Origin of the sequence: Citrobacter sp. W9, from assembly GCF_026719375.1 — a bacterium.
Classification (GTDB): domain Bacteria; phylum Pseudomonadota; class Gammaproteobacteria; order Enterobacterales; family Enterobacteriaceae; genus Citrobacter; species Citrobacter werkmanii.
Window position 1 is genome coordinate 1 of sequence record NZ_JAPPTE010000024.1, and the last position, 57,671, is coordinate 57,671.

Annotated in this window: 45 protein-coding genes, 1 other RNA gene, 1 pseudogene and 1 other annotated feature; of the genes and pseudogenes, 25 read left to right on the top strand and 22 right to left on the bottom strand. The window is 51.5% G+C overall.

The genetic code is table 11. The annotated features are described in order from the left end of the window. The 10 genes from OOJ59_RS23770 to OOJ59_RS23815 all read left to right on the top strand — a co-directional run. A partial coding sequence (locus OOJ59_RS23770) for an outer membrane beta-barrel protein (RefSeq protein ID WP_268063527.1) occupies nucleotides 1-1,096 on the top strand: 1,096 nt, incomplete at its 5' end. A 1-nt stretch (nucleotide 1,097) separates the two neighbouring features. Further along, nucleotides 1,098-1,655, top strand: coding sequence for a polysaccharide biosynthesis/export family protein (locus OOJ59_RS23775; protein ID WP_038632893.1), 558 nt, complete (start codon nucleotides 1,098-1,100; stop codon nucleotides 1,653-1,655). Between the two features lie 2 nt (nucleotides 1,656-1,657). Further along, nucleotides 1,658-3,787, top strand: coding sequence for a GumC family protein (locus tag OOJ59_RS23780; RefSeq protein WP_160956498.1), 2,130 nt, complete (start codon nucleotides 1,658-1,660; stop codon nucleotides 3,785-3,787). Then, the gene (locus tag OOJ59_RS23785; RefSeq protein ID WP_085048895.1) at nucleotides 3,784-4,995 is read left to right on the top strand and encodes a lipopolysaccharide biosynthesis protein; all 1,212 of its coding nucleotides are present in this window, start codon (nucleotides 3,784-3,786) and stop codon (nucleotides 4,993-4,995) included. Before OOJ59_RS23780 ends, OOJ59_RS23785 begins: the two co-directional genes overlap by 4 nt. Then, entirely contained in the window at nucleotides 4,992-6,362 is a 1,371-nt protein-coding gene (locus OOJ59_RS23790; protein WP_038632883.1) for a hypothetical protein, read from the top strand. The genes OOJ59_RS23785 and OOJ59_RS23790 overlap by 4 nt, the downstream gene beginning before the upstream one ends. A gap of 4 nt (nucleotides 6,363-6,366) precedes the next feature. Then, the gene (locus OOJ59_RS23795) at nucleotides 6,367-7,356 is read left to right on the top strand and encodes a glycosyltransferase (RefSeq protein ID WP_087856204.1); all 990 of its coding nucleotides are present in this window, start codon (nucleotides 6,367-6,369) and stop codon (nucleotides 7,354-7,356) included. A 14-nt stretch (nucleotides 7,357-7,370) separates the two neighbouring features. Continuing rightward, the gene (locus tag OOJ59_RS23800; protein ID WP_110497085.1) at nucleotides 7,371-8,582 is read left to right on the top strand and encodes a glycosyltransferase family 4 protein; all 1,212 of its coding nucleotides are present in this window, start codon (nucleotides 7,371-7,373) and stop codon (nucleotides 8,580-8,582) included. A gap of 1 nt (nucleotide 8,583) precedes the next feature. Next, entirely contained in the window at nucleotides 8,584-9,693 is a 1,110-nt protein-coding gene (locus OOJ59_RS23805) for a glycosyltransferase family 4 protein (protein ID WP_085048898.1), read from the top strand. Between the two features lie 2 nt (nucleotides 9,694-9,695). After that, nucleotides 9,696-10,103, top strand: coding sequence for a hypothetical protein (locus OOJ59_RS23810; protein WP_038632874.1), 408 nt, complete (start codon nucleotides 9,696-9,698; stop codon nucleotides 10,101-10,103). A gap of 31 nt (nucleotides 10,104-10,134) precedes the next feature. Further along, complete coding sequence (locus OOJ59_RS23815; RefSeq protein ID WP_160956390.1) at nucleotides 10,135-11,526, top strand: DUF4832 domain-containing protein; 1,392 nt, start codon at nucleotides 10,135-10,137, stop codon at nucleotides 11,524-11,526. 46 nt (nucleotides 11,527-11,572) lie between these two features. On the opposite strand, the gene galE is transcribed toward OOJ59_RS23815, so the two are convergent. The 3 genes from galE to OOJ59_RS23830 all read right to left on the bottom strand — a co-directional run bounded on the left by galE (nucleotide 11,573) and on the right by OOJ59_RS23830 (nucleotide 14,449). Continuing rightward, on the bottom strand, nucleotides 11,573-12,589 hold the full coding sequence (gene galE, locus OOJ59_RS23820; RefSeq protein ID WP_038632871.1) for a UDP-glucose 4-epimerase GalE: 1,017 nt from the start codon (nucleotides 12,587-12,589) through the stop codon (nucleotides 11,573-11,575). A 63-nt stretch (nucleotides 12,590-12,652) separates the two neighbouring features. After that, nucleotides 12,653-13,591, bottom strand: coding sequence for a glucosamine inositolphosphorylceramide transferase family protein (locus tag OOJ59_RS23825; protein ID WP_160956391.1), 939 nt, complete (start codon nucleotides 13,589-13,591; stop codon nucleotides 12,653-12,655). A gap of 222 nt (nucleotides 13,592-13,813) precedes the next feature. Then, nucleotides 13,814-14,449: a carbonic anhydrase gene (locus tag OOJ59_RS23830; RefSeq protein ID WP_038632863.1), complete on the bottom strand. Its 636-nt coding sequence runs from the start codon at nucleotides 14,447-14,449 to the stop codon at nucleotides 13,814-13,816. A 328-nt stretch (nucleotides 14,450-14,777) separates the two neighbouring features. Here OOJ59_RS23830 and OOJ59_RS23835 point away from each other — a divergent pair, with 328 nt between their 5' ends. Next, the gene (locus tag OOJ59_RS23835) at nucleotides 14,778-15,272 is read left to right on the top strand and encodes an anti-virulence regulator CigR family protein (RefSeq protein ID WP_160956468.1); all 495 of its coding nucleotides are present in this window, start codon (nucleotides 14,778-14,780) and stop codon (nucleotides 15,270-15,272) included. Nucleotides 15,273-16,091: 819 nt separating this feature from the next. Here OOJ59_RS23835 and OOJ59_RS23840 read toward each other — a convergent pair. Next, nucleotides 16,092-17,840, bottom strand: a complete 1,749-nt coding sequence (locus OOJ59_RS23840) for a sigma-54 interaction domain-containing protein (protein ID WP_069324607.1) — start codon at nucleotides 17,838-17,840, stop codon at nucleotides 16,092-16,094. Nucleotides 17,841-18,220: 380 nt separating this feature from the next. On the opposite strand from OOJ59_RS23840, the gene dpaL reads away from it, so the two are divergent. The 4 genes and pseudogenes from dpaL (at nucleotide 18,221) to OOJ59_RS23860 (ending at nucleotide 22,092) form a co-directional block, all read left to right on the top strand. Continuing rightward, nucleotides 18,221-19,435, top strand: coding sequence for a diaminopropionate ammonia-lyase (dpaL, locus tag OOJ59_RS23845; protein WP_160956042.1), 1,215 nt, complete (start codon nucleotides 18,221-18,223; stop codon nucleotides 19,433-19,435). 32 nt (nucleotides 19,436-19,467) lie between these two features. Further along, nucleotides 19,468-20,652, top strand: a complete 1,185-nt coding sequence (locus tag OOJ59_RS23850) for a YgeY family selenium metabolism-linked hydrolase (protein WP_038632852.1) — start codon at nucleotides 19,468-19,470, stop codon at nucleotides 20,650-20,652. 67 nt (nucleotides 20,653-20,719) lie between these two features. After that, a pseudogene (locus OOJ59_RS23855) lies at nucleotides 20,720-21,526 on the top strand (N-acyl-D-amino-acid deacylase family protein); the annotation flags it as partial. Nucleotides 21,527-21,537: 11 nt separating this feature from the next. Next, nucleotides 21,538-22,092, top strand: coding sequence for a recombinase family protein (locus tag OOJ59_RS23860; RefSeq protein WP_160956034.1), 555 nt, complete (start codon nucleotides 21,538-21,540; stop codon nucleotides 22,090-22,092). A 49-nt stretch (nucleotides 22,093-22,141) separates the two neighbouring features. Here the strand turns inward: OOJ59_RS23860 and OOJ59_RS23865 are convergent, their stop codons facing one another. The 7 genes from OOJ59_RS23865 to smpB form a co-directional block, all read right to left on the bottom strand. After that, complete coding sequence (locus OOJ59_RS23865) at nucleotides 22,142-22,408, bottom strand: DinI family protein (protein WP_160956035.1); 267 nt, start codon at nucleotides 22,406-22,408, stop codon at nucleotides 22,142-22,144. A 270-nt stretch (nucleotides 22,409-22,678) separates the two neighbouring features. Next, nucleotides 22,679-23,042, bottom strand: a transfer-messenger RNA (tmRNA) gene (gene ssrA, locus OOJ59_RS23870). Nucleotides 23,043-23,114: 72 nt separating this feature from the next. Further along, nucleotides 23,115-24,278, bottom strand: coding sequence for an HlyD family efflux transporter periplasmic adaptor subunit (locus OOJ59_RS23875; protein WP_087856253.1), 1,164 nt, complete (start codon nucleotides 24,276-24,278; stop codon nucleotides 23,115-23,117). Nucleotides 24,279-24,285: 7 nt separating this feature from the next. Further along, nucleotides 24,286-26,472, bottom strand: a complete 2,187-nt coding sequence (locus OOJ59_RS23880; protein ID WP_160956036.1) for a type I secretion system permease/ATPase — start codon at nucleotides 26,470-26,472, stop codon at nucleotides 24,286-24,288. After that, on the bottom strand, nucleotides 26,469-27,878 hold the full coding sequence (locus OOJ59_RS23885; protein WP_160956037.1) for a TolC family outer membrane protein: 1,410 nt from the start codon (nucleotides 27,876-27,878) through the stop codon (nucleotides 26,469-26,471). The genes OOJ59_RS23880 and OOJ59_RS23885 overlap by 4 nt, the downstream gene beginning before the upstream one ends. 71 nt (nucleotides 27,879-27,949) lie before the next feature. Next, nucleotides 27,950-39,175, bottom strand: a complete 11,226-nt coding sequence (locus OOJ59_RS23890) for a BapA/Bap/LapF family large adhesin (protein ID WP_160956038.1) — start codon at nucleotides 39,173-39,175, stop codon at nucleotides 27,950-27,952. Between the two features lie 567 nt (nucleotides 39,176-39,742). After that, the gene (gene smpB / locus OOJ59_RS23895; protein WP_043017973.1) at nucleotides 39,743-40,225 is read right to left on the bottom strand and encodes an SsrA-binding protein SmpB; all 483 of its coding nucleotides are present in this window, start codon (nucleotides 40,223-40,225) and stop codon (nucleotides 39,743-39,745) included. Between the two features lie 154 nt (nucleotides 40,226-40,379). Between smpB and ratA the strand changes: the two genes are divergently transcribed. Together ratA and OOJ59_RS23905 are read left to right on the top strand one after the other, a co-directional pair. Beyond that, nucleotides 40,380-40,823 carry a type II toxin-antitoxin system toxin RatA gene (ratA, locus tag OOJ59_RS23900; RefSeq protein ID WP_038642770.1) on the top strand — a complete coding sequence of 148 codons (444 nt, stop codon included), beginning with the start codon at nucleotides 40,380-40,382 and terminating at the stop codon, nucleotides 40,821-40,823. Further along, complete coding sequence (locus OOJ59_RS23905; RefSeq protein WP_038642768.1) at nucleotides 40,807-41,103, top strand: RnfH family protein; 297 nt, start codon at nucleotides 40,807-40,809, stop codon at nucleotides 41,101-41,103. Before ratA ends, OOJ59_RS23905 begins: the two co-directional genes overlap by 17 nt. 50 nt (nucleotides 41,104-41,153) lie before the next feature. Here OOJ59_RS23905 and bamE read toward each other — a convergent pair whose 3' ends face one another. From bamE to nadK, 3 genes are all read right to left on the bottom strand, one after another. Continuing rightward, on the bottom strand, nucleotides 41,154-41,498 hold the full coding sequence (gene bamE / locus OOJ59_RS23910) for an outer membrane protein assembly factor BamE (RefSeq protein ID WP_003826401.1): 345 nt from the start codon (nucleotides 41,496-41,498) through the stop codon (nucleotides 41,154-41,156). Nucleotides 41,499-41,647: 149 nt separating this feature from the next. After that, complete coding sequence (recN, locus tag OOJ59_RS23915) at nucleotides 41,648-43,309, bottom strand: DNA repair protein RecN (RefSeq protein WP_160956039.1); 1,662 nt, start codon at nucleotides 43,307-43,309, stop codon at nucleotides 41,648-41,650. 85 nt (nucleotides 43,310-43,394) lie between these two features. After that, a complete protein-coding gene (gene nadK, locus OOJ59_RS23920; protein ID WP_038642764.1) occupies nucleotides 43,395-44,273 on the bottom strand; it encodes an NAD(+) kinase in 879 nt (292 codons plus the stop codon). Nucleotides 44,274-44,395: 122 nt separating this feature from the next. On the opposite strand from nadK, the gene grpE reads away from it, so the two are divergent. Then, nucleotides 44,396-44,989, top strand: a complete 594-nt coding sequence (gene grpE / locus OOJ59_RS23925; RefSeq protein ID WP_038642760.1) for a nucleotide exchange factor GrpE — start codon at nucleotides 44,396-44,398, stop codon at nucleotides 44,987-44,989. Between the two features lie 49 nt (nucleotides 44,990-45,038). Here grpE and OOJ59_RS23930 read toward each other — a convergent pair whose 3' ends face one another. Next, nucleotides 45,039-46,328, bottom strand: coding sequence for an HlyC/CorC family transporter (locus OOJ59_RS23930; RefSeq protein WP_038642758.1), 1,290 nt, complete (start codon nucleotides 46,326-46,328; stop codon nucleotides 45,039-45,041). 18 nt (nucleotides 46,329-46,346) lie between these two features. Then, complete coding sequence (locus tag OOJ59_RS23935) at nucleotides 46,347-47,138, bottom strand: cytochrome C assembly family protein (RefSeq protein ID WP_042313291.1); 792 nt, start codon at nucleotides 47,136-47,138, stop codon at nucleotides 46,347-46,349. Between the two features lie 166 nt (nucleotides 47,139-47,304). Here OOJ59_RS23935 and ffh point away from each other — a divergent pair, with 166 nt between their 5' ends. The 5 genes from ffh (at nucleotide 47,305) to rplS (ending at nucleotide 50,932) form a co-directional block, all read left to right on the top strand. Beyond that, nucleotides 47,305-48,666 carry a signal recognition particle protein gene (gene ffh, locus OOJ59_RS23940; protein ID WP_006687321.1) on the top strand — a complete coding sequence of 454 codons (1,362 nt, stop codon included), beginning with the start codon at nucleotides 47,305-47,307 and terminating at the stop codon, nucleotides 48,664-48,666. Between the two features lie 251 nt (nucleotides 48,667-48,917). Further along, nucleotides 48,918-49,166 (top strand): 30S ribosomal protein S16, encoded by a 249-nt coding sequence (gene rpsP, locus OOJ59_RS23945; protein ID WP_003031228.1) that lies wholly within the window; start codon nucleotides 48,918-48,920, stop codon nucleotides 49,164-49,166. A gap of 18 nt (nucleotides 49,167-49,184) precedes the next feature. After that, on the top strand, nucleotides 49,185-49,733 hold the full coding sequence (rimM, locus tag OOJ59_RS23950; RefSeq protein ID WP_003031230.1) for a ribosome maturation factor RimM: 549 nt from the start codon (nucleotides 49,185-49,187) through the stop codon (nucleotides 49,731-49,733). A gap of 44 nt (nucleotides 49,734-49,777) precedes the next feature. Beyond that, entirely contained in the window at nucleotides 49,778-50,545 is a 768-nt protein-coding gene (trmD, locus tag OOJ59_RS23955; RefSeq protein ID WP_003031232.1) for a tRNA (guanosine(37)-N1)-methyltransferase TrmD, read from the top strand. Between the two features lie 39 nt (nucleotides 50,546-50,584). After that, nucleotides 50,585-50,932 carry a 50S ribosomal protein L19 gene (gene rplS, locus OOJ59_RS23960; RefSeq protein ID WP_006687325.1) on the top strand — a complete coding sequence of 116 codons (348 nt, stop codon included), beginning with the start codon at nucleotides 50,585-50,587 and terminating at the stop codon, nucleotides 50,930-50,932. 138 nt (nucleotides 50,933-51,070) lie between these two features. On the opposite strand, the gene OOJ59_RS23965 is transcribed toward rplS, so the two are convergent. The 4 genes from OOJ59_RS23965 to OOJ59_RS23980 form a co-directional block, all read right to left on the bottom strand. Next, nucleotides 51,071-51,553: an OmpA family protein gene (locus OOJ59_RS23965; protein ID WP_038642755.1), complete on the bottom strand. Its 483-nt coding sequence runs from the start codon at nucleotides 51,551-51,553 to the stop codon at nucleotides 51,071-51,073. A gap of 12 nt (nucleotides 51,554-51,565) precedes the next feature. Beyond that, a complete protein-coding gene (gene dgcN / locus OOJ59_RS23970; RefSeq protein WP_038642753.1) occupies nucleotides 51,566-52,789 on the bottom strand; it encodes a diguanylate cyclase DgcN in 1,224 nt (407 codons plus the stop codon). Continuing rightward, nucleotides 52,782-53,300, bottom strand: a complete 519-nt coding sequence (locus OOJ59_RS23975) for a YfiR family protein (RefSeq protein ID WP_038642751.1) — start codon at nucleotides 53,298-53,300, stop codon at nucleotides 52,782-52,784. Before OOJ59_RS23975 ends, dgcN begins: the two co-directional genes overlap by 8 nt. Before the next feature lie 158 nt (nucleotides 53,301-53,458). Beyond that, the gene (locus OOJ59_RS23980) at nucleotides 53,459-53,833 is read right to left on the bottom strand and encodes a DUF2799 domain-containing protein (protein WP_038642749.1); all 375 of its coding nucleotides are present in this window, start codon (nucleotides 53,831-53,833) and stop codon (nucleotides 53,459-53,461) included. A gap of 215 nt (nucleotides 53,834-54,048) precedes the next feature. Between OOJ59_RS23980 and aroF the strand changes: the two genes are divergently transcribed. Both aroF and tyrA read left to right on the top strand, forming a co-directional pair. Beyond that, a complete protein-coding gene (aroF, locus tag OOJ59_RS23985) occupies nucleotides 54,049-55,119 on the top strand; it encodes a 3-deoxy-7-phosphoheptulonate synthase AroF (protein WP_042313300.1) in 1,071 nt (356 codons plus the stop codon). 10 nt (nucleotides 55,120-55,129) lie between these two features. After that, a complete protein-coding gene (gene tyrA, locus OOJ59_RS23990; RefSeq protein ID WP_038642745.1) occupies nucleotides 55,130-56,251 on the top strand; it encodes a bifunctional chorismate mutase/prephenate dehydrogenase in 1,122 nt (373 codons plus the stop codon). A 42-nt stretch (nucleotides 56,252-56,293) separates the two neighbouring features. On the opposite strand, the gene pheA is transcribed toward tyrA, so the two are convergent. Both pheA and pheL read right to left on the bottom strand, forming a co-directional pair. Next, entirely contained in the window at nucleotides 56,294-57,454 is a 1,161-nt protein-coding gene (gene pheA / locus OOJ59_RS23995) for a bifunctional chorismate mutase/prephenate dehydratase (RefSeq protein WP_038642743.1), read from the bottom strand. A gap of 22 nt (nucleotides 57,455-57,476) precedes the next feature. Then, nucleotides 57,477-57,602: a sequence feature (Phe leader region), on the bottom strand. Next, nucleotides 57,554-57,601, bottom strand: coding sequence for a pheA operon leader peptide PheL (gene pheL, locus OOJ59_RS24000; protein WP_121530024.1), 48 nt, complete (start codon nucleotides 57,599-57,601; stop codon nucleotides 57,554-57,556). It overlaps the preceding feature by 48 nt. Nucleotides 57,603-57,671: the final 69 nt, after the last annotated feature.

The window sequence follows — 57,671 nt, forward strand, 5'->3', positions numbered from 1 at the left end:
TCATCAGGCGCGGAACTCATCAAGGCGCGGGAATAAAATCCCATTCAGACGCCGGATAGATTCAAGCAAGCCAACTTGTCGTCAAAATCGGTGTTGCAAAAACGGGAGTGACCATAGATTCCGTTTTAACGGGGCCTGGCGTTATGGACTCAAGCATGGCTTAACCCTCAATCTGGAGGATTCGCTTGGACATGAATCCCGTGGCCGCGGCATTACCGAGGGCTTTTTACCGGGCCAGTTCGAGCAGTATGGGATTAAATCACCGTTGACGACAAATTTCATCAACAGTGAATTACGCTACAGCTACGGCGCGCCAGAGGGGCGTGGCAAAGCGGAACTGGCGTTGTTATACAAAAAACTGACTTTCGGTAATACTTCTGATGTGCAGGATACCAGTGAGGATTTTTACCATTACATTCAGGAACAGGAATGGCACGAAAATAGTCTGGTAGCGGAAATTTTTGACCAATACACATCCAGAACACGCTTTCGCTATAGCTTTATTACTAACCAGCGTCGCTATGACAACAACTCAGAAAAAGATACTAATGAGTACTATTTGCTGTACGGCATGAAGTCGCAGTTGACCGGAAAAACTAACGTCGACATGAATATTTCATGGTTGTACAAAACATTTGAAAACAGCACAAATTCGCATGATTTTAATGGCCTCAACTGGGACATAAAAGCAGAGTGGAAGCCGCTGCAACAGTCGGTTTTCACAGCCCACTCGGCACAAAGTATTAAAGACCCGTCGGAAGTTGGGGGATACATTTTAGTGACCCAGTATGGCATTTCTTACCAGCATTTCTGGTTAGGGAATCGTTTTTCGACTTTGCTGGATTATTCATACACTGCGGAAGACTATAAAAAACAGAACAAGGATCGGCATGATAAAGATGGGGTATTTAGCGTAACCATGAGCTACGACTATACGCCATCGGTTAATTTTGAGATTAAATATCAATTAGATACATTGAATTCGAATAAGGATACTGACTCGTTTTATATCGGTCCCAACGACAATCAGGAAGTTATTAGAACGTTGGGTTATGATAATTCTATGATTATGCTTAAAGCTAAGGTTCAGATCTAAAATGAAAATAATAGAACTATGCGCGTTTTTGCTATTCAGTATCCTGGTGGTCGGATGCACAACGTCCAGCCCGAGATTAATGGATGATCCTGCTACTGTTCAGCAGGATTACCGGCTTGGGGCGGGGGATACTGTCAATATCGCTGTTCACGGTCAACCTGATATGACGATGCGGTTTATTTTGGATAAGAGCGGGGAGATTAATTTCCCGTTTGTGGGCGCTCTTAAATTAAAAGATAAAACTGTCGAACAGGTGACTAACGAATTAACTCAACGGCTGACGGGAGATTACTTTACCACGCCGATGGTGACGGTAAGTATTGCCGAGTTCCGTAAATACTATGTTTCGGGTGAGGTGAAAAGCCCGAACGGATTTGCCTGGGAGCCAGGTCTTACCGTCGAGAAATCAATTGCGCAGGCGGGCGGATTTACAGATCGTGCTGACCGAAAAGATATCAACATTCGCCTGTCGGGGAGCAATCAGCTGCTTGAGAATGTCGATTTAACGCACTCTGTTCATCCTGGGGATGTCGTGATTATTGGCATGGGGTTCTTCTGACGATGAAACTATCTATAGTGGAAAACGGCAAAAAACGAGAAAGTACGGTTGAATTCTCCCGCTTTGCCAAAGAGCTGAAAAAGAACGCCTGGAAAATCGCACTGGCCGGTATCGTTGCCGGGGTCGTGGCATACCCATTAATCAGCATGATGTCCTCAAAGTATGTCTCAACGGCGACGGTACTGATTAAAGCCCAGGCCGATAACGTTTCTCCATTCCCACAGGTTGATGGTTTCGATTCAACGCGCAGTGGTTACTATGAAACGCAATATGCGTTGATGCATTCGCGTATTGTGCTTGAGCAAGCCGTCCGCGATATGAAACTGGATGAAAACCCGGAATTTACCGGGGAAAAAGCCGGTACCCAGGGAGCGGAAAGCAATGAAAGCCGGCAGTTGAGGATGGAGCAAGCGCTGAAAACGTTGTCGAAAAACCTGAATGTCATCGGTATTCGTACAACGAACCTGGCGTCTATCACCTATGAATCCCCCTCCCCGCTGATGGCTGCTGACGTTGCCAACGGCGTCGCGCAGGCGTTCATCAACTATACGGTTGAGCAAAAGCGCCTGAAAGTAGAGAAAGCCCGCGAACTGAATTTTGAAAAAATGGAAGAGATTCAGAAGTCGATAGCGAAACAAAAAGAGGAAATGGACAGCTATCTGAAAAACGCCGGGCTGCTGACTTTTCGCGGTATCGATGGTTTTGAAACCGAGCAGTTAAGTATCGTCACCAATCGTCTGGCTGATGCGACCCAACGTCGCGTTGCCGCAGAATCTGTCTATAACGAGGTGAACAGCGGAGGGCGGTCGGTGGAGAGCGTTATCTCTCTACCTTCGGTCTCTAACCACGCTCAGATTCAGGATTTACGTATCGCGTTAATTCAGGCGCAGCGCACGTTGTCTGAACTGCGCAAAGTATACGGGCCGAAAAATCCCGCTATTTTAAAAGCAGAAGCTGATGTCCAGTCGATCCAAAGCCAAACCGGACGGGTTCTGGGTGAGCTGAAAGAGGGGTTACGTCAGCAATATCTGGCGGCGCTGGCGGATGAAAAGAACTATCAGCAGCAGGTGGCGCAGCAGAAAGAGATCTTCCAGAAAATGGCCTCAAAACGTGATGCCTGGAATAGCCAAAAGCTGTCGTTAGATAAAATGGAAGATCTGTATAAATCGCTGTATCAACGTACTCAGGAACTGTCGCTGTCCGGCGTAAATGCCGACGCGGTGTTATATGATCCTGCCGTTCCCGCACTAAAACCAGCGAAGCCGAATAAATCCCTCTTGTTGGTGATGGTGGTCCTGCTGGTGGTGGTGTTCAGTATCATGTATTTCATTGTCAAAGCGGCGATGGACAACTCAATCGGTACGTTGAGTCGTATGAAAAAACGTCTGAACGTTGCTCCGCTGGGCGAAATCCGTCGTTTTAGCGGAACCTCAGGGCGCGCGCAGGTGCGGGACATGATCCTGAAGAACCCGCTGAATGCCGATATTGTGCACGGTATCCGTACCCGGATTATGTTGGATAATCGACCGTTACAGACGCTCGCCGTGGCGTCGACGGAGCACCGTGAAGGGCGCTCTTTGCTGGCGAGTCTGTTAGCAAATTCCTTTAGTTTCGATCAGAAAACGCTGCTTATTGATGCGGATTTCTTCAATACTGACGGACTCTCATCCGAGCTGGCATCGGCAACGTCCGCAGGCGTAGCGGAACTGCTGCGTGGGGAGACCCAGCTTGAACAGGCGCGGATCAAGCTCAGTGATAATCTCGATTTTATCCCGCACGGGAAGACCACCATCTCTTCTCTGCTGATGTTGTCGTCCGGGCACCTTGAGCCGTTAATGCACGAACTGAAATCCCACTATCAACGCATCATTATCGATGTGGCTGCGGTAAATCAGAGTCAGGACGTGCAATTGATCAAACGCGCCGTTGATGGCGTTATTTTCATCGTGAAAGCCGGGTCGGGTTCGGCGGGACATATAGCCAACGCGCTGGACAAGATCGAGGAAAATGATGGTGTTGTGATTGGCGCTGTGCTGAATGCGGTTGAAGAAAAGGACCTTGAAACGCAAGAGGGCCTGCGTTCACTGAACTTCAGCACCGATCAACTGATGACAACGCCAGGCCGCGTATGAGTCTACTGAAGAGCGCCTCCACGATAGCCGGTTCATCAGTCATCTCGCAGTTGATTGGTGCGCTGTCTATCTGGTTGATCTCACACAAGTACGATATGGCTGAAGTGGGGCTTTATGCGCTCAACTACAGTATTGCCGTGGTGGGCGCTCAGGTCTGTACTTTTGCGTCACAGCTGTTAATTCCTAAACAGCAGGACGATGAACTGGTTCAGAATGTCGTGTTTTGCCTGATACAAAGCACGATCATCGCCTTACCCTACGCTGTACTGACCGCGTGGTTGTTTCACCAGAGCATACTGTTTCTCTATTTACTGACGCTTGCTACGGCATGGGTTCTGATCTCGGAAAACCTGTCGCTGCGCACAGCTAACTTTCGTTTTCTGATCTTCCAGCGCATTTCTGTTTCTGTGGTGGTATTACTTTCGATACTGGTTACGCACCATGTGCAACTGTTCTACTGGTCATGGGCCTGCGCGACGATGGTACTGACCATCAGCTGTATTTTGCATTCGTTTGATATTCGTTTGGTGGCGGCCCAACATTTGCGACCCGCCAGCAATTGGCATTTTTTTAAACAGAATATTCATCACATCACTAAAGTTGGCAGCGCTGAGGTGTTGGCGATGGCCAGCAGCAATCTGCCGATTATGCTGATTAACTTCTGGTTTTCGGCGCTGACAGCCGGTTATTTTTCCGTGGTCAGCCGCTTCTGCCTGGCGCCGGTGGTGATCATCGGGAACGCGGTGCGTAATACTATTTTTTCCAAGTGGTCTATCGATTTTAGAAATAACACCTTTAATTATCAGGAATATACCCGGGTACGGATGCTGCTGTTGGTGCTGGGGGTTATCTGTACTCTTGGCGTGTTTATTTTCTACCCGATTGTGATGCGCCTTGGTTTTAGCGAAGACTGGATTAACTCCATTGAAACGTCACGCTACATGCTACCCTACCTGTTCCCGGCGCTGGCGATAAGCCCCCTGACGGTCATAGAGCTTATTTTTGGCTCACATCGCTATTTTCTGCGCATCCAGTTGGAGCAACTGGCGATTGTGCTATTCGCTTTTGTCGTGACGCCCTATTTTTATAAAGACTATGCAACGTCGGTGATTTTGTTTTCTTCACTGACATTTATTCGCTACGCCTTTATTTATTTGAAAATGAACAAGCGGGCTAATCTGCTGAAAGACAGGCCGGTGATACTATGACGCTGAATACCGGATATTATTTACAAGGTTATACCTTCGTTACCCTGATCCTGTGTGGCCTGGTGCAATACTTTACCGGCATACAGTCGGTGCTATGGATCCCCTTTTTTCTGACCCTGTTGATGGTGGGATTACTGGTGATGCAGACGCGGGATGGCTCGCTGCGTCTGGATGCGCAGGAGACGATTGTGCTGGCGCTGTATTTCTCATTCCTGATACTGGCCGGGGCTTCAACTCTGATTCAGGGCGGGATCACCGTCGCGATTGTGGCCTTTAAAAATGAAATCGCACTGTCGCTGGTGATGATCTGTTTACTGCTGGGATTTTGCCGGGAGTCGCAGATTTATCGCGTGACTCGCTATTTGTACTGGGTGTTTTACGCGCAGATCCCGGTAATGATTTATCAGGTTTTACTGGTTGTTCCCCAGCGTGTCGCGGTGCGTGGTGAAGATGAAAAATGGGATTCCGTGGTGGGCACGTTTGGCGGCGACCCGATGGGGGGCGGTAACACTGCTGCGATGGGCCTGTTTTGCCTGCTGATTATGTTGTTAAAGGTCTCTGAGTATAAGCACGGACTGACCACGTTTAAATCCATGGCGTTACACATTGTTCTCGGGATCGGGCTATGTATTATTGGCGAAGTAAAGTTCGTTATCCTGCTATCGCCGCTGTTCCTGGCGTGGGTGTGGATCTCACCGAGCTACGTTAAAGACGTTAGCAAGGTTAATCTGAAGACGTTATTGGTTATTGTGGCGGGGATGTTGCTGCTGATTAGCCTGTCGATAGTGATCCTTGCGTATTATTATTCTACTGCGTTTGGCGGCGATCCGTCGAAAAGCTCGTTGAGTATTTTCATCGACTCTTTGAGCTATATTTTTGACCCAAACTACATTATGTCTACCGGGGAGTTAGGGCGCTTTACGACCTTCCTGTTCTGGCTAAAAAATAACGATCTGTGGGGACTTTCAGGAACGTTATTTGGCTATGGACTCAACGCCACTAACAGTGGTAGTACGGTTTCGCCAGGCTTTCTGAATATTATTTATAACTTAATCCTCGACTCGACTTCTCTGAGTATGCTGCTGTGGGAAGTGGGGGTGATTGGCACGTTACTCTTCATTAGCTTATTCATTTATATCCTGAAAATATGTCAGCCCAAGCCTTTACTGATGCTTGAACAACTGGACCAGCAGGATCTTCAGTTGTTGAGCTTTGCTCCGGCATTTAATGCTTTTGCGATTGCTTGCTTAATTAGCTTACCTTACAGCCAGATACTGATGATTATACCGATGTTACAATTCCTGTTCTATTTATCACTAGGATCAAGTTTAGTGATTCGTCGAACCGTCCTTCGCTGCGTAGGGTAATTGTATGGACAATAAACCGTTTATTTCAGTGAGTATTAAAACGCTCAATGAATCTGAGTGTATTGAGAAAACAATTGATAGTATCCGGAAACAGCTTGTTGATTATCCACATAAAATTATTGTGGCAGATAGTCTGTCAACGGATAACACCCAGCAGTTGGCGATCGATAAAGGGGTGACTGTGGTGTCATTAACCGATCCTGGCGATCGTTGCTGTGGCGTCGGACATCAGTTGGGTTACCTTTATAGTGAGGGGGAATATCTGTTGCTGATGGATGGCGACATGGAGCTGGAAGAAGGGTTTGTGGATCAGGCTGTCGCGTTTTTGCAGGCTGAACCGGAATATGCAGGCGTAGCGGGAACCGTCGAAATGGACGATGCCGTTAACTATGAATTTAAATCGCGTAAGCAACGCATTAATAAAATCTATCCCGTAGGGGACAGCGACCATTTAGGCGGCGGGGGGCTATATCGCCGCTCCGCCATTGAAAAAATTGGTTATCTAACCAACCGTAATCTGCACGCTTATGAAGAAGCCGAACTTGGCCTGCGTTTACTTGACGCGGGTTATAAACTACGTCGTCTGAATATTCCGTATTTCATTCACACTTCGCATACCATGCCGACCTTTCAGATGCTGAAGCATCGCTGGAAAAGCAAATACTATCAGGCGCCGGGCGAATTTTTACGCTGCGCCTGGGGAAAACCCTATTTCATCAACGCGTTAAAGATGGTTAAAAATGAGGCGATTTTTGCTGTTTACCTGGTCGCTTTGTTCATTGCGGCGGTGACCTTTAATCTCGAGCTTTTCGATATCGCATTTCTGCCATTGCTTGCCTTTGTCATATTGAAAACCGTGCAGAATCGGTCGTTATTGAACGGCCTGCAAAGCGTGATGAACTTAGCTGTGCTTTCTGCGGGACTTGTTATAGGGCTGACACATCCGCTACGCGATCCGTTGACTCCGCCTGACAGTAAAATCATTCATGAATAACTAAGGCAGACGCCATGAAAGTTTTATTAGTAAATAAGTTTTTTTTCATCAAAGGCGGCGCGGAAACAGTTTATTTTCAAGAGCGCGATATGCTGAAACAGGCCGGAGTGCAGGTGATTGATTTCTCGATGCAGCATGAGAAAAATTTCCCTTCGGACTATGCGGATTATTTTGTCAGCAATGTGGACTACCACAAAGAAAGTAATTTGTTGGGCGGGCTCAAAACGGCGGTTAACTTTATTCATAATTCGCAGGCCTGCAAAAAAATGCTGGCGTTATTGCAAAAAGAGCGCCCGGATATCGTTCATTTTCATAATATCTACCACCAGTTAACGCCAGCGATAATTAAAGTTGCGCGCAATTTTGGCTGCAAAACGGTACTGACTGCGCATGACTATAAGATTGTATGTCCTGCATATTCCATGCTGCGCGACGGCAAAGTGTGTGATGCCTGTATCACCGGCACGGTTTTTAATGCCTTCAGGTATCGTTGCCAGGAAGGTTCCGCCTCAAAAAGCTTATTGCTCTCTCTGGAGGCAACCTGGCAATACATTGCGCAAAATTACCAGACGTTGGATGTAATTGTTTCGCCAAGCGTTTTTTTACGCGGCGTGTTGTTGCGTACGCTGCCGAATTCCCGCATTGATGTGATCGTTAATGGGGTCGATGACAGCCGTCCTCTGGATGAGACAAGCGATGAAGGTTATATGTTGTTCTTTGGTCGGCTGAGCCGTGAAAAAGGGGTGGCAACGCTGCTGGCGGCACATAAGAAAATGCAGAACAAGGCACCGTTAAAAATTGTGGGCCACGGTCCGCTACATGACGAGTTAGTCGCCCAATACCCGGATGTCGAGTTTTTAGGTTATGTGCAGCAAGGGGAGGCTCTCGATAAGCTTATTAAGCATGCGCGGGCGGTGATCCTTCCTTCTGAATGTTATGAAAACTGTTCCATGGCGATATTAGAAGCGATGGCTTTAGGCAAGCCGGTGATTGGTTCGCGCATTGGCGGGATCCCGGAACAAATTCGTGACGGTATCGAAGGGATTTTATTCGAGCCGGGCAATGCGCAAGCGTTGGCGAATGCGATGGATACGCTGGCTGACGCACCAGAGAAAGCGCGGGTTATGGGGTTACATGGTCGTGCGCGGTTAAGTGAAAAATATGCGCTAAGCAAACATATGGATACCTTACTGGCGCTGTATAAAGAACTGCTGAGCAGGCCATAGTATGAAAAAAATAACGGTTTTTGGCACACGAGGTATTCCGGATGTGTTGGGTGGCGTGGAGACTCACTGCCAGAATCTTTATCCTGCTATAAAGCAGCAGCTCGATGTTGATATTTGTGTTATCGCTCGCTCACCGTATGTGAATTACAAACGGTCAACGTATAAGAAAGTCGAAACCTATGCGCTGTGGGCGCCCAAAAAACGTTCGCTGGAAGCGATTGTTCATTCCGTTTTGGCGGCATTGAGGACAGTTTTCGACCATTCGGATATTGTGCATGTGCATGCTATCGGACCAGGCCTTGTGATCCCATTATTACGTGTTTTAGGCAAAAAGGTCGTTTTTACCCACCATGGGCCTGACTACGATCGTCAGAAATGGGGTTTCATTGCCAAAAAAATACTGTTGCTGGGTGAACGCTGGGCGGTGAGATACGCCAACGAGGTGATTGTGATTTCTGAGGTGATTAATCAACTGATCCAGAAAAAACATGGTCGCTATGACGCGCATTTAATTCACAATGGCGTGAACGATCCGCGGTTATTATCTGAGCTGACTATCGAAAATACGCTCTCCCGCTTTAGGCTACAGCCGAAAAATTATCTTGTGGTGGTTGGACGATTTGTCGAAGAAAAAGGGATGCATGACGCCATCGCCGCTTATCAACAAAGCGGTTTGACCATGCCGCTGGTGTTAATTGGCGATGCGGATCATCCGACTGAATACAGCATTCGCCTCAAAAAGCAGGCCGCCGACACGCCAGGCGTCGTGATGACCGGATTTTTACGCGGTGATGAGCTGCAGGCGGTATTTTCACAGGCGAAACTGTTTGTGATGCCTTCATATCACGAAGGTCTGCCTATTGCGTTGCTGGAAGCGATGTCCTTTTCTCTTCCTGCCGTGGTCAGTGATATTCCGGCGAACCTGGAAGTTCAGCTACCTGCCGCAGCCTATTTTAAGGTCGGGGATGTGAACAGTCTGGCCGAGAAATTAACCCAGTGGGTGACAGCCAATCGCGTGGACTATCGTGTATATTTGCAAAACTATAATTGGTATGAAATCGCCAAAAAGACAGTCAACGTCTATCACTCTATTGATAAAGATATAGGTTAATTTTGACCAGTCCTCAAAATCGTCCTCCCGTCATCGAGCGATTCTACGCTCACCTTGATGAGCAAATAGCGGCGGGGTTGACCCCGGAACAAAAAGCAGGGGTAGAAAACGCGATCCTGGCCTCGACATTGGCGTCACGGCATCAGATTGATATTCGCCGGAGTTTTCCTTTTTTCAGTAAACGTTTTTATCTGGTTTTTTTGTTTGGCAGAGATTTACGCCGCCAGCATCGCCAGGAATCGACCTTGTCGCGGATCTTGCTCACTTTTTTGCTGTTGATCGCCGTGCTGTTCGTCACCTGCTGCGTATTGCTGACGTTGTATATGATCAAATCAGCGTTAGGTATTGATGTATTCCAAAATTTTCATGTCGGTATTTGGGACTGGTGGTTAAATCTGAAAAACCACTAGCGTGATTAAACCAGTGGGGGGCGTTACTGCGATGAAGAGTAAATGGGTTTCTGCGCTATTGGGTATGTTCCTCCCGCTGTCGGTCATGGCCGCATTAACGACCGTAACTCCCAAAGCATTGACAGGGCCGTTAACTAATCCGGGGATTGGCGTTGCCAGTTTTCATCAGGGATACGGTGAAACGCTGAGTCTGGCGGATTATCCCAATACCGGGTTCGAGTATGAGCGATTTTACTGGCGAGATCTGGAACCTGTTGAGGGCCAGTACAATTTTGCGCTGGTGGATGATGCCTTTAAATACGCAGCGGCGCATCGTCCTGCGATGAATGTCGGGCTACGATTTATGGCGCTTGCCGACCCGGGGGATGGCACTAAAATTCCCGACTGGCTGATTAAAAAAGGCGTAAAAGGGACCTGGACGTCTGATAATAAGACGTTTGTGCCGGATTTAGATGACCCTCTGTTTATCGAATACAGCCAGCGACTGCTCAACGCATTGGGTCAGCGCTACGATGGTAATGAGAATCTCGCTTTTGTTGATATCGGCATGGTGGGGTCGTGGGGAGAGTGGCATAACAGCAACTTCCCCGACCTGCAGCCACTCATGCAACGATACACCACCGGACAGTTGGATCGCTACGTTGCGATGCACTTTTCTGCCTTTCCCAAAACGCCCAAAATTATGCTGATAAGCGGTGGGCAAAGCCTGGCAAATGCGGTGGCGCGTGGGGCCGGGTGGCGAGCGGACTGTTGGGGCGACCTGCGCGTGTTTTCAGACTCGTGGAATCATATGCAAGATGACTATCCTCAGCGATTACTGGCAGCGCAGCAAAGTTATGCAGGCTTTAACGATGTCTGGAAACGCGCGCCGGTGAGTCTGGAAATCTGTTCGTATATGCAGGACTGGAAGAATTCTTTTCATTATACGCGCGCCGAAGTGCAGGGGATTTTTGACTGGGCGCTCAAGCAGCATGCCAGTACCATCAACCTGAAATCGAGAGCGATACCCAGCGATTATCGACCGATTGTCGACGATGCGCTGACCAAACTGGGCTACCGATTTCGCTTAGCGTCCCTGAGCCATGAGTCAGTGTGGAACAGTGGACAAACTCTGACGTTGAACAGTACCTGGTATAACGATGGAGTGGCACCGATCTACCTGTCCTATACGCTGGCATTTCGTGTAGTAGACAGTGCGAATAAGGTGGTGGCGCAGGGCAATGCGGCGGATGATATACGACATTGGCTCCCTGGAATTCATCAGGTTAGTTATGCGCTGCCTATGCCGGAGCAGTTGGCGAAAGGGCAATATGCGATTGAGGTTGCGATGCTGGATAAATCTGGTACCGCGAGAATCAACCTGGCCAATGAAGGGAAGCAGAGCAACGGCTGGTATCGTGTATCAACAATAACGTCACGCTAGCCTGGTAAAGCCACGAGCCTGGCGACCAGGCTCGTGGCTGAGAACATCACAGGTTATAACCATTCGGGTTATTTTTTTGCCAGTTCCACGTGTCGCGCATCATTTCATCAAGGCTATAGATAGCCTGCCAGCCTAACTCTTTTCGCGCCAGAGAAGGGTCTGACCAACACTCGGCGATGTCTCCGGGTCTTCTGGCGACAAACTGATAATTAATTTTTGTCTGCGCCGCTTTTTCAAACGCCTCAATGAGGTCAAGTACGGAGTACCCGACTCCGGTACCAAGATTAATCACCTTGTAAGCGGCGCCTTTGTTCTGGGAATCCAACGCGGCTAAGTGGCCGGTCGCCAGATCCATGACGTGTATATAATCACGAACGCCAGTACCGTCGGAGGTTGGGTAGTCATTACCGTATACCGACACGGTCTCAAGTTTACCAATCGCGACCTGGGAGATATACGGGACCAGATTATTGGGAATACCGTTAGGATCTTCGCCAATTCGACCCGATGGATGGGCACCGGCCGGGTTAAAATAGCGCAGGCAGGTGATGCGAAAATCGGGCTGTGCGCGTGAAAAATCGGCCAGAATCTGTTCGACCATTAATTTAGACGTGCCGTACGGATTGGTCGTACCGCCCGTGCGCGACTGCTCGCTTAGCGGCACGCTTTCCGGATTACCGTATACCGTGGCCGATGAGCTAAAAATAAAACGATTCACGCCTGCGGCCCGCATCTCATCAAGTAATACCAGCGTACCCGTGACGTTGTTTTCATAGTAGGCGAGGGGTTCTTTTATCGACTCCGAAACCGATTTGAGTCCCGCAAAATGAATGACATCAGTGATGTTATGGCGGGTGAAAATGTTCTTTAACGCCTGCCGATCCAAAATATCGGCGATATAGACAGTCGGTTTCCTTCCGGCGAGTTCCGCGACTCTGTCCAGCGAGACTTGACAAGAGTTCGACAGATTATCAATGACAACGACATCATCGCCTCTTTCCAGTAGTGTTAAAACAGTATGTGAACCAATATAACCTGCGCCACCAGTGACAAGAATTGCCATACAGACTCCAGATTTATGCTATCAAAACGGGCATTGATTCACGCCACTACCATAGAAAACATGCTATTGGTGAAGTCTGGTAAGGTTGTAGTTACGATATCTCACCATACATTTATAAGATATTTTTTTAAGTATAGATAAAAAACTGAACTTGTTTATTTTTGAGTCATAAACAATATAGTTATTTGAGAAGTTTAGTGTATGGACACCATCACTGTGGTTGATCGAGGAATTGATTTTCTCGATCAGGCTTTCATCGAAAACAGTATCGTTCAATGCAACTAATTCTTTGATGTAGATAGATTTTCCGTAGGTTTCAGGTGTGCACTCCTGGGTGAGGAAGTACATTTTGTTATCGACAAGGTAAGGCGCGCCGGCTCCCCGGTGGTGATGGTTGCTCACCTTCAGTGAGGGGGCAATCCGCTGCCACTCCCCAAAGATATTCTCAGCAGAGTGAATAATGATTTCATTATCCATTGTGGTGGATAAAAGATAGCAGGTTTCATTAATTGTGAGAAACACATTATCTGTTAATTCAGTATCCGATATTAAGACTTTGATTTTCTTCCAGCGTGCCGGGAATTCTACCGACTGAAACAGTATGACTTCTTTTCTTTCTGAAGACTCAGGGATCATGAAAAGCTGATCGTTGATATGAATCAGGAAAGGGAATGACAAATGACACCTTAAGTCGTCAAAGCCCTCAAGTTTAACATCATCGATTTCAGCCAGTTCACGATCCAGGACGCGGCATCTTAGCGTACCTTTCGAATTTCGAAAGCTAAAAGCTTCATAAAAAACATACAGTTTATCGGCCTTTTCAACAATAAAAGGGTCGGCCTGAAACGTATATTTCTTTTTTAACTGCTGGGCAGTAGTTTTACTCAGTATTTCCAGAGTGTTATCGGGGAATAAGTGTGAGCCATGATCCTTTAGAATCATGATGTCCCACGACTCATGATAGAAAAATGTTTTAATTATTTTTTTTATTTTCGTTTGCATTCGCGCCTACTCCTTTAATTACCTGCATCTTAACAAAAATCTCATACGAACAGCTAATTTGCTGCTGCGTACATGATATCTGTCGTAATGTTGAATGAATGCGCGAAAGCTAATGCAGAAACATCAGAGGCTATTTTTAAAAATTAGGTCCGGGTGTGTTTTTTGTCTATAGCACAAAAGTAGGAAATAATTATCCAGAGCATCCTTGCTCCAGTGGAGGGTTTACTCGAAATGCACCTGCGGATTGTCAGCAAGGGAAACGTAGGTTTTGCTGTTTTTATCCAGGGTACGAATTTCACCGCTTTCGATGTCATACACCCAGCCATGCAGACGCAGCGCATTATTTCGCAGTCCAACAGCAACGGAAGGGTGCGTTTTAATATTGTTCAACTGAGCGATAACGTTCTCTTCCACCATGGCGTTAACTTTATCGATGGGATTATCCCAGGTTTTCTTCTCGACCACGGCCTTAGCTGCATCGGCATAGTGCAGCCAGTGCGCCACTGCGGGCATTGGATCGAGGGGCTGGCTATCAGCAATGGCTTTCATCGCGCCGCAATTGGAATGGCCACAGATGACGATATCCGTCACACCGAGTGCGACTACCGCATATTCGATGGTGGCGGAGACACCACCGGGTTCCGGTCCGAAAGAGGGGACGATATTGCCGGCGTTGCGGATAACGAACAACTGCCCGGGCTCTTGCTGAGTCACCAGTTCTGGCACCAGACGGCTATCGGAACAGGAGATGAAAAGCGCTTTTGGATTCTGGCTGGATGCCAGGCTGCGGAAGAGTTCCTTACGTTGAGGGAAAATCTCTTTTTGGAAGTTGAGGAAGCCCTCAATGATATGTTGCATAGCAGTGTCTCTTTTCTCTGTTTGAGCAGGTTATGATGAAGATCACACTTTCCAGTTTAACACCAGCCGACAGAAGCGAAAGAGTTTATAGCAGTTTCGCAACATTTTTGACTGATTTTTCTCCACCGTAGCGAGGGTGAAATGTGATATGCGTTCTGCCGTTCTGAGTTAACAGATGGCGGGGGTAGACTGCAAATGGGGACATTCGCAAGCCTACGCCTGGCAAAATGACATCGCTTTTTTTGCCAATAAATCGGAGTTATAGCGATAGCCAGTCATCATGGAATACCTTACATTTTTATATGTATCCACACCTCAAGGAATCATCATGTCCAGACTCCGTACTTTAGCAACGGCTTTAGTCGCCGTTGCCGCGATGACGATGTGCGCCACCCCTGTATTCGCAAACCCCGGTAACGGTAATGGTAATAGTGGCAACCATGGTAATAGCGGAAACAAGGGTAATAGTGGTAACAGCCAGAAAGGAAACGCCGGCCAAAAAAATAATGCACATACAGAACAGCGTAAAAATTATGGCAAGCCGGATCATGTGGATAGCGACATCAGCTATAACGTGGCCAGGCAGTATGCTGTCAGATATGGTTTGACGGGGTATAAATCACTGCCGCCAGGCATTGCCAAAAATCTGGCGCGAGGAAAACCGCTTCCTCCGGGGATCGCTAAAAAAAGTGTCCCACCCTCTATGTTGAATCAACTGCCGTATTATCCTGGTTATGAATGGCAGGTCGTTGGCGACAATCTGGTGTTGATTGCACTGAGCACGGCGATTGTCACTGCCGTTATTAATGGCGTGTTTGATTGATTCGCCACGGAATTGATTTGCTCTGTTGTGCCTGCTGGACGCCCGCATTACGCGCAATATCGTTCAGTTAAGTATGTATGGGGAACAGGTGATTTTTGCTCAGGGTTCCGTTCACCTCAGCCGTATCACTTCTCTAAAGCACCGATACCCGTGAACGTGCAAGGGAGGCTTACCGCCGCCTCCCTTGCATCCCTGGCTCCCGGCGGGAAAATCGACGCTGCGCGATTCATTCGTCTTATGCCGTCTGTCTGTCGGGTCGGGGCCGAGCCTGCGTCCATGCAGGCCGTCCCCTCTGCCCGCATCCCTGCGGACAGACCCGGTCAGCCGTCAACGTCTCATCGATTTTCAGCCGGACATGGGCATCGCTTCAACTCTCTGACTTTCAGTTAAATCTCTTGTGCTGTTCAGATATATTCAAATAAAAATACTGGTGGTCAGGCGCGGCTGGTCCGGCTGAAAATTGCCGACGTGTTTCCGTAAGGCCGGGAGAACCCGCAGGGATGCGGGTTCAGGGCGCGCTTTACAGGGACGTTACATCGTGCCCGGCCCGGAAGCCTGAAGGAAAAAGCGGAGGGAACCACGAAGTGGCAATTTTCCCGCCGGGAGCCGGGATTGTAAAGGGCGTGGCGGAGAACGCCCTTTACACGTTCACGGGTATCGGTGCTTCAGAGAAACGATGAACATGAGGTGAACGGAACCTTTTCTCTGGGATGGCATATTCATTACTTCCGCCAACACAGCTTGATACTTTCTGAAACTTAAGCGTTAATTAAACTGTATTGCGCATTACGCGGGCTTTTTCGTTAAGTAAGGTCAGGTTTATAACCCGTACAGCTTTATTTTTCGATAAAGCGTGGCAATGCTGATCCCCAGTTCGGTCGCTGCCTGTTTTTTCCCCTCCACGCTTGCGCCAAATCGCTGGATGACATTTTCTATGGCCTCCCTTTCCGCTTGTTTTCCCTTATTAGCAAGCTGCTGAGGCTGGGCTGTCATCGACGTTTTTCTGCTGTCAGCTGCGGTGAGCAGGTAAGGAGGCAGATGGCTGGCGTTGATCCCTGCGGCTTCCCCGCGCATCACGAAAATATATTCGATAACGTTACGTAATTCACGAATGTTGCCAGGCCAGTGCCAGGCATAGAGGCGGTTGATGACATCATCGGGAAGTTTTTGTGATGGTCGCTGATAACTGACCGAAAACTCATCGGCAAAATATTGCGCGAGGACCGCAATATCTGCCCGCCGTTCGCGCAACGAGGGAAGAACCAAAGGGACCACGTTCAGGCGATAGAAAAGATCTTCGCGAAACTGATTACTCTCCACCATCGCGTTAATGTTTTTGTTAGTCGCGGCAATAATTCGTACATCAATATTGATGGTGTTGTTAGACCCGACGCGGGTGATCGCTTTTTCCTGCAGAACCCTGAGTAGCTTAGCCTGCAGATGAAGCGGCATATCGCCGATCTCATCCAGAAACAGACTGCCGCCGTTGGCCAGTTCAAATTTTCCCACGCGGCCTTTGGGGTCGGCCCCACTGAATGCGCCGCGCACATAACCAAACAGTTCGCTTTCCAGCAACTGTTCGGGAATGGCAGCACAGTTGATTGTTACGAAGGGGGCGGCTTTACGGGGGCTGCTCTGGTGAATGGCAAATGCCACGACCTCTTTTCCTGAGCCACTTTCGCCGGTAATAAGCACACTGGCATAGCTGTTGGCGATTTTACCGATGGTGCTTCTGAGCTGTTCCATCAAGGGGGAGTGACCAATCAACCGCACCTGGGTGTCGGCCTCATAAGGCGATGGAAGAAGGGTACTCAGGTAGTCGTGCGCGTCACGAAAGATAATCATGGTTAAACGATCGTTATCCAAAGACGAGAGCGAAATTTGCTTGCACAGTACATGGTATTTCTGACCTTCGAGCGTCAGCCAGGCCTCCTCATCGCCATACAAACTGTCCCCGGTTGTTTCAATGGTCAACGGTAATCCCTGAACCTCGCGATTGAGAATGCGATCGGCTGAATGGTTGGCATGCCAGACAAGACCATCACCATCGATTGCCACGACGCCGCGGTCCATGGCATCGATCAGACGGCGAAATGCGCCCAGCCTTTCTTGCGCGCGTAAACGTTCCAGACATTCAAAAACCTTACTGGAGATCATCACGGCTATTTGCTCAATGAAAGTAACAAATTTCTCAATCTGGCTCAGGAGGGTGTCGCGCTGCGCCTGGGTTGAGCAAATAATCCCGATCACCCCAATGACGCGATTGTTGAGAAAAATTGGTGCGTTCAAATCCAGCATTTCAGAACAATAGTGGTGTTTTTCACATAACTGACACAGTGGATGTTCGCCAGGATTTTTGATCAGCACCGTTTCCCGCACCTGCAAAACGTGGCGGTAGATGTAGCCATTTTTTGCCACGTTTTCATTGAGCATATGCCGGTATTTACCGGTGCCAGCGATGCGCATTAAAGATTCATCAATGATCTCAACATCCGTTCCGGTGATGCCAGAAATAGCATCGGCATAATTGCATATATCATCCTGAATATTGCTGAGTACTGAAATCATGCTACTTCTCCGGCGCGTGTCGCATTTCTCATGGAAAATGATAAATAGGCGAACTAATCCAAGAATGATTTGCGAAAAATCAATCTACTGCTCTGTTTTAGTATGTTTTTTTTATTTTATCTTCCGCGATCACACTATTTATCAATTGTGAGAATTTATCAAAATGAAACGATAAACTAACGCGATGATATTTTTGGCTGCAAATATTGCATTCTATCTATTTAATTGAAATTTAAGTGTTTATTAATTTATTCATAAGATTTTACTCAATTAATAAAAAGCTGGTAAGCATTTTGCTCTATTGGCATTACCGATAGCGGAAATATCTCTGTATGACATCAATTGCAGGGAATGGATTACCAGCACAATGAGGTTTTATGATGCAGGAAAACTTATCATTTTTTATCAACCAGACACCGTTTACCGAACATCCGAACGCGCCGTTGGCTCCGTTTAGCCACCAGGAGTTGGTCAAGGCGTTGAATTTTCATCGGTCTATTCCGGGATATTCCCCAACGCCGTTGTATACGCTGCCGGCACTTTCACAAAAACTGGGCGTAAAAAATATCTACCTCAAAGATGAGTCGCAGCGTTTTGGCCTGAAAGCTTTTAAAGCGCTGGGCGGTTCCTATGCGATGGCGTGCCATATCGCAGAATTAGTCGGTAAAGATATCAGCGAATTACCGTTTGATGTGATGACCAGCGAAGAGGTGCGCCGCGATCTGCAAACCGTTACGTTTGCTACCACCACCGATGGCAATCACGGTCGCGGCGTTGCCTGGATGGCGCGACAGTTGAAGCAAAATGCCGTGGTTTACATGCCAAAAGGTTCTTCACAGCAACGTCTGACGTCGATCCGTAACGAAGGCGCTACCGCCGAAATCGTCGATATGAACTATGACGATGCGGTTCGCATGACCGCGGAACAGGCGGAAAAGCATGGCTGGATAGTGGTGCAGGATACCGCCTGGGAAGGGTATGAAAAGATCCCGCAGTGGATTATGCAGGGTTACGGCACGCTGATGCTGGAGGCGATCGACCAGCTGCATCAGGTTGCGCCGACGCACATTTTTGTTCAGGCAGGCGTTGGCTCGTTTGCCGGCATGGTTCAGGGAATGGTGACGGCGGCATGGGGAGAAAATCGCCCGAAAGTGATCGTCGCCGAGGCGTTAATTGCCGATTGTCTCTACCGCTCCGCCCGCTCGAAAGAGGGTGATGCCATAGCGGTGGGCGGAGATTTGCAAACCGTGATGGCTGGTCTCGCCTGCGGTGAGGCAAATAGCATTGGCTGGAAGCTGTTGCGTGATTATGCCACCGCATTTGCCTCCTGCCCGGATGAGGTTGCGGCGCTTGGCATGCGCATGTTGGGTAATCCGCTGGCAGGCGATCCGCAGATCGTTTCTGGTGAGTCCGGGGCGGTGACGACCGGCCTGCTGTCACTGCTGATGTCCTCGCCTGAACTGGCGCAAACGCGTACGCAACTGGGGCTGGATGAGCATTCCCGCGTGTTGTTGATAAGTACTGAGGGTGACACTGACCCACAACAGTATCTGGATATTGTCTGGGGCGGTCAGTACCCGGGCATCAACAAATAATTTCCTGATTGAGAATAAGAACGGAGAAAACCATGTTATCTGCAAACCGTATTGAAGAAGTGATTAAAAACTGTCAGGCGCTAATCCAACAAAAAAGTTATTCCGGTCAGGAAGGGGAAGTGGTTAATGCCATAAAAACAATGATGCAGCATTACCAGTTCGATGACATCCATGTTGATAAGTACGGCAACATTGTTGGCGGTATCGTGGGTAATCAGCCAGGGAAAACGCTGGTCCTCGATGGACATATTGATACTGTACCGGTGAACGAAGAGAAGTGGACCCGCAACCCGTACGGCGGTGATATCGAAGATGGCAAGATTTATGGTCGCGGTACGACCGACATGAAAGGCGCCGTGGCGGCAATGATCTCCGCCGTGGGTTTTTTCGGCCAGGACAATCAGCGCAATTTCGCCGGGAAAATCTACGTTGCCTGTATTGTGCATGAAGAGTGCTTTGAAGGCATTGCCGCTCGTCTGGTCAGCGAGCGCTATAAGCCAGACTACGTAATCATCGGTGAAGCTTCCGAGCTAAACCTGAAAATTGGCCAGCGTGGCCGTGCTGAAATTGTGGTTGAAACGTTTGGTAAACCTGCGCACTCCGCCAACCCGCAGGCAGGGATTAATGCGGTGTATAAAATGGCGCAATTGATCGACAAAATTCGCACCATTACCCCGCCAACGCACCCAGTACTCGGGCCTGGCATTCTCGAACTGACCGACATTAAATCTTCGCCGTACCCGGGTGCCTCGGTCGTGCCGGATTACTGCCGCGCAACCTACGATCGCCGTTTGCTGGTGGGCGAAACCAAAGAAAGCGTCATTGCCCCGCTGGAAAATGTCCTGGCAGAATTCATCACGCAGGATCCGCAGTTTAAGGCCCGTGTCTCCTACGCTGTGGGCCAGGAGTCTTGCTATACCGGTGCCACCATTGAGGGGGAGCGCTTCTTCCCGGGCTGGGTGTATGACGAGTCGGACGAATTCGTGCAAGCCGCTCTGGCTGGCGTCCGCGAGGCCGGGTTTAATCCGACCATCACGCAATACTCATTTTGCACCAACGGTAGTCACTATGCGGGCGAAGCGGGAATTAAAACTATCGGCTTCGGACCTTCGCGTGAAAATCTGGCGCACACCATTGATGAGTATATCGAGATCGATCAGTTAACCGGTTCGGCCAGCGGCTATTACAGCATCATCCAGACACTCTATCGCCAATAAAAGAACGATAAAAATCCTCTTACCTTACAGGCGGTGCCGCGCAGCGCCGCCGCAATGGAGAATAACGATGAAAACCATTTTCAAAAACGGAAATGTGATCGATGGGACGGGCAGTGAAGGCAGAATTGCCGATGTGGTCGTTGATGACGGACGTATTGTCGCAATCGGTCAAATAGACGTTGGCGTCAATGAACAGGTTATTGATGCCACGGGAAAAATTATTTGTCCTGGCTTTATTGATACCCATACGCACTCTGACCTGTCGGCGATTATTAACCCCGCGCTGTCGGCAAAAATTCGCCAGGGAATTACCACTGAATTGCTGGGGCAGGATGGCGTCGCGTTAGCACCGTTGCCGGAAGAATATATTCCGGCGTGGCGTAAAAATATTGCCGGCCTTGACGGCGATACCGACAAAATAGACTGGAAATATAAAAATACGGACGGTTATCTCAATCTGTTGGCATCACGACATCCGGCGACAAACCTTGCCTATTTAGTTCCGCATGGCAACGTGCGCATGGAGGCGATGGGGCTGGATGGGCGGCCTTCGACCCGTGAAGATGTGGCGAAGATGTGCGAAGTTCTTGAGCGGGAATTAAAAGCGGGCGCGTTTGGTCTTTCCACCGGGCTTATCTATATGCCTTGCGCCTTTGGCGATACTGCCGAAATGATTGAACTGTGCAAGGTCACGGCGAAATATAACGGGATCTTTGTGGTACATCAGCGCAGTGAAGCTGACGATATTATCAACTCAACGCAGGAGCTGATTGATATCGCCAAAGCCACAGGCGTCTGGCTACATATTTCACATATGAACGTTTTTAATAATGAACATTTATCGCTCAGGTGGCATGATTCCGGCCTTTTGGAGACAGAAAACTCATGCTTATTGGCTACGTGAGGGTGTCAACAAATGACCAGAACACAGCACTTCAGCGAAATGCGCTCGAGAGTGCAGGATGTGAGCTGATTTTCGAAGACAAGATCAGCGGTAAGGTGTCCGACAGACCCGGATTAAAAAAGGTGCTCCGGACGCTATCTGAAGGCGATACGCTGGTGGTATGGAAACTGGATCGGCTCGGTCGCAGCATGCGACATCTTGTTGTGTTAGTGGAGGAACTGCGGGAGAAAGGGGTTAACTTCCGGAGCCTGACGGATAGCATCGATACGAGTACGCCTATGGGGAGATTCTTCTTTCATGTAATGGGTGCATTGGCCGAAATGGAAAGGGAGCTAATTGTCGAACGCACTCGGGCTGGTTTAGAAGCAGCTCGTGCGGAAGGTCGGATCGGCGGTCGGCGGCCAAAACTAACGGATGAGCAGTGGGCGCAGGCAGGGAGACTAATTGCTGCAGGGGAAACGCGTCAGTGTGTGGCAATAATTTACGACGTAGGAGTTTCAACACTATACCGAAAATTTCCTGTTGGCAGGGATTAGACATGATGCAGGTCGCCGGTAAAGATTGATTCTGGCAGCCTGCATAACTTTACAGCCCAACCTGGCGAACTGTCGGGAACTCAGGCACCAGCCACATATCGGCCTCTTCAAACATATCCTCCAGCATGCGGTTCAGCTTTTCCCGATCGCTTTTGCTGGCATCGCTATTCAAGCCGTTCGCCTGCATCGGCTTCACCTTCACTTCGGCATCAGGGAAAATCTGGTGCACTCGCTTCGTCAACTCAGCCAGGATGATCTCTCTGGCCCCCGCCAACCCTTCAACATTACGCTTGTCATAAACCAGTTCAACGAACATAAAAGCCTCCGGAAAATACTGTGATTGCATACAGTATTTTTACTGTAAAAATAAACAGTGTCAAGGCGAGCGTAGCGCGAAGAGGTGATGTATTTTTGTTACCCTTAGTTACAAATAGAAAAACCCCAGACCGTGAAATCTGGGGTTCTTTTAAAGTGCACGTGCATTTCACGTACATATTTTTGTCTTTTCTCGGTCTGCCTGCTGTCTGGTCAGTGTCCGTAAGTGGCTGTTTTTATTGCCGCTGTCCGGTTGCAGTCCTATCAAAAGTGGTGGAGCTGGCGGGAGTTGAACCCGCGTCCGAAATTCCTACATCCTCGGTACTACATGCTTAGTTCGTCTTTACATTCGCCTGGCACCTGCGGACGGACACGCCACTACCAGACTAGCCTGATTAGTTTTAACGCTTCAACCCCAGGCAGGGCATCCACGCGATCTCTTTTGGGTTTGACCTCTCTTTGATCCCCGTCTTAAGAGCGGAAGCTAGGGAGAGAGGGCTCAGAGCAGGTTATTAAGCTGCTAAAGCGTAGTTTTCGTCGTTTGCGACTATTTTTTTGCGGCTTTTTACGAGGCCAACCGCCCCTCGGCATGCACCTTGGGTTTCGCGAATCCCGTCGAATCCAGAATCAGCCCCAATGTGTTAGAGCAAGTATAACAGACTTGTGACACGCGTGACCAGCCCCCGCAACCCCTAATCCTCAAGGATTTACCGCTCGCGTAGCGCTTCTTTAGCCCGATTAAACGGTTTGATTAAATAGTCGGCGATGGTTTTTTCACCTGTTTTTATATCCACTGTGGCAATCATGCCCGGTACGATGGAGAACTGGCGTCCCAGTTTGTTCTCCAGGTAGTCCTGATGGGTACGGATAAACACGCGGTAGTAGAAGATTTCCGGTTTCACTTTATCCTGAATAGTGTCCGGAGAGATGGTTTCAACTACGCCTTCCAGACCGCCATAAATGGCGTAGTCATAAGCGGTTATCTTGACCAGCGCTCGTTGGCCTGGGTGAATAAATGCGATATCACGCGGCGACAGACGGGTTTCAATGAGTAGATGATCGTCTATTGGCACGATTTCCATCATTTCGCCATTGGGTGGGATAACCCCGCCAATGGTGGTGACCTGGATATTTTTCACGATGCCGCGCATGGGCGCGCGCACGGTCAACCGGGTGACGGAATCCTCACGTCCTTTCAAAATGGCCGCCAGCATATCCACTTCGGCGTTGGCTTTAGACAGCGCTTCACGCGCCTGCACAAAGTATTGGGAACGCAGGTCAGTGATTTTTAATCCCAGATCGCTTTTTTGTCGTTGCAGGCGCAGCACTTCCACATGGCTGGCGGCGCCGCTTTTCTCCAGACGTTGGGTAATAGTCAGCTCTTTATTGACTGAGACCAGCGCGTCCTGCAGTTCCGCCATGGAATCAGCAAGCTGCGCGCGGCGGCTTTTATACAGACGCGTTTCGGAGGCGATGAGATCCGGCCAGGCGCGTAGTGAATCGGGAAAGGTCAGCGGCAGATCGTTAACTTCAGCATTAAGCCGCGCGCTGGAAGCCAGCGAGGCGCGATAGCGGGCGGCGCTTTCCCCAACGTTGGACTCAGAGCGGGTAGGATCGAGGCGCGCTACGATTTGATTGGCCTGCACCTTATCGCCCTCGCGTACCGTCAGCTCGGCGAGGATCCCGCCATCCAGCGACTGCAATACCTGCTCACGTGAGCTGGGGATCACTTTCCCGCTGCCGGTCGAGACTTCATCAAGTTTACCGAAATACGCCCAGATACCCAGCACGGCAAATAACAGCGTGCTGAGCAGAATAATGCGGCTGGCCCCGGAAAAATGGTGTTCGCGGCGGATATCCAGATCGTCCATGGCGGCGTCATGCGGATTGGTTTTCATTTTTCCACTCCCGACCGTGAGTAGGTACAGGTGCCCGACTTGCACTCAATGCCTGCGCTTTCGGGGCATCCATCACCAGTTGACCTTCTTTCAATACCACCACGCGCTCGACCAGCTCCAGAACCGGCACGCGATGGGTGGCGACAATCAGTGTACGGTTGCCCAGCCAGAGGTTTAGCCGCTGAATAAACTCCCGCTCGGTATGTTCATCCAGTAAAGCGCTGGGTTCGTCCAGTAGCACGATATTGGGTGAGCGCAGCAGCATTCTTGCCAGCAAAATCGACTGCCGCTGTCCACCGGACAGACCGTTGCCGCCCTCCATAATCGGATGCGCCAGCCCTTTGGCGAGTTGTTTAACGAAAGCCGCTGCGCCGCTGACCTCCAGCGCGTCGAATATCTGCGCGTCGCTGGCATGCGGCGCGCCAAGGGTCAGGTTCTCACGCAGGGTGCCGAAAAACAGCCGCGCATTCTGGCTGAGAAAACCGATGTTGCGGCGTAAATCGGCCATATCGATTTGCGCCAGGCTCAGGTTATCGAGTCGGACTTCGCCCTGAATAATCTCTACGCCGCCCGCCATGGCCTGCAGCAGCGTTGATTTCCCCGCGCCGTTACGACCGAGGAGCGCTATTCGTTCCCCGGGCATGATCTCCAGACGTGAGATACGCAGCGGCACGCGCTGATCGTCGCTGTGGTAGCGAAAGTGCGCGTTTTCAAAGAGATAATGACCGTGAAGAATTTCCTGATGTACCCGATCTTCATCGTACTGCGTTTCGGTGGGGAGCTGCATGATGCTGTCCAACCCCATCTTCGCTGCTTTGACCTGCTGCCAGCGGGCCAGCACGCCGCACAGGTTAGCCATTGGGGCAATCATTCTGGAACCGAGCATGGAGGCGGCCACCACGGCCCCGGTGGTCATCGTGCCTTCAATGACCATCGGCGCGCCGAACATAATAATGGCGGCGTAGACCAGGCTTTGTACCGACATGCCCCAACCAATCAGCCCCTGAGTCAGCTTGCGCGTGCGCAGTCCGGACTCTCCGGTAATGCGGATGTAGCTGTTCCACTGCTGTAAAAAGCGGTTTTCCGCCTGCATCAGCTTGATGTCCTCCAGCCCCTGAACGCTTTCAACCAGTACCGCGTTGCGCAGGGTTGATTCATGTGCGGCCTGGTTGGCGAGCACCGCCAGCTTCTTCTGTAACAGTAAACCAGGCAGGATCATCAGCAGGGCGGCGACGGGCGCTATCCATGCCAGCGGCGGGGCAATGCAGGCCAATACCACGATAAACAGAAAGAAAAAAGGCAGATCGACAATAGTCGACATGGTCGAGGAGGTGATCATCTCGCGAACCTGCTCCAGCTCGCGGAGTTGAGAAATAAAGCTCCCCGTAGAGCGAGGTACGGCGCTATTACGCAGCCGCAGGGCATGACTGAACACCCGATCGGAAATGCGCATATCGGCGCGTTTACCCAGCAGATCCATAATGTGGGTACGTGCTTCGCGCAGCAGAAAGCCAAACAGTACCGCCACCAGAACGCCGGTTGAGAGAACATACAGCGTCGGATACGACTGGGCCGGAATCACCCGATCGTAGACCTGCATCGAAAAGATAATCCCGGCGAGCGACAGAACGTTAATCAGAAAAGCGGCAACCATCACCGGCAGGTAAGGGCGGATATCCTGTAAAACCAGTTCGCGCATCCAGTCGGGCTTAAAGCGAGAAATATAGCGGTCTACCCGACTGTCTTTTAGCGCCGAAAGCGGACGCAGCGCGGTAATGCTTACGATCTCCGGCACAAGCTCTGCAACCGTCAGCCGGTTACGCTGCCCCTCTTCGGCGATGATAAAAACATCCAGCGCATCGTCACCGTTGAAATGTTCTAGCACCATGATTTGGCCGTCGCGCAGTTCAGCCACTACCGGTAAACGCCACTGGCTGAACGCCTGCTTTGTGGTATCCAGTGCGTGAAATGACAGGCCTGCCTGGCGCGCCAGTTGCGTCAGCGCGAGGGTGCGGTTTTTTCCTGCAAACCATGGAGCGTTGGCCTGGATTGCGCCGGGGGAGCAGGCAACGCGATAGTGGCTGGCAATATACGTCATCGCCTGCGCCCACTGGCTCAGGGCCTGTTCGCCAATGGCCTCTTCCGCATGTGAATCGACGTCGCTCATAGCTGTATCTCCACCGATTGAATGCTGCGGTTATTTAAGGCGAACACCTGGCGTAGCGATCCGGTGTTGTAGAGGCAGTTCAGCTGTAACTGGCGTAGCTGGTTTTGGGTCTGGAGTTCAGCAAAACGCGCCTGATACACCTCCTGCTCGGCGTTAAGCACATCGAGCAACGGGCGAGAGCCAAGATCCAGATACTGCTGTTGATACAGCTCGCGCGTTTGTTCACTCAGTCGCTGCTGGCGTCGCAGAATTTGCAGCGCGGTGGCGAGACTCATCGCCTGGCTGCGGGATTCCAGTAATTTCTGCCGTACCTCAAGCCGGGTTCGTTGAATGGAATACTGGGCTGACTCAACCGCATGACTGGCGGCGTTGCGTCTGGCGGTAAGTCCGCCTCCCTGATACAGCGGCATTTCAACTTTTACCCATGCGGAGTACTGGGTTTTGTCGAGCACCTCATGGCTGGGGTATTTGTCGTTGAGATAGTGCTGAACCGACGGCTCCAGAGAGATAGTCGGCGTCATTTGCGCGTTGGCGTAGTCGAGATTGGCCTGCGCCACATTCGCCTGCGCCCACGCCGCCAGCACGGCAGGAACCAGCTTATCGTCGGGTTTAACGACATCACAACTGCTGTCCAGTTTGCCGGGAAATTCATTGCTGATGCCGTTGAGCGAGTTCCAGCCGAGAAAACTCATCAGCGTTGCCTTGCTGCTGTCGAGATTGGCCTGATACTGCGCCAGTTGCGAACGTGCGGACTCTATGCGCGCATCGGTTTGCACCACGTCTGATAGTGAGGTTGCGCCTTCATCATTGCGTTGCCGGGTCAATCGGCCAATGCCGTTCAGAGCGAAGAGTTGCTCCTCGGCGGCGTCCACCATTTGCTGCCACGTCTGCACCTGGACTATCGCGTTGGCGGTCGCGTGGGCGATGGTATCAATACTGAGTAACACATTAGCCTGTTGTTGCGCGGATCCTGCGGTTTCAGCGCGGACCTGGCTGGCCACTTTGCCGAAGTCATACAGCATTTGTGACACCGAAATAACCAGGGCCGGGCTAAAACCGTGGTCGGTGTAAGTATTGCTGTAGCCGTTGTTCATTCCGGCAGTTACCTGCGGGTAATATTTCGATTTCGCTACGTCTATCTGCTCATTCTGTGAGAGCAGTTTGCCGATAGATTCACGAATGGAAGGGTGCCAACTCACGGCACGACTCACGGCATCGTTCAGCGTCAGAGTTCCAGGGGCGGCAGGGCTTAGCGGCAGATCGGCGACGGAGCCGTCAAGGCTTGGAAGCATCTGGCTGTTTGCCAACCCTTCCGGCGTAATAACTTGCGGCTCATCTTCGGCATTCACCCGCATGGAACACAGTGTTAATGCCAGCAGTAATGCCACGGGCATGACTTTTCCCATATCTCATCCCTTTCAAAATACAACCGTTACGGCAGTTGCTCCGGGCGTCATGGCGCCCGGAGCTTTATGGATTAACCACCCGTGATGAGATGGTTGTTCTGTAGCAGTTCATTCAGCGTGGTGTTGACGTTCTCCAGGGTGATGAGGTTGGTGGATTGATAAGTTCCACCCGTGCCGTCGCGGTCGATGGCGATCACGGTGTTGGATCCGTTGGTGGTGACCTGTACGTAGTTCCCAAGCGTAGAAGCCTGATGGTTCCATCCGCTCAGCAGTTCGTGGATATCGATCTTGTCGCCCTGGGCCATCGAGAAGTTGGTCCAACTGTCGCTGTTGTTCCCTCCGGTTGCGTTGTTGGCATTAAGCAGGTGATAAATCAGCGTATCGCCGTATGCGCTGCCGGTCAGCCGATCGGCATCCACGGTGCTCACGACCTGCGGATTCATGTCGATGGTCAGCGTGGCGGTATCGGTATGGCCTTGCTGGTCGTTGAGGGTGTAGTTGAACGTCTCTTTGGTCGTGATGGAGGCCAGTGATACATCGCTGTTGAGGGCATAGGTGTAATGGCCGTCTATGCCGATGGTCAGTTTGCCGTACAGACCGTTAATGATGGCGCTGGTCGTGTTGCCAAGCGGATCCAACGTGGCAGTGCTACCGCCAGTGCCGTTCACCGTCAGCAGGGTATGCACGCTGGCAATATGGTCTCCGTCATAGATATTGCCCGTGACGCTGTTTGCGGCGGAGGTTTCGAAGTTTTGCAGATCGATTATCGTGCCTTTTACGCTTGGGGTGATGGTGATATTCCCCAGCCCCAGAGCCCCGACGCTGCCGGTGTAGTCGAGGCGGTAGTTACCGCTATGCAGTACAATCCCGCTCAGGGCAATATCAATATTGCCGCCAACCAGCAATCCGCCGTTGAACGAGCCGTTAGTCACCTTGACGTTATTACTGTCGTACAGTGTCCAGGTGACGGTTAGTCCGCCCAGCGTCAGACCTGAAGCGACGTTAAAATGCAGGATGGCGTTTTGCACCGCCGTTCCCGCTGCAACCTCAATAGTTCCTGTGCCATTTTGTGACGTTGCTGACAAGAGTTGGGCGTTCCAACTGGCGTTACCGACGCTATTATCGGTGAACGACCGGGATGTATCCGCCTGCGTGGTGACCGCCATCAGGGGGCTGATGTCGTTGACGGCATCCAGTGCCTGCGGGGTTGCCGTAATGTTCAGCGACGCGCTGCCGGTGTCGCCGTTTGGCGCCCGGACCTTATACACGAAGCTGTCAGGGGTGTTGATGCCGTCCGCGCCCAGCCCGCTTTTTAACGTGTAGGTGTAGTTCCCCTTCGCATCAATAGTCAGCGTGCCGTACTGCCCGTTTATGGTTGTGATGCCCGTCCCATTAACGGCGACGCCGTTCACCTCGGTAATAACGGTATTGGCCGGAGCCGAGTCATTGACCAACAGATTTCCGTTGGTCGACGCGCTCAGGCTGTCTACGGCGTAGGTATGATCCGTCTTAATGTCCAGTGTATAGGTGGTTGCCAGAGCCAGACCGCCGGAAGCGTTAAGCAGGAGCAGATAGTCTCCGCCAGGCAGCGTGATGGTGTATTCCGTAGAGCCGCCGGCTAACACCGCGGTGACCCAATTGGGCTTCACACGGAACTGTTCATATTGTTGAATAGACTCATTGAAGCGATAAATGTAGAGATCAAAACCGCCCACCGTCACGCCGAGAACATTCGCCTGCACGGTCAGCGTGCGGGTTGCGCCATCATCCACGTTGAATTTGATAGGGTTGGTCAGGCCGTTAACCAGACTGACGTCCAGCACATTACCCAGTCCAACGTTAACGAGCGTGAAGCCGGTTTGTTTTGACGTTCCATTATCGATCGCAATGACCTGTGTCCCGTAAGTCAGCGCGGCAATATCATCTGCTGCTGTGACTGTACTGGTCGCTGGGGGCTGGCCCAGCGTTACCACCAGTTTTGCCGATGAGCTATCTGCGCCATGCGTCAGCGTATAGGTGAAACTTTCGGAGCGTCCATACACTGAAATTGACGTATTAGTCAGGGTGTAGGTATAGCTACCGTTCTGATTAATATGCAGGATGCCGTATTTCCCCTGCACATCAATACCGCCCGCCGGGACGCTCACGATGTTGCCGTTACCGTCGGTAACGGAGGTGACCAGCGTGCCAGAAGGCGCGTTATCCTGCCCGTTGGTGGGATCGATATCCGTGATGATGTTGCCAGATTCCGTCGTACCGCCGATGATGGTCCCGGCGCTGCTTTTCACCACCGCGACATCAAGGCTGGTGTAAGAGCCCGTTGCCAGCAGGTTGGTGTTATAGCTTACGACACGGTAATCACCCCCCGTCAGTCCGCTGTAATTAAGCGTTACGCCAGAAGCGCCTAAGGTGAGAAGGCTGGCAAAGTTGGGTAGGCCGGTATCCACTACCGTCACCCAGGCATTCAGCGTAGTGTCAAAGCGCTGGATCACGATCTCCTGCGTGTTTAGCAGTGACAGGACCACGCCGGTCGCGGCTGCATTGATCGTAATGGATCCGCTGCCGCCAGAGACGATATTAAAATTGACGGTTGCCGTATCGTCCCCCAGCACGTTCGCCACATTACCCAGCGCGTTGACCAACAGGAAACCATAATCGCTTTTATGCTCGGTGCTGACGGTCACATCAGTCTGTAGCGGCAGACGGGTAATGTTGTCTTCGGCCAGCAACGGCAATACCGGGGCGATAACGCTTGTAGGCGATGATGTATTACCCGCTGCATCGGTCGCCGTGGCGGACAGCGATTGACCTTCAATCTGGCGAACCGGCAAGTTGACGCTATAGACACCGCTGCTGTTGGCGATGGCCGTCACGCTGGTGCCGCCGGGTAGAGAGATAGTAACCGTGCTTCCCGCTTCGGCGACGCCGCTTACGGTTCCGCCATCGGCGCTGATCAGTATTGTTGGCGCGGAGGGCGGGGTGGTATCCACAATCACGCTGAACGAACCGGACAATCCGCTGGTGCCGTTGGCATTTGTTGCCGTGGCGGTAAACGCGTGGTTACCTTCGCTGAGCGCGCCGGTTGGGGTAAAGCTCCAGAGCCCATTGCCATCTGCGGTCGTGGCGCCCATGAACACCCCGTTGTTATACAGTCGGACCACGGCGCTAGCCTGCGCCGTTCCGCTGAGCGTTGGCAGGGTGTCATTGGTGGTTTTGCCCGCCGTGACCAGACCAGTGACCGAGCCGACGTCATCGAACACGCTGGCAATAACGGGCGCAGGCGGTACACCGGTAAAGGGTGCCAGAACGTTGCCTGCTGTACCGATGTTGCCCGCGGCATCCTGTGCGCTAACCAACAGCGTTTGCCCACTGATTTGCGGTGGGTTCAGCGTGAAGGTGAAGTTACCGGAGGCGTTCGCGGTTGCCGTACCGAGCACCGTTCCGCCGTTAGAGGTAATGATGACCGTGCTGTTGGGCTCGGCAACGCCTGTGAGCGTCGTGCCGGTGGCGTTTACTGAAAGTCCGCCAGGAATGCCTGGCGCGACGGTATCGACCACTATCGCTGCGGGAGCCGATGTGCCGCTGGTGTTACCTGCACTGTCCGTTGCGGTGATGGTAAAGGAGTGGGGACCTTGTGCCAGCTCGGTGGACGGGGTGTAACTCCAGTTGCCGCTGCCGTCCGCCGTCACGCTGATGACGAAGATGCCGTTATCATAAATATCGATCCGCGCATTGGCTTCGGTGGTGCCGGTTAACGTTGGGCGTGCGTCATTGGTTGGCTGATTATTGCCAATCGCGCCGGTGTTTGGTCCGACATCATCAATAATGCTGCTGATTGCAGGCAGCGTCGGGGCGGTAGTATCCACCACGACGCTAAAACCGGCCGTCGCGCCGCTGGTATTGCCCGCCGCGTCGGTGGCGGTGACGGTGAAGGTGTGCGATCCACTCGCCAACGGCGTGGTTGGGGTAAACGACCAACTGTTATTGCTCTGCACCAGTGCCGTTCCCAGCAGGGTGCTCCCGTCATAGATACTGACGGTGCTGCCTGCTTCAGCGGTGCCGTTCAGCGTTGGGCGCGCATCGTTAGTGAGTTGCCCGTTGCTGAGCACCGCATTGAACACGCCGCCTGCGACGTCATCGACCACCGAGACCAGTATCGGAGTAGTTGGCGCAAGCGTGTCGACATTAATAGTAAATCCACTCGACGCCGGGCTGACGTTGCCGGCGGCGTCGGTGGCAATGGCGGTAAACACATGCTGACCGTTGCCCAGCGTGGCGGGCAGATATTCCCAGGTGCCGTCTATCGCCGCAGTCACCGTCGCCAGCAGCGTGCCATTATCGTAGATGGCCACTCGGGCGCCCGCTTCCGCCGAGCCGTTGAGTAACGGACGGGTGTCGTTAGTAAAGGCTCCGTTCGACAGCGTTCCGGTACCCGGCAGCACGTCATCAAAAGCCTGAATAATGGTTGGCACCAGGGGAGCGACGGTATCAACAACGATGTTAAATCCAGCGGACGCTGGGCTGACGTTTCCGGCAGCGTCCGTCGCGGTTGCTGTCAGAGCGTGGTTGCCATTGCCCAGGGCTGGCGGCGTGAAGCTCCAGGCGCCCGTCCCATCCGCTGTGGTTGAACCGATAAACGTTCCGTTATCGTAAATTTTGACCGTCGAATTGGCTTCAGCTGTGCCGTTGAGTGTGGGTTGTGTATCGTTTGTGGCCTGGCCGTTGTTCAGATTACCGGTTACCGGACCGACATCATCCGCAACCTGAGTAATGACCGGCGTCCCCGGCAACACCGTGTCGATGATAAGTGCGAAGCCATTGGATGGAGGGCTGGTATTACCCGCACTGTCTGTAGCGGTGACGGTCAGCGTATGTGGCCCGTTACTGAGTGCATCCGTTGGGGTTAAGCTCCAGGTACCGTTCGCGCCAACGGTCGTAGTGCCGATGGGCAGACCGTCGCTCAGGACAGTAATCGTCGCGCCAACTTCACCGGTGCCACTCAGGGCCGGACGGGATTCATTCGTGGTCTGGCCGTTGGTTATTGGGCCCGTTGTCGGGGCAGTGTTGTCCTGCACCGTGCTGATGACCGGTATTGACGGGGCAATAGAGTCCAGTTCAATCGTAAACGATGATGATACTCCGCCCGTATTTCCTGCCCGATCGGTGGCAACGGCGGTGAAAATATGCTGACCCTGGCCCAGGGGCGTTTCTGGCGTAAAGCTCCAGTTGCCCGACGCATCCACCTGAGTTGTCCCTAAGTCGCTACCATTATCACGGATCGTGATGATGGCGCCGATCTCACCTTTACCGTTCAGCGTTGGCAACGCATCGTTGGTCAACTGTCCGTTAGTTAGCGCCGTATTACCGGGTTGATCGTCAATCACCGAGGTGATGACTGGCGCAGCAGGGGGAAGCGTGTCGACGACGACCACAAACGGTGGCGTGGCCGGGCTGGTGTTGCCCGCGCCATCCGTGACGGAGGCGGTCAGTGAGTGGCTGCCTTCACCGAGAGCAGGCGCAGGCGTAAAGCTCCAGTTGCCGTTTTCATCGCTGGTGGTTGTGCCAATCACTGCGCCATTATCGCGGATGGTCACAACCGAATCCGCTTCAGTGGTCCCCGCGAGCGTTGGGGTATTATCGTTGGTCAACTGTCCGGAGGTCAGGGTCTGAGTTGTACCAACGTTGTCTGTGACCGTCACAATGGAGGGGGCATCCGGCGCCAGGGTATCGACAATGATCCGGAAGTCACTGGACGGATCTCCCTGGTTGCCTGCGGCATCTGTTGCGCGAGCGGTGAAGAGATGGTCACCTTCTCCCAGAGGATCGGTCGGGGTAAAGCTCCAGAAACCGTTGCTGTTTACCGTGGTTGTGGCATAAGCAACGCCTTTATCGTAAAGCGTGATGGTTGCGCCTGCTTCGCCGGTTCCGTTGAATGTTGGGCGTGAATCGTTGGTGATTTGCCCTTTATCCAACGATCCGGTGCCAGGGGCAACATCGTCAATGATGCTGGTGATAGTTGGCACCTGCGGAGCGGTGGTGTCGATGGTGATGGCGTAGTTGGGCGATAAACCGCTGGTGGTGCCGCCTACAGTTTGTGACACCGTGAAGTTATAGGTTGTGCCGTTAGTCAACGCAGTGGGTAACTGATAACTCCATGCACCAGAAACGGTGTCGGCTATCACCGGGGGGGATTGCAAAACACCATCTATATAAATATTAACAGTCGCCCCTGCGGTAGCTGTTCCTTGCAGCAGCGGTAAGGTGTCGTTAGTGGTTTTACCGTTGCCAATCACCCCCATGATGGGCGCGATGTCATCGACAATCTCAAGAGTCGGGGGATGTGGCACGTTGGAGATGGTGGCGTTAAACGGCGCAGGATCGCTCTGATTGCCTGCAGGATCCTGGGCAATAGCGGTGAGCGCCTGACCCGTTGTTTGTGCCGGTGAAATCGTGACAGTAAAGTTCCCTAAACCGTCAGCCACTCCCTGACCAAGAACGGTGTTGCCGCTACGGATAATTACCGTGCTGCCAATTTCTGCTGTGCCGCTTACTTTCGTCCCATCAGGATCTACGCTGGTAACAACTGGAATGGCAGGAGGCTGCGTATCGACAATCAACGTTAGCGGATTATCTGCCGCCAGTACGTTACCTGCCCCATCCTGGGCACCAAAGGTCAATGTGTGAGTAGCGTTGGGCGTAAGAGGAACTTCGACACTCCAACTGCCGTTCGCGGCAACGATAGTCGTGGCAATCGGTGTCGTTGTGCCGTCATAAATTAACACCGTACTGCCCGGCGTGCCGGTCCCGCTAATGGTTGGCATTGTATCGTCCGTCACGCTGCCGCTGGTTAGCGAACCAGTAAAGACGCCGACGTTATCCTGAATATCCGTGACCAGCGGTAGGGTCAGCTTCGTGTTGTTAACCGTAAACGAAATGCTGTTTGAGCTGTCGCTGATGTTACCGGCCGGATCGGTTGCGGTGGCGATCAGCGTGTAGCTCCCGTTGGTCAGTGCCGTCCCGGGCGTAATACTCCAGGTTCCGCCTGCCACCGTTGCTGTGCCGAGCACCGTACCGCCGTTATACAGCGTAATGATATCCCCGTCGGTGCCAGTACCTCGAATGGTTGGCGTGGTGTCATCGGTCACGCCGTTAGCCGCAACATCGCCCTGGACGTCGCCGACATTATCGTTAGCGGCGATAATCACCGGCGGCGCTGAAGGTGTCGTATCAATCCCCAGGGCAACAGCATCCGAACGTGGACTGACGTTACCAGCAGGATCGGTTGCAGTGAGGGTGACCTGATAATTGTCCGGATTAATGGGGCTGGTGGGCGTAAAGCTCCAGGAGCCATCTGCGCCAACGGTCGCAGTACCCAGCGGTGAAGTGTTGCCATCAAGGTAGATAGAAATAAGATCGCCAGGGTTGCCCGTGCCGCTAAAGGTTGGCGTGGTATCGTTAGTGATGCCGTTAGTGATGATGCCGGTTATCGGGTTGACGTCATCCGTTATGGTTGGCGGCTCTGGTTTTGCTGGCGGCAGGTTATCTACCGTCAGCGTAAAGCCTGCTGACGGGATCCCCGTGTTGCCAGCCACATCGGTCGCCGTCGCCGTAAATTTGTGCGGACCGTCCGGCAGTGGACCTGTCGGCGTATATGTCCAGCTTCCATTTGGCTGAACGGTGGTGGTACCAAGAAAAACGTTGTTATCGTAAAGGGTAATCGTCGCGCCTGGCTCGCCGGTTCCGGACAGTTCGGGGGTCGTGCTCTTGGTACTGCCACCGTTGCTCAACGTTTGTAGGGTTGTGCCAATCAGACCTTCTGCTGAGCTGATAACCGGGGCTGGCGGTGGGGTGGTATCAATGGTCAGCGTGAAATTACCTGGGTTACTGGCGTTGCCTGCAACGTCTGTCGCAATTGCTGACAAACTATGTGGACCTTCACTGAGCGGCTGGCTGAGTTGAATACTCCAGGTGCCATCAAGTAATACCGTTGTGCTACCAATCGACGTGGCGCCATCATAGAGGGTGATGGTAGAACCGGCTGTCCCGGTCCCTTTCAGCAGCGGCAAAGTATCGTTTGAGCGGCTACCGGTGGACAGAGCAATCGGCGCATTCCCGACGTCGTCGGTGGCAGTCAAAATGACAGGATTGCCTGGCGGTTGGGTATCTACGGTAACGCTGACCACGGTGGAGGAGGTGACGACGTTACCAGCGGCATCTGTAGCAGAGACTGTAAACTGGTGGATGCGGTCGCTGAGCGCCTGATTTGCCGGAACGGTATAACTCCAGGTTCCCGTGCTATCGACAAGCATGACTGTCATCAGGAAACTGCCATCGTACAGGCTCACCAAAGAACCGGGTTCACCGGTGCCTGATATGGTTGGCGTATTATCGTTGGTGACCCAACCGTTGTTCGCGACGCTACCTGTGATGCTGCCGACATCATCGTTAATCAGCGTAATCACGGGGACGGTCGGAGCGAGACTATCGACAATTATTTTCCAGCTTGCGGCGCTACTGGTATTGCTGGCGGCATCGGTTGCCGTCACCGTAAATATGTGCGCGCCTTGGGTCAACGCTGTTGTAGGCGTATAGTTCCAGTTACCGTTGAGATCAGCGGTGACGGTCGTTAACAGTTCGCCGTTATCGTAAATTTTAACCTGAGCTCCGGCCTCGGCAGTGCCTTCGAGTTTAGGTTTATCGTCGTTAGTTAAGCCGTTGTTACTGATGGGGCCGATGACATCCGCAACATCATCCGTCACGGCAACGATAATCGGCTGGTTTGGTGTGGTGATATCCGGTGCCAGCGCCGAGGTTGGCAGACTTTCGTTATTATTGCTGTCAGTTGCGGTGACTTTTACCGTTTCGCCGTTCATTTGCGACGGTGTAATCGACACGGTGAAGTTGCCACCGTTGTCAGCCTGACCAACACCAATCTGATTGCCGTTGCTGTCTTTGACAGTGACGGTGCTTCCCGCTTCGGCATGTCCGCTTACAGAACCGCCGTCCCCAGCGACGATGACGCCGGTTGGCGCATCAGGTGCTGTGGTATCTGGTGCGGTAATCGGAGTGTTACCGCTGGTATTGCCTGCTGCATCAGTTGCATTCGCGTTAAGGCGTTCACCGTTAGTCTGCGGCGGAACCAGCGTGGCGGTGAAATCTCCGCTCGGGCCAGCAGTTGCTGTTCCAATGATTGCGCCATCTGGATCCAGAATATGTACCGTACTGTTGGGTTCTGCGGTGCCGGTAACCTGATCGCCCGTAGGATTAATTATCAGGTTAGCAGGCGGCTGCGGAGCCGTGATATCTGGCGCGAGCGTGGTTTCTGGCTGGCTTGGGTTGCCTGCCGGATCGGTCGCGATGGCGGTAATCGTTTCGCCATTGGTCTGTGGCGGGGTAATGGGGATGGTAAATGATCCATCTTCTCCGGCGACGCCGCTGCCGATCGGAGTGTTATTACTGTCGGTGATAACGACAGTATTGCCCGGCTCGGCCGTCCCGGTGACAACGCTGCCGTCTGCGGAGACGCTGAGATCGTCTGGTGGCGACGGCGGCTGTATGTCGATACTAATATTAAATGTTGGCGACATACCGCCTGTCCCTAGCTGGTTTGTTGCCGTGGCGCTGAAAGCGTGCGGCCCTTCCGGCAACGGCGTAGCGGATGTCCAGCTCCAGTTGCCATTGGCGTCGGCAACCACGCTTTCGATAATCGTACCATTGTTATAAATGTTAACGGTGCTGTTAGCGTCCGCAGTGCCAGAGAGCGTTGGCGTTTGATCGTTGGTGGCCTGATTGTTGCTCAATAACCCGATTGACGGTGCGGCATCATCCATAACGCTGACGATAACGGGTACGCCCGGATAGCCGGAATTTGTGGCATAAAATGGGGTATCTGGCCCGATGTTGCCCGCCTTATCCTGAATCTTCGCGAGCAACGCTTCGCCGTGCGTCTGTGAGGGGGAAATCGCGATGACGAAATTGCCGGTTTGATCGACCGTTATTGCACCTAAAACCTGGCTATTACTACCAATGATAGTGACCAGACTTCCTGCTTCCGCTCTACCCGTTACCGTGGTGCCTTCGAGGTTTACGGTGGAAATCACCGCGCCTGCAGGCGCGGTCGTATCAACGGTAAATGTCGGCAGGCTCGTTTCCGCGCCCACATTACCTGCGGCGTCAGTTTGCGTCAGCGTCAGATTGTGAACGCCGTCGCTGAGTGGCGTATCAGGCGTAAAGGTCCAGTTACCATTGTCATCTACTGGCTCCATACCAATCAGGATGCCATTGTCATAGATGCTGATGGTACTCCCTGCTTCGCCAGTACCAGTGAGAGTTGGCGTGGCATCGTCGGTTTCACCGCCATTGGCGATAAGACCGGTAATGGAACCGACATTGTCTATTTCTTGTGTAACCACGGGGGCATCAGGGGCAAGCGTATCGACAATAATCACCCAACTGTCTGACATCCCACTACTACCCGCATTATTTGACGCGCTGACGGTAAACTGGTGAGTGCCGTCTGCAAGAGGGGATGAGGGGGTAAACGACCAGTGGCCGTTGGCATCGATAGTAACCTGGCCTATTTCGACGCCGTTATCAAAAATATGTAATGTGGCATTTGCCGGGCCGGTACCCTGAAGTTCAGGCGTATTATCGTTGGTGGACTCCTGTTGATTGACAAGGCCGGTAATAAGCTCCAGGTCGTCAATTACGCTGGTGATGACGGGCATGTCTGGCATATTGGGGGTTGTTGTTGGCGGCGCGCCGTTATCGCCATCGCCACTACCGCTGCCGCCGTTACCATTGCCGTTTCCGGCATTACCGTTGCCGCCGCTACCATTACCGTTTCCGGCATTATTATCGCTCCCGCCGCTGCCACCGCCGCCGCCACCTCCTGCAGCGAGGCCAATTCCGCCAGCGACCGCAACCCCGCCAAGGACCCAGGGCCAGATTGCGCCTCCGTCATGACTGCCTTCGGCCGTCATCAGCGGCGTGAGATCGTCCAGGTGCTGAAAATGGAAAGCACCATCCGTATCCTGAACCCACCATAGCGCGCCATTGCTGTCTTCCAGAACGAGCTGGTTTTGCGCATCACCTTTTCCGACGTAAAAATTTTTAATGGTGATGGTTTCACCTGAACGGAGTGTGACAACCAGATCCTGATTAACACGAGTCAACTGGCTGACCTCCTCACGTGAAACGGACAGTTTCACAATAGAAGGTGAGTTGAGTGTAATTTCAGAGGCTTCAACATTGGTAGAAACACCAGTCAACTTCGATACAACGGCGAGTAGACGCATATGTTCACTCCTGATGGCAGGTCGGGAGTATTAATCCGCAACGGCGTGCCGGAAAAATGAGCAGACAGGTGCCTCGTTCATCATAATGATGAACTTACACATGTAATTTCATGGATAAGATTTACTGGTATCAGTTTCTGAAAAAATTAAGTCGTAGTCTGAGCACCAAAATAGTTCTTTCGTATTAGATGATATAGTCAGAAAGAAAAGTTTCTGCAATGTCCAGATATTAAAAACATATGGTGATATTTTGCATCGAAATGAGTTAAACGTTTCGATAAATAGGTTTTATTTATAAGTTGCTGTAATTGTTGTTTTTGTTATTTATTGTTAATAATAAACAACAGTAATAATAATGCTATTTTGAAAGATGAAAAATAGCGCGCGGGAGTACTTGAAGTTTTATTTTATTGGACTACTGCTTGCCTGCAGGCTGGGGTTCGTATTTTTAACTGAACGATTCAGCAATGGAATCTATAATTACTATGAATGTATTGTGCGACTTTCAATAACTAAAAAATAAAGGCCAGTCATCATGGTGATAGACTGGCCACAGAGAAAAGAAGGTTATCGCCCGGCATTTTTCATAATACGTGCTTTATCCACCTGCCATTCGCGTTCTTTCACGTCGGAGCGCTTGTCGTGTTGTTTCTTACCTTTGGCGACGCCAATTTTTACTTTACACCAGGCGTTCTTCCAGTACAGCGACAGTGCTACTACGGTATAACCATCCCGATTCATACGACCATACAAAGAGTCGAGTTCGCGCTGGTTTAACAGTAGCTTACGGGTACGGGTGGGATCGCATACCACGTGTGTTGAGGCAACGGCCATCGGTGTGAAGTTGGCGCCAAACAGGAACGCTTCGCCGTCTTTGAGTATAACGTAGCTATCGCCGATGTTAGCTTTACCTGCGCGCAAGGATTTGACTTCCCAGCCCTGCAGAGCGAGTCCTGCTTCGAACTCTTCTTCGATAAAGTATTCGTGTCGTGCGCGTTTGTTAAGCGCGATTGTGGCTGAGCCAGGTTTGTGTGCTTTTTTCTTCGTCATAATGCCGCTCAGTATAGGTAATCTGGAATCGAAAAACACCCCATTTCATCCAGCGGGGCGCAAGGCGCTATCTTAGCACGAGTTGGGCTATAGCGTTTTTTTTAGCGAGTGATAAATGGTATTATTTGTGTGATTGATATTGATGGAAATTGTTATGCCTCAGATTAGCCGGACCGCTTTAGTACCTTACAGTGCGGAGCAGATGTATCAGTTAGTGAATGATGTTAAATCCTATCCCCAGTTTTTACCGGGGTGCACCGGTAGCCGCGTACTGGAGTCGACTCCGGGACAAATGACGGCCGCAGTGGATGTCTCCAAAGCAGGGATTAGCAAAACGTTCACCACGCGTAACCAACTGACCAGTAACCAGAGCATCCTGATGCATCTGGTCGATGGACCGTTTAAAAAACTGATTGGCGGCTGGAAGTTTACGCCGTTAAGCCAGGACGCGTGTCGCATTGAGTTTCATCTCGATTTCGAGTTCACGAATAAACTCATCGAGCTGGCGTTTGGCCGCATCTTTAAAGAGCTGGCTTCGAATATGGTGCAGGCTTTCACGGTTCGCGCGAAAGAGGTTTACAGTGTCAGCGTCGGCTAAAATTGTCGTTGAAGTGGCATATGCGCTGCCCGAAAAACAGTATTTACAGCGCGTAACGCTGCAGCAGGGCGCAACGGTGGAAGAGGCTATCCGCGCTTCCGGGCTGCTGGAATTGCGTAATGATATCGATCTCAGCAAAAATAAAGTGGGCATCTACAGCCGTCCGGTAAAGCTTGCGGATGTTCTGCATGACGGCGATCGGGTGGAAATTTATCGGCCGCTGATTGCCGATCCCAAAGAGCTGCGCAGGCAGCGAGCAGAGAAATCCGCTAAAAAATAACAGACAATAAAAAAGGTGCTCATTGAGCACCTTTTTTTGATCTCTCAAACCTACTTGTTGTCGGTCAGGGCAGGTTTGTTATCAATGTTGGTCAATACGCCGCTGCTGTTAAAGGTCAGCGTCAGCGTTTGCTGAGTTACGCCTTCATGTCCAGGTTGCTGACGGAACACATAGAACCAGGTGTTTGTGCCAAAAGGATCGGACATCATCGGGGTACCCAGAGCATAAGCAACCTGCTGTTGCGTCATGCCTGTACGCACTTTGGCGACATCGGTTGGTGTCAGATAATTTCCCTGGTTGATGTCAGGGCGGTAAACCACTCGCTCCAGAGTGGAACAGCCTGCAGTCAACATCAGTAGTACTGCTGCAGCAGCAGTCAGCGTTTTACAGCGCATAGTGATTTGATTCCTTTTCGGGCCCGAGCAGTACGCGGCTCATATGTAATATGCCGATGATAATAGACCTTTCACCACTTTAAAACCTTTTGCTGTCGGGTCGGTCGGCGATTTTATGTTGAACTCAGACCTTCACAAGGGAAAAAAGTTTATGCCGCCAGCAGTTCTTTTGCGTTTGCGAGGGTGTTGCGCGTGACTTCGCTTCCGCCAAGTAAGCGGGCTAACTCCTGCAGACGCGCGCGTTTATCAAGCGGCTGCATGTGTGTTTCCGTCATTGCGCCGTCAGTTTCCTTGCTGACATAGAAATGTTGATGACCACAACCAGCAACCTGCGGCAGGTGAGTTACGCACATAACCTGGGTTGATTCCCCCAACTGACGCAGCATTTTGCCCACGACCGCAGCAGTTGGACCGCTGATGCCGACATCAACCTCATCGAAAATCAGCGCCGGGGTTTCCATTTTACGTGCGGTAATAACCTGAATAGCCAGAGCGATGCGCGACAGCTCGCCGCCAGAAGCAACTTTCGCGATCGGCTGTAACGGCTGACCCGGGTTAGTGGTAACTTTAAACTCCACGCGATCGGCACCGTCCGCGCTCAGATGGTGCTCATCAAATTTTACATCAATGCAAAAGAGACCATGCGGCATCGAAAGGGTATGCATACTCTCGGTAATGAGTTGTCCCAGTTCCTGCGCATAATGCTGGCGCTGTTGGTGCAACCTTTTTGCTGTTTCCAGCGCCTGCTGGTGGTGATTGTTCACCGCCAGGGTTAAGGTTTCGAGCGAGTCGGCCTGATCGTCAAGTTGCTGTTGCTCATCTAACAAAGACTGATAGAACTGCGGCAACGCTTCCGGGGAGACGTGATGCTTACGTGCCAACGAGATTTGCTTTGAAATACGCTGCTCAAGTTCGAACAAACGGTTAGGGTCTAAATCCAGACGATCGCAATAGTGGCGCAGTTCATCGCTGGCTTCGCTGAGCTGAATGGTTGCCTCTTCCAGCATATCCAGGATACCGGAAAGTTTGCCGTCCATGCCTGCGAGTTCAGTGACCAGGTGTTTTGCGGTGTACAATTGGCTCTGCAGATTGATGTCTTCGCCATCTGCGAGGATAGCCAGCGCCTGCTGGCTGGTGGTGAGCAATTGCCCGCTGTTAGCCAGACGCTTGTACTCTTCATCAATTTGCTCAAACTCGCCCGGCTGCGGGTTGAATTCGTTCAATTCTTTTAGCTGATATTGCAACAGTTCCGCCCGTGCTGCGCGTTCCTGACTTTGTTGCTGATGATGCGCCAGATCGCGGCAGCTTTGGTGCCATAGCTGATAGCGCGCGGTCATTTCCTGGGTCAGGGATGCTTCATTGGCGTAACCATCAAGCAGGAATTTTTGGTGTTCGGATTTCGTCAGAAGCTGGTGCGCGTGCTGACCGTGGATTTGAATCAGCAGCTGGCCCAGCTCACGAAGCTGTGACAGCGGAACGGCGGTACCGTTAATAAAGCCACGGGAGCGGCCGTCGCTGCTGATCACGCGACGCAGCAAGCACTCACGGCCATCTTCAAGCTGGTTCTCTTCCAGCCAGCGCAGAGCTGCCGGGGTGTCTTTTAAGGCGAAACGGGCGCAGAGGTCGGCTCGCGCAGCGCCTGCGCGCACCATGTCAGCGTCTGCGCGCCCGCCCAGGCACAAACCGAGAGCATCAATGGCAATGGACTTACCCGCACCTGTCTCACCGGTGATGACGGTCATGCCGTTCTGGAAATCGATCTCAAGTTCACGAACGATAGCAAAATTGCTGATGGTCAGTTGTGCCAACATAGCTGTTTTCCTGTATGAAAAACCATAACTGTAATTACATACAGTATAAACTGGTTTTTTATACAGTAAAGAGGTTGGCGTTAAATTAGAATAATTTTTTTGACCAGCCCAGCTTTGTACTTAATGTATTGAAATAGCTGTAATCTTTTGGATGTATCAGGTTCAGATGATAATCACAGCGGCGGATCAATACGTCTTCCCCTTCCTGTATCGGCAGGGCGATTTGGCTGTCGCAGCTGATCTCCAGATCGCTACGGCGATGAGAAAAGCGCAGGCGAATGGTGCTGCTGCTATTGATCACCAGCGGACGCGCAGAAAGCGTATGCGGGAACATCGGTACCAGCGTAATAGCGTCCAGAGAAGGCGTCAGAATTGGGCCTCCGGCAGAGAGGGAGTAGGCGGTAGAACCGGTAGGCGTAGAGATAATTAGCCCGTCGGAACGCTGAGAGAAGGCAAAGATTTCATCGATATACACTTCGAACTCAATCATGTGCGCCACTTTGCCTGGATGCAGTACCACTTCGTTGATTGCGGTGCTGATGCGCTTCTGGCAATCCTGCTGGCATACCTGGGCTTCGAGTAAAAAGCGTTTTTCGCTGATGTAGTGGCCTTCCAGCACGTCGGCTAATTGTTGGTGGGCATTGTCTGGATCGAGGTCGGTGAGGAAACCGAGGTTACCACGGTTAATGCCGATAACCTTGATGTCATAACGTGCCAGGGTGCGCGCAGCGCCCAGCATATTGCCGTCGCCACCGACGACTACGGCGAGGTCTGCCTGCTGGCCAATCTCCGCGAGCGTACCGGTTTTCACATTTTTCAGCTGTAGCTCGTGAGCGATTTGTTGCTCCACGATAACCTCATAACCTTTGGTGCACAGCCAACGGTAGAGCATTTCATGTGTTGTCAGTGCAGTGGGGTGACGTGGATGCCCCACAATGCCAATACACTTGAAATGATTGTTCATTTTCTCGAGGTCCTTGTAACGAAGATTAGTGACAATGTGAGTACTTCCCTTGAAACCCTGAATCTTATCCCCATAATAATCCAGGTTAGCGAGATGAATGCGAAAAAAACGCGGAGAAATTCATGAGTAGTAAAGAACAGAAAACGCCTGAGGGGCAAGCCCCGGAAGAAATTATCATGGATCAGCACGAAGAAGTTGAGGCGGTTGAACCAGACGCTTCTGCTGAGCAGGTGGATCCGCGCGATGAAAAAATTGCGAATCTGGAAGCTCAGCTTGCTGAAGCCGAAACTCGCGAGCGCGACAGCGTGTTGCGTATCAAAGCGGAAATGGAAAACCTGCGTCGTCGTACCGAACTGGACGTAGAAAAAGCGCATAAATTTGCGCTGGAAAAATTCGTCAACGAGCTGCTGCCGGTGCTGGACAGTCTGGATCGTGCGCTGGAAGTAGCGGACAAAGACAATGATGCGATGGCGCCGATGATTGAAGGTATTGAGCTGACGCGTAAGTCAATGCTGGATGTGGTGGCGAAGTTTGGTGTGCAGGTGGTTGCGGATATCGATGTGCCGATGGACCCGAACGTGCATCAGGCCATTGCAATGGTAGAGTCTGACGACGTTGCTGCCGGTAATGTGCTGATGGTCATGCAGAAAGGCTATACCCTGAACGGACGTACCATCCGTGCGGCGATGGTCTCCGTGGCGAAAGCCAAAGGCTAATCAGCCTCGGGCCGGGTAATGCTGATGCGCTACCCGGTCCGGACTCCTCTCACTGGTCCGATACGCTCTCGCGCAGCGGTGTAACCGGCAACACTTGTACCTGTTTAATCATATTGTCCTGCACGTCGAGAATATCGATATCGTACTGCCCAATACGCACTCGCGTTCCGGCAACCGGGATCTCTTCCAGCGCTTCAAGAATAATACCGTTCACGGTACGTGCGTCATCCTCCGGCAGGTGCCAGTTAAACGCCTTATTGATTTCACGAACGTTGGCGCTGCCGTCAATGATCACTGAGCCATCATTCTGCGGCGTCACCTCTTCGGCAAGCGTCGGTGACATTGACGTGGTGAAATCGCCGACAATCTCTTCCAGAATATCTTCGACCGTGACCAGCCCCTGAATATCGCCATATTCATTGACCACCAGACCCACTTTCTTCTTATTGCGCTGAAATTTAATGAGCTGGGTGCTGAGGGGCGTACCTTCCGGGACGTAATAAATTTCGTCAGCCGCGCGTAACATGGTCTCTTTGGTGAACTCTTTTTTCTCCGCCATTAATCGCCAGGCTTCGCGTACGCGCAGCATACTGATGGCATCGTCGAGTGAGTCGCGGTACAGCACAATACGACCGTGGGGGGAGTGCGAAAGCTGGCGCACGATTGATTTCCAGTCGTCGTTAATATCAATGCCGATGATTTCACTGCGCGGCACCATGATGTCATCGACGCTGACTTTTTCCAGATCCAGCACGGACAGCAGCATATCCTGATTACGACGTGAGATTTGGGAACGTGATTCATTCACCAGCGTTCGCAGTTCATCTTTACTCAGCGAACCGCTCACCACGATATCCGTTTTGATACCCATCATGCGCATCAGCAGACGGGTGATGGTATTAAGCAACCAGACCAGCGGCATCATGATGATTTGCAGGGGGGCCAGCAAAAAACTGCTCGGGTAGGCGACTTTTTCTGGATACAGCGCGGCAATGGTCTTTGGCAGTACTTCGGCAAAAACCAGCACCACAAACGTTAGCACCCCGGTGGCGATGGCGACGCCGGCATCGCCATACAGGCGCATACCGACAATAGTGCCAAGCGCGGAGGCCAGAATATTCACCAGGTTATTACCGATCAGTACCAGGCTTATCAGGCGATCCGGCTTGCGAAGTAACTTTTCAACGCGTTTTGCCTGACGATTACCTTGCTTGGCCCGATGCCGCAGACGATAGCGATTCAGAGTCATCATTCCGGTTTCAGAACCGGAAAAATAGGCGGAAATGACCACCATGATGAGAAGCGTGACAATGAGCGTGGTGGTGGAGATGTGTTCCACGTAGGGTTCCTTAAAGATTTAACTCACGAACTGCTGCAGTATACGGCTGCCGAAATAGGCCAGCGTCAGAATGACTGCGCCTGCGACGTTAAACCATACGACGCGACGTCCGCGCCAGCCTTCATGGTAATGCCCCCACAACAGAACGATATAGACAAACCATGCCACGATAGAAAGAACGGCTTTATCAATATTTTCAGTACTGAACAGGTTATGCATGTAAAACAGGCCAGTACACAGAGTGAGCGTCAGCAGAACCACGCCGATCTGGGTGATATGAAACATTTTCCGCTCAATGCTCATCAGTGGCGGCATTTCATTACTGAACGCCAGTTTTTTGTTTTTCAATTGATAATCGATCCAGGCCAGCTGCAGTGCATACAGCGCGGCGATAATCAGCGTGGCGTAAGCAAACAGCGATAGCCCGATGTGAATCATCATGCCCGGTGTCGCTTCGAGATGGGTGATGAACTCGTTAGGCATAAACGTCGCGAAGGCGAGGTTGATCAGAGCAAAGGCGTAGACAATGGGCAGTAATAGCCAGCCACGGTTGCGTGAAGCGACGATAGTCATTACCGTGCAGATCATCAGGCTAACCAGCGAGCCAACGTTCAACAGGCTCAGGTTTTGTCCGCTTTCACCGCCGGGCAGGATACGCGCTTCCAGGGCGATAGCATGGCTTACCAGCGCGACGACCGCAGAAAGAATAGCCATACGCCGCCAGCCGCTGTTTTTTTGCAGCAGAGCGGGAATAATCAGCGCGAGGCTGACTGAGTAGGCGACAAGGGCGAGCAGAGCAAAAACGGGCATATTAGGTGTCGACAGTTGGCCAGTGATAAAGAAAAGCAGTATAGCGTTACGTGACCGCTGCTCCAACCGTTGCATAACAACAAAGGCGGCTTCATGTTATACTGCGACAAATTTCTGTTGATGTGTCGCTGTCGCGACCGACCGTTTCCACCCCAGGCGAGAGACAATGTTTGATAATTTAACCGATCGTTTGTCGCGCACGCTGCGCAATATCAGTGGCCGTGGACGCCTTACTGAAGACAACGTTAAAGAGACGCTGCGCGAAGTGCGCATGGCGCTGCTGGAGGCTGACGTAGCGCTGCCGGTAGTGCGTGAGTTTATCAATCGCGTAAAAGAGAAAGCGGTTGGTCATGAAGTTAACAAAAGCCTGACGCCGGGTCAGGAATTCGTCAAGATTGTCCGTAACGAGCTGGTTGCGGCAATGGGCGAAGAAAACCAGACCCTGAATCTGGCTGCTCAGCCGCCTGCCGTCGTGCTGATGGCGGGCTTGCAGGGGGCAGGTAAAACCACCAGCGTGGGTAAGCTGGGGAAATTTCTGCGTGAGAAGCACAAGAAGAAAGTGCTGGTGGTCTCCGCGGACGTTTATCGCCCGGCGGCGATTAAACAGCTGGAAACGTTGGCCGAGCAGGTTGGTGTGGACTTCTTCCCGTCGGATGTCGGTCAAAAACCGGTCGATATCGTCAACGCCGCGCTGAAAGAAGCCAAACTCAAATTCTACGACGTGCTGCTGGTGGATACCGCCGGTCGTCTGCACGTTGACGAAGCGATGATGGACGAAATCAAACAGGTCCACGCTTCTATCAAGCCGGTAGAAACGCTGTTTGTCGTCGATGCGATGACCGGTCAGGATGCCGCCAATACCGCAAAAGCCTTTAACGAAGCGCTGCCATTAACCGGCGTGGTGCTGACCAAAGTTGATGGTGATGCTCGTGGCGGTGCGGCGCTTTCTATTCGTCATATCACCGGCAAGCCGATTAAATTCCTCGGTGTCGGCGAGAAAACCGAAGCGCTGGAGCCGTTCCACCCGGATCGTATTGCTTCACGTATTCTCGGCATGGGCGACGTGCTGTCGCTGATCGAAGATATCGAAAGCAAAGTTGACCGCGCGCAGGCAGAGAAATTAGCCAGCAAGCTGAAAAAAGGCGACGGCTTCGATCTCAACGATTTCCTTGAGCAGCTCAAGCAGATGAAAAACATGGGCGGTATGGCAAGCCTGATGGGCAAACTGCCGGGTATGGGTCAGATCCCTGACAATGTGAAATCGCAGATGGACGATAAAGTGCTGGTGCGTATGGAAGCCATCATCAACTCGATGACGATGAAAGAACGCGCTAAGCCGGAAATCATAAAAGGTTCCCGTAAACGCCGTATTGCTACCGGCTGCGGTATGCAGGTACAGGACGTTAACCGCCTTCTGAAACAGTTCGACGACATGCAGCGCATGATGAAGAAAATGAAGAAAGGCGGGATGGCGAAGATGATGCGGAGTATGAAGGGGATGATGCCGCCAGGCTTCCCGGGTAGATAAATATATCGGGCTACCTTATTTGCCATTTTGACGCCGGAGTGTGCTCGAAATGCTCACGTACTGCGTGTACGCTCCGCTTTCTGCGCGCACGCCGACGCCAAACTGGCTGCAACGGTCACGCCCTGGAATCAAGCTTCATCACATGTTGATTGCTTTTTTCCCAGAAATCAGTAAAATTTTCGGGCTTTTAATATGACACCGGGTCCCTTCCCTCGATGGGGCCCGGTGTTTTATTCACACAAGAGGATGTTATGGTTACTATTCGTTTAGCTCGTCACGGCGCTAAAAAGCGTCCGTTCTACCAGGTTGTTGTCACCGACAGCCGTAATGCACGCAACGGTCGCTTCATCGAGCGCGTTGGCTTCTTTAACCCAATCGCTAGCGAAAAAGAAGAAGGCACTCGCCTGGATCTGGATCGCATCGCTCACTGGGTTGGCCAGGGCGCGACTATTTCTGATCGCGTAGCTACGCTGATCAAAGCAGCAAACAAAGCAGCTTAATCTGTCACGGTGGTCATGATGAGCAAGCAACTCGCCGCGCAGGCTCCTGTGGAACCCATCGTTTTGGGGAAAATGGGGTCTTCTTACGGTATTCGTGGTTGGCTCAGAGTGTTTTCTTCCACTGAAGACGCCGAAAGCATTTTTGACTATCAGCCCTGGTTTATCCAGAAGGCGGGTCAGTGGCAGCAAGTACAGCTGGAAAGCTGGAAGCACCACAATCAGGATCTGATCATCAAGCTGAAAGGCGTTGACGATCGTGATTCGGCGAATCTACTGACCAATTGCGAAATTGTCGTGGATTCCTCGCAGTTGCCAGCGCTGGAAGATGGTTCCTACTACTGGAAAGACCTTATGGGCTGCCAGGTAGTGACCACTGAAGGCTACGATCTCGGTAAAGTCGTCGATATGATGGAAACCGGTTCGAATGACGTCATTGTCATCAAGGCAAACCTGAAAGATGCGTTTGGTATCAAGGAACGTCTTGTACCGTTCCTCGATGGGCAGGTTATCAAGAAAGTCGATCTCGCTACTCGTACTATCGAAGTAGATTGGGATCCTGGTTTTTAAACCACCGGATAAACGGTAAAAGTCGGCGTTATGGGGATTGGCTTGTGTTTATAGGTATCGTTAGCCTGTTTCCTGAAATGTTCCGCGCAATTACCGATTACGGGGTAACTGGCCGGGCAGTAAAAAATGGCCTGCTGAACATCCAGAGCTGGAGTCCTCGAGACTTTACTCATGACCGGCACCGTACCGTGGACGATCGTCCTTACGGCGGCGGACCGGGGATGTTAATGATGGTGCAACCCTTACGGGACGCCATTCATGCGGCAAAAGCTGCGGCTGGTGAAGGCGCAAAGGTGATTTATCTGTCACCTCAGGGACGCAAGCTTGATCAAGCGGGCGTCAGCGAACTGGCCACGAATCAAAAGCTGATTCTGGTATGTGGTCGCTATGAAGGTATCGATGAGCGCGTGATTCAAACCGAAATTGATGAAGAATGGTCAATCGGCGATTACGTCCTCAGCGGTGGTGAGTTACCGGCAATGACGCTGATCGATTCCGTTTCCCGGTTTATTCCGGGGGTTCTGGGTCATGAAGCATCAGCAATCGAAGATTCGTTTGCTGACGGGTTGCTGGACTGTCCACACTATACCCGACCTGAAGTGTTAGAGCAGATGGAAGTACCGGCAGTATTACTGTCGGGGAACCACGCTGAGATACGTCGCTGGCGTTTGAAACAGTCGCTGGGCCGGACCTGGCTTAGAAGACCTGAACTTCTGGAAAACCTGGCTCTGACTGAAGAGCAAGCAAGGTTGCTGGCGGAGTTCAAAAAGGAACACGCACAACAGCAACATAAACATGATGGGCAGGCGTAAGCCCCCAATATCAGTTTACCCAGGATAAGAGATTAAATTATGAGCAACATTATTAAGCAACTTGAACAAGAACAGATGAAGCAGGACGTACCTTCCTTCCGTCCGGGTGATACCGTGGAAGTGAAAGTATGGGTTGTTGAAGGTTCCAAAAAACGTCTGCAGGCATTTGAGGGCGTGGTTATCGCTATTCGTAGCCGCGGTCTGCACTCTGCATTCACTGTTCGTAAAATTTCCAACGGCGAAGGCGTTGAGCGTGTCTTCCAGACTCACTCTCCGGTAGTTGACAGCATTGCTGTTAAACGTCGTGGTGCTGTTCGTAAAGCTAAACTGTACTACCTGCGTGAGCGCACTGGTAAGTCTGCTCGTATCAAAGAGCGTCTTAACTAAGATTCGCGCAAGCGACATCCTGTTAGAAAAGGGCTGGCCGAAAGGCTGGCCCTTTTTTTATCGCGATATTTACTGATGGGAACAGACTGACTGCCGGGAGACTTTACATACTCTCTGGATACAGTCAGCCGGGGATGATTACGGTGTGGCGATGACGACCGCGACACGGCGGTTTTCAGCACGACCTTTAGAGGTCTGGTTACTGGCGATAGGGTATTTCTTCCCGAGTCCCTGGGTGGTCAGATTGGTACGGGGAATATTAGCGCCTTGTGCCCAGGCATCGGCCACGACATTCGCGCGTTTGAGCGACAGAGCCTCGTTGTAGCTGTCTTCGCCGTAGTTATCCGTATGACCATCCAGACGAGCATGGTTTAGCCCGGTAGCAGCCAGTTTGGATGCCATTTCCTGAATCTGCTTTTCACTTTCCGGACGTAGCTTATAGTCGTTTTTATCAAACAGGATATTGTCAGACAGGCCAAGAGACCAGTCTCCTGAAACTTCGCTAAATCCGTACGATTTCATAGCTGCAATTTGCTCTGGGGTAAATTTTCCCTGAGGTGCCTGACAGCCTGCCACGATCAGTAAAAGCAGAAAAAACGGTGAAAATAGACGTTTTAACATGTGTGTAATTCCTTATTTAATAATGCGTTCAGAACGCAAATGTTTGGCCTGATACATATTTTGATCGGCAAGTTCTTGTAATTTCTCGGCAGAGGCATGTTCCCACGTCAGCGCAAAGCCAATGCTGAGTGTCATGCTTGCCAGATGACCATTGTGCAGGTCAAAAGGTCGGTTAAACGCTTGTGACAGTGCGGCACAGATACGCTGAACTTCGTATTCTGAGTGAACGCTATACAGCACCATGGCAAACTCATCGCCGCCAAGCCTGTAGGGGTGATGTCGATCACCTCCAAACTCGGACAGCCTTTTTGCAACTTCAATCAGAACACGGTCGCCCGCTGCGTGGCCCCAGGTATCGTTAATAAATTTAAAATTATCACCATCAAGGAATAGCAATGCAGAACTGCTGCGGGCAGCATCGTCGTTCATCAGGGCGTTAATGCTGCTGCGAAATGCGGCGCGATTTGCCAGTCCTGTCAGAGGATCATGTAACGCGGTACGCAAAAGCTGAGCGTTCTTTGCCTGCAACCGAAGTTGCCATTCCTCCATCTCGTCCAGCAGGCTATTAAAATCCTGGGCAAAAAGATGAAATTCTTCGATACGTTCTTCTGAAACACGTCGTGAAAAGTTACGGTTGGTACGGACATCATGTACCACCTCGGTGATATTTTGCAGGGCTTCTACTACGCCATTGTGCAAATAGCGAGTGAGCATTAATGCTATGCCTGATGCCAGCAGAATGCATCCGGTAAGAACGGCCAGCGACAGATAAATGAAATGGCTGATCACGCTATCGCGGGCAGTCAGGCGCACTTCACCAATAACATTGCCATTATGCAAAATGGGCTGTGTGACCGGTTGCGGAAACAACCAGTGGCTGATCAAACCGCTGATCTTTTCAGTGGTGTCCTGCGCGTCATAGCGCCAGGTGGCGATCACGTTCTGATTTTTATTACGCACTTCCGCTACGGAAAACTGCCCTTGTTGCCCTAGCGCCGCCAGAGTTTCTGTTGCCGCAACACTGTCAGAAAAGACTAATGCAGCTTCAAGTGTACGAGTCATCGTGGCTGCGGTCAGGTCCAGGTTCTTTTGCGCATACTGTCTTAATGCCAGCACGGAGGAAATGCTAAGCAGTAGCCAGATCAACGTCATGGTGACCAGGACGCTGATTATGCTGATACGCCGTAATGTCCGCTTAAACGTCGGGCGTGTTATGGGAGAATGGCCCTTATCCATGCTTTTTATTCCGTGCAAGCATCAATACGTCTGGACTGACCCTTACGCCACTGCGTGAAAGGGAATCCATATTTACGGAAAATCTCACATCTTCATCTTTAATTATGAGGCAAAAGGCACTGCCAATAACGCATTCGGGATTCTGTTCAGCGATTAATAACAGTGCCTTTGTCGGATATTTATTCTTTAATTCCACCTGATAACCAGGGGATTCTTTTCCAAAATAAAAACCATCACACTGCGAAACTAATATTTCTTGTTCCGTACGAATGATGACGGGAAGATAGGGTAAAGCACCAGTACTGGTATCTCCCAGTACACTGGAAAAACGCGATGAAGAGAAAATACACAGTTTTGGTGGCCCGGAAAGTGCAGGCCAGTGTGTATAACTGACGATGCCGGAAACCATCGCGCGTACAGATTTTGCTTCTTCCGTAACGCTCTGGGCGTACAGCGGTAATCCGGTCAGGAGCAGTGCCAGTAGAAGTATGAGTCGGTAAGAATAGCTCATGAATAGTTACCTACCAGCGGTTGCCGTAAAGCGTCGAAATACACTCAAGATTGTTTGAGACAAAATAACATTATTTTCCTAAGTCGTCATTATTCCGGGTATAAAGCTATGGATAATTTAAGTTAAATCTTATGTGCATATAAAATATAAGTTATTGTTTAATTTAATCTTATAGCGGCATTACCTTCGTTTGCCCCTTTTTGCCAGGCGTTGTGTAACTGGTCAACATTTTCGACAGTATCGCAACTTGGGGGAAAGGTTTTCCCGGCCAGACCCCTGGCGTAAACAAAATCCTGCTGGCAGGTTTTACGTTGTCCCTCGGCGTAACCCTTAAGATATTCCGTACGATCGACTTCTGGATCATTGTAATTGTCGGCAAGAATTTCATTATCTTTAACCGCATAGCCTGAAATGGCATCGCGTATCCCGGCATCGTACCAGTCGGTGCCAGTCCAGGTAGGGGCGTGAGTATAGGGGTCTATCTGACATCCGCTAAGAAGTAGTATTAATAAGGTGCTGATGAGTTGCTTCATTGCCTGTGCTCCCGCGTTTTTTTAAGCATAGTGGATCTGATATCAGGATGGTGTAAATTTAAATATACACTCACATAGGCTTTATTTAGTGACTAATAGAGAGCTGTAAATTAAAATTTACGGATTATGGATTGAAATCTTTACCTGTTGTGATATCGTTATTTCCTCCTCGCTGAGGATCAACTATCGCAAACGAGCTAAACAGGATCACCATCATGCAAAAAGACGCGCTGAACAACGTACATATTACCGACGAACAGGTTCTGATGACTCCGGAACAGTTGAAAGCTGAATTTCCGCTGAGCCAGGCACAAGAGGCGCAAATCGCCCAGTCGCGTAAAACCATTTCAGATATTATCTCCGGTCGCGATCCGCGTCTGCTGGTGGTATGTGGTCCGTGCTCCATTCATGATCCTGAAATGGCAATTGAGTACGCTCGTCGATTTAAAGCCCTTGCCGCAGAGGTCAGCGATAACCTCTACCTGGTGATGCGCGTCTATTTTGAAAAACCCCGTACTACCGTTGGTTGGAAAGGGTTAATTAACGATCCTCATATGGATGGCTCTTTTGATGTTGAAGCTGGACTGAAAATTGCGCGTCAACTGCTGCTTGAACTGGTAAATATGGGACTCCCGCTGGCAACTGAAGCCCTGGATCCTAATAGCCCACAATACCTGGGCGATCTGTTTAGCTGGTCGGCAATCGGTGCGCGTACCACGGAATCACAGACTCACCGTGAAATGGCTTCTGGTCTTTCGATGCCGGTTGGCTTTAAGAACGGCACTGACGGTAGCCTGGCAACCGCGATCAACGCCATGCGTGCCGCGGCGCAGTCACACCGTTTTGTCGGTATTAACCAGGCAGGGCAGGTAGCGCTGCTGCAAACTCAGGGCAATCCGGACGGTCATGTGATCCTGCGTGGCGGCAAAGCGCCGAACTACAGCCCGGCAGATGTTGCCCAGTGCGAAAAAGAGATGGAACAGGCGGGACTAAGACCTTCCCTGATGGTAGATTGCAGTCATGGTAACTCCAATAAAGATTACCGCCGTCAGCCTGCCGTGGCTGAATCCGTGATTGCGCAAATCAAAGATGGCAATCGCTCGATCATTGGTTTGATGATTGAAAGTAATATTCATGAAGGCAACCAGTCTTCCGAACAGCCGCGCAGCGCAATGAAATACGGCGTGTCCGTAACCGATGCATGCATTAGCTGGGAAATGACGGATGCGCTACTGCGTGAAATTAGCCAGGATTTAAACGGCCAGCTGTCGGCGCGTGTAGCATAAGAGGTTGGTTATGGTTGCTGAATTGACCGCATTACGCGATCAAATTGATGAAGTCGACAAGGCGCTGCTGGATTTGCTGGCACGCCGCCTGGAGCTGGTTGCCGAAGTCGGTGAAGTAAAAAGCCGCTTTGGGCTGCCGATTTACGTGCCGGAGCGGGAGGCCTCTATGCTGGCTTCACGCCGCGCGGAAGCGGAAGCCCTTGGCGTACCGCCGGATCTGATTGAAGATGTGCTGCGCCGGGTTATGCGCGAGTCCTACTCCAGTGAAAATGACAAAGGATTTAAAACGCTTTGTCCTTCCCTACGACCGGTAGTGATCGTCGGCGGCGGTGGTCAGATGGGGCGTCTTTTCGAAAAAATGCTCACTCTGTCAGGTTATCAGGTGCGGATCCTGGAACAGCAGGACTGGGATCGCGCGTCGGAGATCGTCTCTGATGCAGGCATGGTGATCGTCAGCGTGCCGATCCACGTCACCGAGCAGGTGATCGCTAAATTACCGCGTCTGCCGTCTGACTGTATCCTGGTCGATTTGGCATCGGTGAAAAATGGTCCTTTACAGGCGATGCTGGCAGCGCACGATGGTCCGGTGGTGGGGTTACATCCCATGTTTGGTCCGGACAGCGGCAGTCTGGCAAAACAGGTGGTTGTCTGGTGTGATGGACGTCAGCCGGAAGCCTATCAGTGGTTCCTGGAACAGATTCAGGTCTGGGGCGCGCGGTTGCATCGGATCAGCGCCGTTGAACACGACCAGAATATGGCGTTTATTCAGGCCTTGCGTCACTTTGCGACCTTCGCCTATGGTCTGCACCTGGCGGAAGAAAACGTGCAACTGGAACAATTGCTGGCGCTCTCTTCGCCGATTTATCGCCTTGAGCTGGCGATGGTTGGACGCTTGTTTGCCCAAGATCCGCAGCTGTATGCCGATATCATTATGTCGTCTGAGAGCAACCTTGCGCTGATCAAACGCTACTATCAACGTTTTGGTGAGGCGATTGGTTTACTGGAGCAGGGCGATAAGCAAGCGTTTATCGACAGCTTCCGTAAGGTGGAGCACTGGTTTGGCGATTATGCGAAACGCTTCCAGAGTGAAAGCCGTACTTTGTTGCGCCAGGCGAATGACAGCCGTCCTTAAGTAAGATGCCGGATAAGCTTAGCGCCATCCGGCATTGTCACGTTAACTCGGATCGACCGGCACCACGTTCTCACTCGGGTAACATCCCAGCACCTTCATCGAACGCGTAATCTCCCCTAATTCCTTTAACGCCTTTTGCATTTGGGGGGATTCCAGATTGGCCTGGATATCAAGATAAAACATCTCTTCCCATGGATTGCCGTGAATCGGGCGTGACTCCAGTTTAGTCATAATCAGATTATGGTTACGCAGTACCAGCAGCGCTTCAACCAGCGCACCGGCCTGTTGGCCTGTTGCCATCAGCAGCGTGGTTTTAGCCGGAACCTGGTCGGAAACATTGATAGCCTTGCGTGCCAGTACCACAAAGCGGGTGATGTTTTGTGTCTGGTTAGCTTCGATATGCTCGAGAACCTGCAAACCATACAGTACGCCTCCGGCTTCGCTCCCCAGTGCGGCTACGCGCGGTGAGTTAGCTTGTGCAACTTTTTCCATCGCCGCTGAGGTGCTTTCGGTGTACTCAATCTTCCAGTGTGGGTAACGGCTCAGGAACTTGCTGCACTGTTGGAACGGCTGCGGGTGGCTGTATACCGTATCAATGGTCTCGAGATCGGTTGTGCCGGATACCAGTACGCAGTGGTCAATTGTAATAGTCATCTCGCCAACGATAGACAGACTGGTGTGCTGCAGCAGGTCGTAGACGTCGTTAATCCCACCGGAGCTGGTGTTTTCAATCGGGACGACCGCATAGTCAGCTTGTCCGGTTTCGACCTGATTAAAGATATCGGCAAATTTCGCGCAGCCGCTTTCAATGAATTGTTCAAAATGACGGGCAGCGTACTGACGTGCGGCGAGGTGTGAGTATGAGCCTTTTGGCCCAAGGAATGCGACGCGCGCGGAATGGGGGTTAATTTTGTTCAGGTGTTGCTGGAGCAGTGCCTGCTGCGTCAGGACGGAGTCTTCGATAATCAGTTGGAACAGGCGGGTGATATAGTGCGCGTCGAGATGATGCGCTTTGCCAAGCTGAATCAGCCGGTCTAACAGATCGCGTTCGCGGTCAATATCACGTACCGGACGATGTGAAAGCAGTTTAGCTTTGCCGACTTCTACGGCCAGCCCACGCCGTTCAGCCAGTAGGGCCAGTAATTTTTCATCCAGCGAACTGATTTTATCGCGCAGCGCCAGCAATGGGTTTTCCGATGTCATAGTGTTGCCTTTCTTGTTATCAATAAAAAAGGCCCCCCGTTGTGGGAGGCCTTATTGTTCGTCTTCGCATTCTTTATCACACGACGAAACGCCTCCCATTCAGGGGAAGGTAAAAAAGAATGCGAAGAAGAACGGGGCAAGTTTCATGTAATTTTCCTTTGGCTACGTCAGTAAAGTACCCGTACTGTTTTCACCCTGTCAACAAAAAACGCGCCCG

Bases quoted from the DNA above. Each gene is read 5' to 3' on its own strand.
- pheA (WP_038642743.1), bottom strand. From the start codon at position 57,454: ATGACATCGGAAAACCCATTGCTGGCGCTGCGCGATAAAATCAGTTCG.
- OOJ59_RS23935 (WP_042313291.1), bottom strand. From the start codon at position 47,138: ATGCCCGTTTTTGCTCTGCTCGCCCTTGTCGCCTACTCAGTCAGCCTC.
- nadK (WP_038642764.1), bottom strand. From the start codon at position 44,273: ATGAACAATCATTTCAAGTGTATTGGCATTGTGGGGCATCCACGTCAC.
- OOJ59_RS23775 (WP_038632893.1), top strand. From the start codon at position 1,098: ATGAAAATAATAGAACTATGCGCGTTTTTGCTATTCAGTATCCTGGTG.
- OOJ59_RS23825 (WP_160956391.1), bottom strand. From the start codon at position 13,591: ATGCAAACGAAAATAAAAAAAATAATTAAAACATTTTTCTATCATGAG.
- OOJ59_RS23865 (WP_160956035.1), bottom strand. From the start codon at position 22,408: ATGTTCGTTGAACTGGTTTATGACAAGCGTAATGTTGAAGGGTTGGCG.
- OOJ59_RS23850 (WP_038632852.1), top strand. From the start codon at position 19,468: ATGTTATCTGCAAACCGTATTGAAGAAGTGATTAAAAACTGTCAGGCG.
- OOJ59_RS23880 (WP_160956036.1), bottom strand. From the start codon at position 26,472: ATGAGCGACGTCGATTCACATGCGGAAGAGGCCATTGGCGAACAGGCC.
- OOJ59_RS23875 (WP_087856253.1), bottom strand. From the start codon at position 24,278: ATGGACGATCTGGATATCCGCCGCGAACACCATTTTTCCGGGGCCAGC.
- OOJ59_RS23785 (WP_085048895.1), top strand. From the start codon at position 3,784: ATGAGTCTACTGAAGAGCGCCTCCACGATAGCCGGTTCATCAGTCATC.
- OOJ59_RS23965 (WP_038642755.1), bottom strand. From the start codon at position 51,553: ATGTTAAAACGTCTATTTTCACCGTTTTTTCTGCTTTTACTGATCGTG.
- OOJ59_RS23780 (WP_160956498.1), top strand. From the start codon at position 1,658: ATGAAACTATCTATAGTGGAAAACGGCAAAAAACGAGAAAGTACGGTT.
- dpaL (WP_160956042.1), top strand. From the start codon at position 18,221: ATGCAGGAAAACTTATCATTTTTTATCAACCAGACACCGTTTACCGAA.
- OOJ59_RS23800 (WP_110497085.1), top strand. From the start codon at position 7,371: ATGAAAGTTTTATTAGTAAATAAGTTTTTTTTCATCAAAGGCGGCGCG.
- OOJ59_RS23890 (WP_160956038.1), bottom strand. From the start codon at position 39,175: ATGCGTCTACTCGCCGTTGTATCGAAGTTGACTGGTGTTTCTACCAAT.
- OOJ59_RS23830 (WP_038632863.1), bottom strand. From the start codon at position 14,449: ATGCAACATATCATTGAGGGCTTCCTCAACTTCCAAAAAGAGATTTTC.
- ratA (WP_038642770.1), top strand. From the start codon at position 40,380: ATGCCTCAGATTAGCCGGACCGCTTTAGTACCTTACAGTGCGGAGCAG.
- bamE (WP_003826401.1), bottom strand. From the start codon at position 41,498: ATGCGCTGTAAAACGCTGACTGCTGCTGCAGCAGTACTACTGATGTTG.
- OOJ59_RS23790 (WP_038632883.1), top strand. From the start codon at position 4,992: ATGACGCTGAATACCGGATATTATTTACAAGGTTATACCTTCGTTACC.
- OOJ59_RS23840 (WP_069324607.1), bottom strand. From the start codon at position 17,840: ATGATTTCAGTACTCAGCAATATTCAGGATGATATATGCAATTATGCC.
- rimM (WP_003031230.1), top strand. From the start codon at position 49,185: ATGAGCAAGCAACTCGCCGCGCAGGCTCCTGTGGAACCCATCGTTTTG.
- OOJ59_RS23860 (WP_160956034.1), top strand. From the start codon at position 21,538: ATGCTTATTGGCTACGTGAGGGTGTCAACAAATGACCAGAACACAGCA.
- grpE (WP_038642760.1), top strand. From the start codon at position 44,396: ATGAGTAGTAAAGAACAGAAAACGCCTGAGGGGCAAGCCCCGGAAGAA.
- OOJ59_RS23815 (WP_160956390.1), top strand. From the start codon at position 10,135: ATGAAGAGTAAATGGGTTTCTGCGCTATTGGGTATGTTCCTCCCGCTG.
- OOJ59_RS23795 (WP_087856204.1), top strand. From the start codon at position 6,367: ATGGACAATAAACCGTTTATTTCAGTGAGTATTAAAACGCTCAATGAA.
- OOJ59_RS23975 (WP_038642751.1), bottom strand. From the start codon at position 53,300: ATGAGCTATTCTTACCGACTCATACTTCTACTGGCACTGCTCCTGACC.
- rplS (WP_006687325.1), top strand. From the start codon at position 50,585: ATGAGCAACATTATTAAGCAACTTGAACAAGAACAGATGAAGCAGGAC.
- OOJ59_RS23805 (WP_085048898.1), top strand. From the start codon at position 8,584: ATGAAAAAAATAACGGTTTTTGGCACACGAGGTATTCCGGATGTGTTG.
- OOJ59_RS23885 (WP_160956037.1), bottom strand. From the start codon at position 27,878: ATGGGAAAAGTCATGCCCGTGGCATTACTGCTGGCATTAACACTGTGT.
- dgcN (WP_038642753.1), bottom strand. From the start codon at position 52,789: ATGGATAAGGGCCATTCTCCCATAACACGCCCGACGTTTAAGCGGACA.
- galE (WP_038632871.1), bottom strand. From the start codon at position 12,589: ATGGCAATTCTTGTCACTGGTGGCGCAGGTTATATTGGTTCACATACT.
- ffh (WP_006687321.1), top strand. From the start codon at position 47,305: ATGTTTGATAATTTAACCGATCGTTTGTCGCGCACGCTGCGCAATATC.
- aroF (WP_042313300.1), top strand. From the start codon at position 54,049: ATGCAAAAAGACGCGCTGAACAACGTACATATTACCGACGAACAGGTT.
- tyrA (WP_038642745.1), top strand. From the start codon at position 55,130: ATGGTTGCTGAATTGACCGCATTACGCGATCAAATTGATGAAGTCGAC.
- smpB (WP_043017973.1), bottom strand. From the start codon at position 40,225: ATGACGAAGAAAAAAGCACACAAACCTGGCTCAGCCACAATCGCGCTT.
- OOJ59_RS23835 (WP_160956468.1), top strand. From the start codon at position 14,778: ATGTCCAGACTCCGTACTTTAGCAACGGCTTTAGTCGCCGTTGCCGCG.
- rpsP (WP_003031228.1), top strand. From the start codon at position 48,918: ATGGTTACTATTCGTTTAGCTCGTCACGGCGCTAAAAAGCGTCCGTTC.
- OOJ59_RS23980 (WP_038642749.1), bottom strand. From the start codon at position 53,833: ATGAAGCAACTCATCAGCACCTTATTAATACTACTTCTTAGCGGATGT.
- recN (WP_160956039.1), bottom strand. From the start codon at position 43,309: ATGTTGGCACAACTGACCATCAGCAATTTTGCTATCGTTCGTGAACTT.